The 56,736-nt window shown below is 69.7% G+C and carries 54 protein-coding genes and 3 tRNA genes (1 of these 57 running past the window's edge); 31 read left to right on the top strand and 26 right to left on the bottom strand.

What is annotated here, in order from left to right; translation table 11 throughout:
• The 3 genes from AB0H43_RS19580 to AB0H43_RS19570 all read left to right on the top strand — a co-directional run.
• Positions 1–61, top strand: partial view of a histidine kinase gene (locus tag AB0H43_RS19580; protein ID WP_360000834.1) — the final stretch only. 908 nt of this gene lie to the left of the window's left edge; the window shows 61 of its 969 coding nt (coding positions 909–969); its start codon lies beyond the left edge, outside the window; it ends in the stop codon at positions 59–61.
• Entirely contained in the window at positions 58–726 is a 669-nt protein-coding gene (locus tag AB0H43_RS19575) for a response regulator transcription factor (protein ID WP_360000832.1), read from the top strand. Before AB0H43_RS19580 ends, AB0H43_RS19575 begins: the two co-directional genes overlap by 4 nt.
• Positions 727–803: 77 nt before the next feature.
• Positions 804–1,904, top strand: a complete 1,101-nt coding sequence (locus AB0H43_RS19570) for an N-acetylmuramoyl-L-alanine amidase (protein ID WP_360000830.1) — start codon at positions 804–806, stop codon at positions 1,902–1,904.
• A gap of 112 nt (positions 1,905–2,016) precedes the next feature.
• Here the strand turns inward: AB0H43_RS19570 and AB0H43_RS19565 are convergent, their stop codons facing one another.
• A complete protein-coding gene (locus tag AB0H43_RS19565; RefSeq protein WP_360000828.1) occupies positions 2,017–4,059 on the bottom strand; it encodes a BTAD domain-containing putative transcriptional regulator in 2,043 nt (680 codons plus the stop codon).
• Positions 4,060–4,238: 179 nt separating this feature from the next.
• Here AB0H43_RS19565 and AB0H43_RS19560 point away from each other — a divergent pair, with 179 nt between their 5' ends.
• The gene (locus AB0H43_RS19560) at positions 4,239–5,108 is read left to right on the top strand and encodes a M23 family metallopeptidase (protein WP_360000826.1); all 870 of its coding nucleotides are present in this window, start codon (positions 4,239–4,241) and stop codon (positions 5,106–5,108) included.
• 58 nt (positions 5,109–5,166) lie between these two features.
• Here AB0H43_RS19560 and AB0H43_RS19555 read toward each other — a convergent pair whose 3' ends face one another.
• From AB0H43_RS19555 to AB0H43_RS19535, 5 genes are all read right to left on the bottom strand, one after another.
• The gene (locus AB0H43_RS19555) at positions 5,167–6,162 is read right to left on the bottom strand and encodes a ribonucleotide-diphosphate reductase subunit beta (protein WP_360000912.1); all 996 of its coding nucleotides are present in this window, start codon (positions 6,160–6,162) and stop codon (positions 5,167–5,169) included.
• Between the two features lie 17 nt (positions 6,163–6,179).
• Complete coding sequence (locus AB0H43_RS19550) at positions 6,180–8,612, bottom strand: ribonucleoside-diphosphate reductase subunit alpha (RefSeq protein ID WP_360000824.1); 2,433 nt, start codon at positions 8,610–8,612, stop codon at positions 6,180–6,182.
• 220 nt (positions 8,613–8,832) lie between these two features.
• On the bottom strand, positions 8,833–9,546 hold the full coding sequence (locus AB0H43_RS19545; protein ID WP_360000822.1) for an HD domain-containing protein: 714 nt from the start codon (positions 9,544–9,546) through the stop codon (positions 8,833–8,835).
• Between the two features lie 22 nt (positions 9,547–9,568).
• Positions 9,569–10,393, bottom strand: a complete 825-nt coding sequence (locus AB0H43_RS19540) for an MHYT domain-containing protein (RefSeq protein WP_360000820.1) — start codon at positions 10,391–10,393, stop codon at positions 9,569–9,571.
• Between the two features lie 101 nt (positions 10,394–10,494).
• Positions 10,495–10,977, bottom strand: coding sequence for a DUF6232 family protein (locus AB0H43_RS19535; protein ID WP_360000818.1), 483 nt, complete (start codon positions 10,975–10,977; stop codon positions 10,495–10,497).
• Positions 10,978–11,485: 508 nt separating this feature from the next.
• Between AB0H43_RS19535 and AB0H43_RS19530 the strand changes: the two genes are divergently transcribed.
• Positions 11,486–12,421 (top strand): NlpC/P60 family protein, encoded by a 936-nt coding sequence (locus tag AB0H43_RS19530; RefSeq protein WP_360000816.1) that lies wholly within the window; start codon positions 11,486–11,488, stop codon positions 12,419–12,421.
• A gap of 62 nt (positions 12,422–12,483) precedes the next feature.
• Here AB0H43_RS19530 and AB0H43_RS19525 read toward each other — a convergent pair whose 3' ends face one another.
• Together AB0H43_RS19525 and AB0H43_RS19520 are read right to left on the bottom strand one after the other, a co-directional pair.
• Positions 12,484–13,416 carry a sigma-70 family RNA polymerase sigma factor gene (locus tag AB0H43_RS19525; protein ID WP_360000814.1) on the bottom strand — a complete coding sequence of 311 codons (933 nt, stop codon included), beginning with the start codon at positions 13,414–13,416 and terminating at the stop codon, positions 12,484–12,486.
• Between the two features lie 645 nt (positions 13,417–14,061).
• Positions 14,062–14,259 (bottom strand): DUF397 domain-containing protein, encoded by a 198-nt coding sequence (locus AB0H43_RS19520; protein WP_360000812.1) that lies wholly within the window; start codon positions 14,257–14,259, stop codon positions 14,062–14,064.
• A 189-nt stretch (positions 14,260–14,448) separates the two neighbouring features.
• Between AB0H43_RS19520 and AB0H43_RS19515 the strand changes: the two genes are divergently transcribed.
• Complete coding sequence (locus AB0H43_RS19515; protein ID WP_360000810.1) at positions 14,449–15,324, top strand: helix-turn-helix transcriptional regulator; 876 nt, start codon at positions 14,449–14,451, stop codon at positions 15,322–15,324.
• A gap of 97 nt (positions 15,325–15,421) precedes the next feature.
• Entirely contained in the window at positions 15,422–15,625 is a 204-nt protein-coding gene (locus AB0H43_RS19510; protein WP_360000808.1) for a DUF397 domain-containing protein, read from the top strand.
• Positions 15,626–15,735: 110 nt separating this feature from the next.
• Here the strand turns inward: AB0H43_RS19510 and AB0H43_RS19505 are convergent, their stop codons facing one another.
• The gene (locus AB0H43_RS19505) at positions 15,736–16,182 is read right to left on the bottom strand and encodes a MarR family transcriptional regulator (RefSeq protein ID WP_360000806.1); all 447 of its coding nucleotides are present in this window, start codon (positions 16,180–16,182) and stop codon (positions 15,736–15,738) included.
• Between the two features lie 113 nt (positions 16,183–16,295).
• Between AB0H43_RS19505 and AB0H43_RS19500 the strand changes: the two genes are divergently transcribed.
• From AB0H43_RS19500 to AB0H43_RS19490, 3 genes are all read left to right on the top strand, one after another.
• On the top strand, positions 16,296–17,063 hold the full coding sequence (locus tag AB0H43_RS19500) for a serine/threonine-protein kinase (RefSeq protein ID WP_360000804.1): 768 nt from the start codon (positions 16,296–16,298) through the stop codon (positions 17,061–17,063).
• 73 nt (positions 17,064–17,136) lie between these two features.
• Positions 17,137–17,847, top strand: a complete 711-nt coding sequence (locus AB0H43_RS19495) for a DUF1775 domain-containing protein (protein ID WP_360000802.1) — start codon at positions 17,137–17,139, stop codon at positions 17,845–17,847.
• A 20-nt stretch (positions 17,848–17,867) separates the two neighbouring features.
• Positions 17,868–18,491 carry a MerR family transcriptional regulator gene (locus AB0H43_RS19490; RefSeq protein ID WP_360000800.1) on the top strand — a complete coding sequence of 208 codons (624 nt, stop codon included), beginning with the start codon at positions 17,868–17,870 and terminating at the stop codon, positions 18,489–18,491.
• Positions 18,492–18,494: 3 nt separating this feature from the next.
• Here the strand turns inward: AB0H43_RS19490 and AB0H43_RS19485 are convergent, their stop codons facing one another.
• Positions 18,495–19,757 carry an MFS transporter gene (locus AB0H43_RS19485; RefSeq protein WP_360000798.1) on the bottom strand — a complete coding sequence of 421 codons (1,263 nt, stop codon included), beginning with the start codon at positions 19,755–19,757 and terminating at the stop codon, positions 18,495–18,497.
• Positions 19,758–19,827: 70 nt separating this feature from the next.
• Between AB0H43_RS19485 and AB0H43_RS19480 the strand changes: the two genes are divergently transcribed.
• From AB0H43_RS19480 to AB0H43_RS19470, 3 genes are read left to right on the top strand one after another with little or no spacing between them, the layout of a single operon-like run.
• Positions 19,828–20,790: a helix-turn-helix domain-containing protein gene (locus AB0H43_RS19480; RefSeq protein ID WP_360000796.1), complete on the top strand. Its 963-nt coding sequence runs from the start codon at positions 19,828–19,830 to the stop codon at positions 20,788–20,790.
• Between the two features lie 8 nt (positions 20,791–20,798).
• On the top strand, positions 20,799–21,365 hold the full coding sequence (locus tag AB0H43_RS19475) for a cellulose binding domain-containing protein (protein ID WP_360000794.1): 567 nt from the start codon (positions 20,799–20,801) through the stop codon (positions 21,363–21,365).
• 27 nt (positions 21,366–21,392) lie between these two features.
• Positions 21,393–22,466 carry an LCP family protein gene (locus AB0H43_RS19470; RefSeq protein ID WP_360000792.1) on the top strand — a complete coding sequence of 358 codons (1,074 nt, stop codon included), beginning with the start codon at positions 21,393–21,395 and terminating at the stop codon, positions 22,464–22,466.
• A 207-nt stretch (positions 22,467–22,673) separates the two neighbouring features.
• Here AB0H43_RS19470 and AB0H43_RS19465 read toward each other — a convergent pair.
• Positions 22,674–22,746 (bottom strand) — tRNA-Arg (locus AB0H43_RS19465).
• A gap of 91 nt (positions 22,747–22,837) precedes the next feature.
• On the opposite strand from AB0H43_RS19465, the gene AB0H43_RS19460 reads away from it, so the two are divergent.
• A complete protein-coding gene (locus tag AB0H43_RS19460; protein ID WP_360000790.1) occupies positions 22,838–23,377 on the top strand; it encodes a hypothetical protein in 540 nt (179 codons plus the stop codon).
• Here the strand turns inward: AB0H43_RS19460 and AB0H43_RS19455 are convergent.
• A complete protein-coding gene (locus AB0H43_RS19455) occupies positions 23,307–24,314 on the bottom strand; it encodes an alpha/beta hydrolase (RefSeq protein ID WP_360000788.1) in 1,008 nt (335 codons plus the stop codon). The genes AB0H43_RS19460 and AB0H43_RS19455 overlap by 71 nt on opposite strands.
• A 116-nt stretch (positions 24,315–24,430) precedes the next feature.
• Between AB0H43_RS19455 and AB0H43_RS19450 the strand changes: the two genes are divergently transcribed.
• The 6 genes from AB0H43_RS19450 (at position 24,431) to AB0H43_RS19425 (ending at position 30,184) form a co-directional block, all read left to right on the top strand.
• The gene (locus AB0H43_RS19450; protein ID WP_360000786.1) at positions 24,431–25,096 is read left to right on the top strand and encodes a single-stranded DNA-binding protein; all 666 of its coding nucleotides are present in this window, start codon (positions 24,431–24,433) and stop codon (positions 25,094–25,096) included.
• Between the two features lie 190 nt (positions 25,097–25,286).
• Positions 25,287–25,694, top strand: a complete 408-nt coding sequence (locus AB0H43_RS19445) for a hypothetical protein (protein ID WP_360000784.1) — start codon at positions 25,287–25,289, stop codon at positions 25,692–25,694.
• A 67-nt stretch (positions 25,695–25,761) separates the two neighbouring features.
• On the top strand, positions 25,762–26,700 hold the full coding sequence (locus tag AB0H43_RS19440; RefSeq protein WP_360000782.1) for a cobalamin biosynthesis protein: 939 nt from the start codon (positions 25,762–25,764) through the stop codon (positions 26,698–26,700).
• Positions 26,697–28,217, top strand: a complete 1,521-nt coding sequence (locus AB0H43_RS19435) for a cobyric acid synthase (protein WP_360000780.1) — start codon at positions 26,697–26,699, stop codon at positions 28,215–28,217. The genes AB0H43_RS19440 and AB0H43_RS19435 overlap by 4 nt, the downstream gene beginning before the upstream one ends.
• The gene (locus AB0H43_RS19430) at positions 28,214–28,792 is read left to right on the top strand and encodes an AAA family ATPase (RefSeq protein ID WP_360000778.1); all 579 of its coding nucleotides are present in this window, start codon (positions 28,214–28,216) and stop codon (positions 28,790–28,792) included. The genes AB0H43_RS19435 and AB0H43_RS19430 overlap by 4 nt, the downstream gene beginning before the upstream one ends.
• Before the next feature lie 21 nt (positions 28,793–28,813).
• Positions 28,814–30,184, top strand: a complete 1,371-nt coding sequence (locus AB0H43_RS19425) for a dipeptidase (protein ID WP_360000776.1) — start codon at positions 28,814–28,816, stop codon at positions 30,182–30,184.
• Positions 30,185–30,448: 264 nt separating this feature from the next.
• Here AB0H43_RS19425 and AB0H43_RS19420 read toward each other — a convergent pair whose 3' ends face one another.
• Both AB0H43_RS19420 and AB0H43_RS19415 read right to left on the bottom strand, forming a co-directional pair.
• Complete coding sequence (locus AB0H43_RS19420; RefSeq protein ID WP_360000774.1) at positions 30,449–31,003, bottom strand: hypothetical protein; 555 nt, start codon at positions 31,001–31,003, stop codon at positions 30,449–30,451.
• 10 nt (positions 31,004–31,013) lie between these two features.
• On the bottom strand, positions 31,014–31,820 hold the full coding sequence (locus tag AB0H43_RS19415; protein ID WP_360000772.1) for an SURF1 family protein: 807 nt from the start codon (positions 31,818–31,820) through the stop codon (positions 31,014–31,016).
• A 149-nt stretch (positions 31,821–31,969) separates the two neighbouring features.
• On the opposite strand from AB0H43_RS19415, the gene AB0H43_RS19410 reads away from it, so the two are divergent.
• The gene (locus tag AB0H43_RS19410; protein ID WP_290864590.1) at positions 31,970–32,536 is read left to right on the top strand and encodes a GNAT family protein; all 567 of its coding nucleotides are present in this window, start codon (positions 31,970–31,972) and stop codon (positions 32,534–32,536) included.
• Between the two features lie 23 nt (positions 32,537–32,559).
• Here the strand turns inward: AB0H43_RS19410 and AB0H43_RS19405 are convergent, their stop codons facing one another.
• A complete protein-coding gene (locus AB0H43_RS19405; protein ID WP_360000770.1) occupies positions 32,560–33,114 on the bottom strand; it encodes a hypothetical protein in 555 nt (184 codons plus the stop codon).
• Between the two features lie 144 nt (positions 33,115–33,258).
• On the bottom strand, positions 33,259–35,490 hold the full coding sequence (locus AB0H43_RS19400) for a transglycosylase domain-containing protein (protein WP_360000768.1): 2,232 nt from the start codon (positions 35,488–35,490) through the stop codon (positions 33,259–33,261).
• A gap of 111 nt (positions 35,491–35,601) precedes the next feature.
• Between AB0H43_RS19400 and cobC the strand changes: the two genes are divergently transcribed.
• The 4 genes from cobC to AB0H43_RS19380 are packed head-to-tail and all read left to right on the top strand — an operon-like array spanning position 35,602 to position 39,854.
• A complete protein-coding gene (gene cobC, locus AB0H43_RS19395; protein ID WP_360000766.1) occupies positions 35,602–36,642 on the top strand; it encodes an Rv2231c family pyridoxal phosphate-dependent protein CobC in 1,041 nt (346 codons plus the stop codon).
• 5 nt (positions 36,643–36,647) lie between these two features.
• Positions 36,648–37,697, top strand: coding sequence for a nicotinate-nucleotide--dimethylbenzimidazole phosphoribosyltransferase (gene cobT / locus AB0H43_RS19390; RefSeq protein ID WP_360000910.1), 1,050 nt, complete (start codon positions 36,648–36,650; stop codon positions 37,695–37,697).
• Entirely contained in the window at positions 37,694–38,905 is a 1,212-nt protein-coding gene (cobA, locus tag AB0H43_RS19385; RefSeq protein ID WP_360000764.1) for a uroporphyrinogen-III C-methyltransferase, read from the top strand. Before cobT ends, cobA begins: the two co-directional genes overlap by 4 nt.
• Positions 38,906–38,921: 16 nt before the next feature.
• Positions 38,922–39,854, top strand: coding sequence for a polysaccharide deacetylase family protein (locus AB0H43_RS19380; protein WP_360000762.1), 933 nt, complete (start codon positions 38,922–38,924; stop codon positions 39,852–39,854).
• 218 nt (positions 39,855–40,072) lie between these two features.
• On the opposite strand, the gene AB0H43_RS19375 is transcribed toward AB0H43_RS19380, so the two are convergent.
• From AB0H43_RS19375 to AB0H43_RS19340, 8 genes are all read right to left on the bottom strand, one after another.
• Complete coding sequence (locus AB0H43_RS19375; protein WP_360000760.1) at positions 40,073–41,233, bottom strand: beta-propeller fold lactonase family protein; 1,161 nt, start codon at positions 41,231–41,233, stop codon at positions 40,073–40,075.
• 27 nt (positions 41,234–41,260) lie between these two features.
• Positions 41,261–41,908, bottom strand: a complete 648-nt coding sequence (locus AB0H43_RS19370; protein ID WP_360000758.1) for a hypothetical protein — start codon at positions 41,906–41,908, stop codon at positions 41,261–41,263.
• A 379-nt stretch (positions 41,909–42,287) separates the two neighbouring features.
• Entirely contained in the window at positions 42,288–44,840 is a 2,553-nt protein-coding gene (gene otsB, locus AB0H43_RS19365) for a trehalose-phosphatase (RefSeq protein ID WP_360000756.1), read from the bottom strand.
• Positions 44,840–46,234 carry a trehalose-6-phosphate synthase gene (locus AB0H43_RS19360; protein WP_360000754.1) on the bottom strand — a complete coding sequence of 465 codons (1,395 nt, stop codon included), beginning with the start codon at positions 46,232–46,234 and terminating at the stop codon, positions 44,840–44,842. The genes otsB and AB0H43_RS19360 overlap by 1 nt, the downstream gene beginning before the upstream one ends.
• 84 nt (positions 46,235–46,318) lie before the next feature.
• Positions 46,319–48,088: an NAD+ synthase gene (locus AB0H43_RS19355; RefSeq protein WP_360000752.1), complete on the bottom strand. Its 1,770-nt coding sequence runs from the start codon at positions 48,086–48,088 to the stop codon at positions 46,319–46,321.
• 4 nt (positions 48,089–48,092) lie between these two features.
• The gene (locus AB0H43_RS19350) at positions 48,093–49,109 is read right to left on the bottom strand and encodes a cation:proton antiporter (protein ID WP_360000750.1); all 1,017 of its coding nucleotides are present in this window, start codon (positions 49,107–49,109) and stop codon (positions 48,093–48,095) included.
• Entirely contained in the window at positions 49,106–50,017 is a 912-nt protein-coding gene (locus AB0H43_RS19345) for a hypothetical protein (RefSeq protein ID WP_360000748.1), read from the bottom strand. The genes AB0H43_RS19350 and AB0H43_RS19345 overlap by 4 nt, the downstream gene beginning before the upstream one ends.
• A gap of 15 nt (positions 50,018–50,032) precedes the next feature.
• On the bottom strand, positions 50,033–50,788 hold the full coding sequence (locus AB0H43_RS19340; RefSeq protein ID WP_360000746.1) for a hypothetical protein: 756 nt from the start codon (positions 50,786–50,788) through the stop codon (positions 50,033–50,035).
• A 170-nt stretch (positions 50,789–50,958) separates the two neighbouring features.
• Here AB0H43_RS19340 and glnA point away from each other — a divergent pair, with 170 nt between their 5' ends.
• From glnA to AB0H43_RS19325, 3 genes are all read left to right on the top strand, one after another.
• Positions 50,959–52,311 (top strand): type I glutamate--ammonia ligase, encoded by a 1,353-nt coding sequence (gene glnA / locus AB0H43_RS19335; protein ID WP_360000744.1) that lies wholly within the window; start codon positions 50,959–50,961, stop codon positions 52,309–52,311.
• 82 nt (positions 52,312–52,393) lie between these two features.
• The gene (locus AB0H43_RS19330; RefSeq protein WP_360000742.1) at positions 52,394–52,714 is read left to right on the top strand and encodes a PadR family transcriptional regulator; all 321 of its coding nucleotides are present in this window, start codon (positions 52,394–52,396) and stop codon (positions 52,712–52,714) included.
• Complete coding sequence (locus AB0H43_RS19325) at positions 52,711–53,670, top strand: hypothetical protein (protein ID WP_360000740.1); 960 nt, start codon at positions 52,711–52,713, stop codon at positions 53,668–53,670. Before AB0H43_RS19330 ends, AB0H43_RS19325 begins: the two co-directional genes overlap by 4 nt.
• Before the next feature lie 67 nt (positions 53,671–53,737).
• On the opposite strand, the gene AB0H43_RS19320 is transcribed toward AB0H43_RS19325, so the two are convergent.
• On the bottom strand, positions 53,738–54,595 hold the full coding sequence (locus AB0H43_RS19320) for a 3-methyladenine DNA glycosylase (RefSeq protein WP_360000738.1): 858 nt from the start codon (positions 54,593–54,595) through the stop codon (positions 53,738–53,740).
• Positions 54,596–54,663: 68 nt separating this feature from the next.
• Between AB0H43_RS19320 and AB0H43_RS19315 the strand changes: the two genes are divergently transcribed.
• The gene (locus AB0H43_RS19315) at positions 54,664–55,476 is read left to right on the top strand and encodes a fumarylacetoacetate hydrolase family protein (protein WP_360000736.1); all 813 of its coding nucleotides are present in this window, start codon (positions 54,664–54,666) and stop codon (positions 55,474–55,476) included.
• Here AB0H43_RS19315 and AB0H43_RS19310 read toward each other — a convergent pair.
• Positions 55,473–56,147, bottom strand: a complete 675-nt coding sequence (locus tag AB0H43_RS19310; RefSeq protein ID WP_360000735.1) for a DUF1345 domain-containing protein — start codon at positions 56,145–56,147, stop codon at positions 55,473–55,475. The genes AB0H43_RS19315 and AB0H43_RS19310 overlap by 4 nt on opposite strands.
• Before the next feature lie 100 nt (positions 56,148–56,247).
• Between AB0H43_RS19310 and AB0H43_RS19305 the strand changes: the two genes are divergently transcribed.
• Both AB0H43_RS19305 and AB0H43_RS19300 read left to right on the top strand, forming a co-directional pair.
• Positions 56,248–56,319, top strand: a tRNA-Gln gene (locus AB0H43_RS19305).
• Positions 56,320–56,419: 100 nt separating this feature from the next.
• Positions 56,420–56,492: transfer RNA gene (locus AB0H43_RS19300), tRNA-Glu, on the top strand.
• The last annotated feature ends 244 nt before the right edge of the window (positions 56,493–56,736 follow it).

Here is a 56,736-nt window from a genome sequence, read left to right as displayed (position 1 = left end):
GGCGACCGCGCGGCCGGACGGCCGAGGGGGGTTCGAGGTGATGGCGGTGTTTCCCCGGTGATCCGCGTAGTGCTGGCCGACGACCAGGCCTTGGTCCGCGCGGGCTTCCGCGCTCTGCTCGACGCGCAGCCGGACGTCGACGTCGTGGGGGAGGCGAATGACGGCGCCGAGGCTGTCCGCAGTGCACGGGAGCTGCGGCCGGACGTGATCCTCATGGACATCCGGATGCCGGAGCTGGACGGGCTGGCGGCGACCCGGCGGATCGCGGCCGATCCGGCGCTGGGCGACGTGAAGGTGATCATCCTGACGACCTTCGAGCTGGACGAGTACGTCTTCACGGCGTTGCGGGACGGCGCGGCCGGGTTCCTGGTGAAGGACACCGAACCCGCCGACCTCGTACGCGCGGTGCGGGTGGTCGCCGCGGGCGACGCCCTGCTGTCGCCGGGCGTGACCCGCCGGCTCATCGCCGAGTACGCCACCCGCTCCCGGGCGCCGTCTCCGCCGACCGGGCAGCTGAATCAGCTCACCGAGCGGGAGCGGGAGGTCGTGGCCCTCGTCGGCCTCGGACTGTCCAATGAGGAGATAGCGAATCGCTTGGTGGTCAGCCCGTTGACCGCGAAGACCCACGTCAGCCGGGCGATGGTGAAGCTCGGCGCGCGTGACCGCGCTCAGCTCGTGGTCACGGCGTACGAGGCTGGGCTGGTCCGGCCGGGCTGGATGGATTGACTTCCCTCATCGCGGATGCTACGAATTGCTGGCTGCGCGGGACCTCTCATCCCATCTCCCTCCCCCGGAGGAACACGATGTCGGTCCCCACCTCACCGAATCCCTTCGATTCGGCCGTCTCCCGGCGCGCGATGATGCGCGGCGCGGTCCTGCTCGGAGTCGGCGCCACCATCGGCGGAGTCGAGCTGCTCTCGGCCACCCCGGCGCTCGCCGTCACCACGCCCACCATCGCGAGCTGCGCGACCTGGGGCGCCCGGAACCCCTCGTCGACGTTGACCCAGATCTCCACCAACCCGGACAAGATCCTGATCCACCACACCGCGACCGCGAACTCGACCGACTACACGCAGGCGCACGCGTACTCGCTGGCCCGGACGATCCAGAACTACCACATGGACTCCAACGGCTGGTCCGACACCGGGCAGCACTTCACCGTCTCCCGGGGTGGCTACATCATGGAGGGCCGGCACTACAGCCTGTCCCACCTGACCTCCGGCAGCGGCATGGTCGTGGGCGCGCACTGCCCGGGGCAGAACGACAAGGCGATCGGCATCGAGAACGAAGGCACCTACACCAGTGTCACGCCGACCAGCGCGCTCTACTCCAACCTCGTGCAGCTGTGCGCGTACATCTGCAGCAAGTACGGCATCTCCGCGACGAAGATCTACGGTCACCGCGACTTCTACTCCACCGAGTGCCCGGGTGACGCCTTCTACGCCATGCTCCCGCAGCTGCGGACCGATGTGGCCGCCGCGCTCGGCAGCACCCCGGCGTTCACCGTGACCGTCGACAACACGTCCAGCTCGTTCCGGGCGTCGGCGAACTGGGGCACCTCCACCTACTCCACCCAGCGCTACGGGACCGACTACCGGTACGCCGACCCGGTGGCGGCCAGCGACGCGGCGTACTACACCGCGACGCTGCCGAGCGCCGGCAACTACAAGATCGAGACCTACTACCCGGCGAACACCGGCTACAACGCCACCACGCCGTACGTCGTGTTCACCTCGTCGGGCAGCCAGACGGTCACCGTGAACCAGCAGGCCAACGGCGGCAAGTGGAACACGGTCGGCACCTTCGCCTTCGCGGCGGGGGCGCAGGACGTCGTCGCGGTGAGCCGGTGGACCACGGGGGCGGGCTACGTGATCGCCGACGCCATCCGCATCACTCGCGTCTAGCCCCTTTCTCTGCAGGCCGCTCGTTTCGGCGCTGGATCAGGGTTCTGGGTCGAATCTTGGGTCATGATTCGACCGGGAACCCTGATCCAGCGCCAAGGGTCGGCGGCGGGTGTCAGAGCTGGGCGCGGAGCCGCCGAGCCTCGTCCAGGTACGCCGCCGCCAACTCCCGTTGTCCGGCGGCGCCGTGCAACTGGCCGAGCCGTTCGGCCGTGTCCGCCTCCGCCCGCCGATCGCCCAGCCGTTGGTAGATGTGCAGCGCCCGGGTCAGCCGGTCGGCCGCCTCGGCCGGGGTCTGTTCCAGCCGGCCGAGCTCCACGAGGGCGTACGCCTCACCGTGGATGTCGCCGATCGTCGTGAACCCGGCGAGGGCCTGGTCGAGCAGCCCTCGGGCGTCCTGTTCGCGGCCCTCCCGGCGGGCGACCGAGCCGAGCGCCTGCCGCAGATGGGCGGTGCGATGCCGGTCGCCGATCGCCTCGGCGAGGTCCAGGGCGCTCTGCAGCCATTCCTGCGCCCGGTCGAGGTTGCCCCGGGCCAGCCAGACCTGGCCGATCGCACCGCGGGCGTACGCCTCGCCGGACGGTTCGGCACACTCCACGAAGGATTCCAGCGCGCGGCTGTAGTAGTCCACCGCGAGGTCCAGCTCACCGCGTACGCGGTGCACCGCCCCGAGCCCGGACAGCGCGGCGGCCACCCCGGCGGGCTGCCCGAGCTGGGCGAACAGCAGCCTCGCCCGGCCGAACGCGGCGTCGGCCTGGGCGTACTCGTCGCGATAGAGGTGCAGCTGGCCGAGGCCGCGCAGGGTGACCGCGACGCCGAGTTGGTCGTCGAGCCGGCGGCAGATCGCCAGCGCGGTCTGGTGCCCGGTCTCCCAGACCTCCGGATGCCCGGCGAGGTCGCACCAGGGGACCGTGGCCAGGGCCAGTTCCCAGGCGAAGTCGGAGCGGTTGAGCCGCCCGGCGACCTCGATGCCGGTGAGCAGGGTGTCCTGCTCGGTGACGAACCAGGCGACGGGATCGTCGACCCCGGTCGCGGGCGGTTTCCAGCGGGGCGCGATGGTCTGGCCCGGCCCGAACGGGCTGTGCGGCAGCGCCTGCCCGGCCTGCTCGGCCAGGCTGAGCAACCCGCCCAGGACCCGGACCAGCCCGGCCTCGTCGGGTTGCGGCCAGTCGCCGGACTGCGCGTCGGCGAGCATCCGCACGAGCACCGGTACGCGATATCGCCGTTGCCCGAGCGCGTCGGGGCCGGCGTCCACCGCGAGCCGAGCTGTGACGAGTCGCTCGATCTGCTCCTCGCCGTCCTCCAGCAGCGCTCCGGCGAACCAGGCGGGAACCGTCGCGTCGCCGAAAGCGGCCAGCCCGCGCAGCACGATCGCGGCGTCGGCGGGCAACTGCTGGCCGACCGGATGGGACGCGATCGGGGCGGCGTCGGCGGCGAGCAGATCGTTGTGCAGGCGCTGCAACTCCGGACCGGGGCCGACGCCCAGCTCCTCCGCGAGGGTGTGGCGGACTTCGGCGTACACGGTGAGGGCGTCGGCGCGCCGCCCGGCGGCCACCAACGCCCGGATGAGCAGGACCCACAAGCCTTCCCGGAGGGGATGCTCGGCGGTGAGCCCGCGGAGTTCGGCGACGGCGCGATCCGGGTCGCCCAGGCGGATACGCAGATCCAGCAGCTCGGAGAGGGCGGCGAGCCGGCGCTCGGTCAGCTGGTCCAGCTCGACTTGCCACAGTGGACTCGGAGGCAGGTCGGCCAGCGGCGAGCCACGCCATCGGGCGAGCGCGCCCTCGAGCGTACGCTGCGCGTCGGCCAGGTAACCGAGGCGGCGCAACCGGATCGCCTCGTCGGTCTCCCGGAGGAAACTCGCCACGTCCAGGTCGGCCGGGCCGATGACGACGGCGTAACCGGGCGGGTAGCGCACGACGTGATCGTCGCCGAGACAGGTACGCAGTCCGCTGATGTAGGTCTGGATGTTGGCCGCGGCGGATCGGGGTGGGTCGATCGGCCAGAGCACCTCGATGAGGCGATCCACCGAGACCGGCCGGTCCGGATGCAGCAACAGGCTCGCCAACAACTGCCGCGGTTTCACGCCGTGGATCGGCACCGGACGGTCGTCGTCGCGCACCTCGAACGGGCCCAGAAGACGGAACTCGAGACCCATGGCCACCGCCGTTCGTCGAACTGACCCGGCTGACTGTACGCCGACATAGATCAACCTTCCAGTGATGGTTGTAGCCGAACTGGAGAACTCCTGTAGCCCATCGGGTGACGCTGACGCCACCCCCGCGCAGCAACCGGTGGGCCGGTTCACCCCCAACCCCCGAAAGGACGCTGAGCACAGTGAGAACCTCCAAACTCGCGCGTGGCGCGATCGCCTTGGCGATCGCGGCCGCCGGAGTGCTGGCGATCCAGTCGCCGGCCGCGGCGGCGCCCGCCTTCCAACTGCCCTTCCCCTGCGGCCAGACCTGGACCGGCGACTCGAACGACAGCTCGGCGCACGTCTCGTGGGAGATCGACTTCAACCGCGGCTCCACCGCGACCGCGGACGAGAACGACACCGTGCTGGCGTCAGCGGCCGGAACCGTTGAGGTCGCGGCGAACCAGGGCGACGTGAACGGCTACGGCAACCTCATCGTCATCAACCACGGCGGCGGGTACTACTCGTACTACGCGCACCTGGAGCGGATGGCCGTCGTGGCGGGCCAGGCCGTGCTGCGCGGTCAGGTCATCGGCGGCGTCGGCGACACCACGAAGTCCACCAACGACGTCTACCCGCACCTGCACTACGAGGTCCGGTACCCGGACCGGTCGCAGTCGCACATCATCAAGTCGGTGTTCAACGGCGTGACCTTCCCGTACACGCACGGCTCGGTCACCTCGAACAACTGCGCCACTCCGTACGACCCGCGCGAGGTCTGCGGCTCCGGCTTCAACAACATCGACTCGGTGAAGCTCGGCACCGCCGGGACCGTGAACCTGCTGTGGAACGGATCCACCAGCCAGAACTGCGCGGTCACGCTGAAGTTCGCCAACGTCGGCAGCGCCACCGCGACGACGGCCTTCCTCGAGCCGCAGGGCTCGACGCGGACGACCGACTCCGGGAACTACAGCTACTACGCCGGACCGGTGGTCAGAACCGCGCCCACCTGCGTGCGCTGGGGCGGCAGCACCGGTGGCTACAGCTACACCAGTGCGTTCGAGCACTGCTGAATGAACAGGGCGCGGGCCGGGATGAGGACCCCCGGCCCGCGCCCATTCGGTGTCCGGGCTAGAAGTCCTCGTCGAGTGAGACGGTCCCCTCCACCGCGACCTGGTACGCCGTGACCCGCCGCTCGAAGAAGTTGGCGAGTTCCTGGACGTCCTGCAGGGCCATGAACGGGAACGGGTTGCGGGAGCCGAACCGGGCCGGCAGCCCGAGGCGGGCCAGTCGCTGATCCGCCACGTACTGCAGGTATTCCCGCATGTCGCCGGTGGTCATGCCGGGCAGCCCGGCGCCGCAGAGGTCCTCGGCGAACTGGAGTTCGGCGTCGACCGCCTCCTCCAGCATCCGGGTGACCGCCTTGCCCATCTCCTCGTCGAAGAGGTCCGGCTCCTCCGCGCGCACCGTGTCGACGACCGCGAACGCGAAGTCCATGTGCATCGACTCGTCGCGGAAGACCCAGTTCGTGCCGGCGGCGAGCCCGTCCAGCAGCCCGCGCGACCGCAGCCAGTAGACGTACGCGAAGGCGCCGTAGAAGAACAGGCCCTCGATGCAGGCGGCGAAGCAGATCAGGTTGAGCAGGAACTTCCGCCGGTCGGCGACCGTCTCCAAGCGCTGCACGTCGAAGACCGAGTCGATCCACGTGAAGCAGAACTGCGCCTTGCGGGCGATCGACGGGATGTTCTCCACCGCCGCGAACGCCTTGACCCGCTCGGCCTCGTCGGGCAGGTAGGTGTCGAGCAGCGTCAAGTAGAACTGGACGTGCACGGCCTCCTCGAAGAGCTGGCGGGACAGGTAAAGCCGCGCCTCCGGGGCGTTGATGTGCTGGTAGAGGTTGAGCACCAGGTTGTTCGCCACGATCGTGTCGCCGGTGGCGAAGAAGGCCACGAGGCGGTTGATCAGGTGCCGTTCCTCCGGCGTGAAGGTCTCCAGGTCGGGCAGGTCCGAGCCGAGGTCGACCTCCTCCACCGTCCACGTGTTGCGGATGGCGGCCCGGTAACGCTCGTAGAAGTCCGGATACCGCATCGGCCGGAGGGTCAGGTCCAGACCCGGGTCGAGCAGCATCTTCTGGGCGGTGGTCGTCACTGGCAGGCCTCGCAGACTTCCGGGTTCTCCAGGTTCAGATTGATCAGGGACATCGCCGGCCGGGGCTGCGGCGCGGGCTGCGCCGACACCGGCCGGACCGCACCCGGCTGAGCCGCCAGGGTGGTCTTCGCTATGGCGGTCGCCGGACGGGAGCGCAGGTAGTAGGTCGTCTTCAGACCCTTGCGCCAGGCGTACGCGTACATCGAGGAGAGCTTGCCGATGTTGGGCGCCGCCATGAACAGGTTCAGCGACTGCGACTGGTCGATGAACGGCGTACGCGCGGCGGCCAGGTCGATCAGCGCCCGTTGCGGCAGCTCCCACGCGGTGCGGAAGCGGGACCGGATCTCGGCCGGGATCTCAGCGATCCCCGCGATCGACCCCTCGGCCGCGACGATCTTCTCGCGTAGCGCGTCCGTCCAGAGCCCGTGTTCCTTGAGTTCCTGGATCAGGTGCCGGTTGACCTGAAGGAACTCGCCTGAGAGGGTCTCGCGCTTGAAGAGGTTGGAGACCACCGGCTCGATGCACTCGGCCGCGCCCGCGATCGAGGCGATCGTCGCGGTTGGCGCGATCGCGATCAGCAGCGAGTTGCGCAACCCCACCTCGGCCACCCGCGTACGCAGTGCGGCCCACCGCGCCGGCTGGGCGATCGAAGCGGCCGGGAAGTGGTCGACGTGCAGTACGCCCTGTGCCGCCCGGGTCTGGTCGTAGGTCTCGTGCCGGCCCAGCGTCGCGGCCAGTTCCGCGCTCGTCTCGTACGCCGACAGCGCGATCTCCTCCGCGATCCGGGTCGACAGCGCGAGCGCCTCCGGCGCGTCGAAGTCCAGCCGCAGCTGGAAGAAGACGTCGGCCAGCCCCATGACGCCGAGGCCGGTGGGCCGCCAGCGCAGGTTGGCCTTGGCCGCCTCGGCGGTCGGGTAGTACGAGAGGTCGATCGTGCGGTCCAGCACGGTCACCGCGACCCGGACCGACTCGCGGAGCGCCGCGAAGTCGAACTCGCCGTCGGCCACGTGCGCGGCGAGGTTGAGCGAGCCGAGGTTGCACACCGCCGTCTCGCCGTCGGAGGTCACCTCGAGGATCTCGGTGCACAGGTTCGACAGGTGGATGACGTTCGCGGGGTCGGCCGTCTGGTTGCTGGTCCGGTTGGCCTGGTCCTTGAAGGTCATCCAGCCGTTGCCGGTCTGGGCCAGCGTCCGCATCATCCGGCCGTACAGCTCGCGCGCGTTGACCTGCTTGGCGGCCAGTCCGTCGGCCTCCGCCTTCCGGTAGGCGACGTCGAAGTCGCCGCCCCACAGGTCGACCAGGTGCGGTACCACCTTCGGGTCGAACAGCGACCACGGCTGGTCGGCCTCGACCCGGCGCATGAACTCGTCCGGGATCCAGTTGGCGAGGTGAAGGTTGTGCGTACGCCGGTTCTCGTCGCCGGTCGAGTCGCGCAGCTGGAGGAAGTCCTCGACGTCGGCGTGCCACGGCTCCAGGTAGACGCAGGCGGCGCCCTTGCGCCGGCCGCCCTGGTTGACCGCGGCCACACTGGAGTCGAAGGTACGCAGCCACGGCACGATGCCGTTGGACAGCCCGTTCGTGCCCCGGATCAGCGAACCCCGGGACCGGATGCGGCTCCAGGCGATGCCGATGCCGCCGGCGTACTTGGAGAGGCGGGCGGCCTGCGTGTAGCGCTCGTAGATGGAGTCCAGCTCGTCCTTGGGGGAATCGAGGAGGAAGCAGCTGGACAGCTGTGGCCGCCGCGCACCGGCGTTGAACAGGGTGGGGGAGCTGGGCAGGTACGCCAGCCGGCTCATGAGCCGGTACAGCTCGGCGACGCCCGCCACGCCGCCGGGCACCGTCCGGCCGACCGTGCCCGCCGCGCCCACCGGCCCCATGAGTCCACACGCGACCCGGAGCAGGAAGTGCTGGGCGGTCTCGATGACCTGCCGGTTCGTCGGGTGCCGGTAGACGTAGCGGTCGTAGACCGTCCGCAGGCCGAAGTACTCGAAGCGGTCGTCGGCGGCGTCGTCCACCAACGCGTCCAGCTCGTCGGCGTGCGCCGCGACGAACTCGGCCACGTCGTCGGCGATGAGTCCCAGCCGGCGCCCGGTCGCGACCGATTCGCTGAATCGGCGTACGCCCTGGCCGGCGACCTCTTCGCGGATGTGCGCGGCGAGCAGTCGTGCCGCGAGACGCGAGTACGCCGGCTCCTGCGCGACCAGCGCCGCCGCCGTCTCGATGGCCCGCAGCCGCAGGTCGGCCTCGGTCGCGCCGGGCCACACCCCGGCCACCACCGGTTCGCTGACCCGCCGCGGCTCCACCTCGGCGAGCCCGGCCGCGGCCGCCTCGACCTCGCCGAACAGCGCATGCCGTACCTCGTCGCCCGGCGCGGGCCGGGCGGTGTCACCGAGGTCGTGCGGTGCGATTCCCAATGTCGCGGTAGACATGGGCAGTCCCCCTCCTCCAACGCAAGCCTCCACAGCCGGCGGCGCGTACGGGGGCACGGTTCGCGGGCACGGCGCAGCGCACGGAATGCGTGGCATTCCGTGGGCGCGGTCAGCGGACCCATGCCCGCCAGTAGCGGCGAGCCGGTGCAATCACCCTACATGTTGTGGTGCCCGCGAGAAAGAACCCCAAGATGTGTCGGGCGTGTCGCGCTGATGAGGGTCAAACTCTGCCGTCGAGAATCGCCGCGAAACGCTCTTCGGCGAGGTTTAACTGGTCGAGGATGTGCGCCTTGGCGGCCTCGCTCAACGGCGTGTCGGCCCGCGGGATCAGCTCGCGGAACAGCGGCACGAGCGGCCGATACTTGCGGGCCGAGCTGCTGACCTTCGGCCCGGTGGTGTGGATGACGCCCACGCCGTTGTCGGTGAAGTCGGAGATCTTGATCACCCGCGCCCACGGCTCCCGGTCCAGCGACTCGGCGAGATGTTCGCGGTACTGCTCGTGTTCATGCCGATCCGGGCTGTACTCCGGGTTGGTCACGGCCGCGATCAGCCGCCGCACGCGAGGCCCGAACACCTCGCCCAGGCGGTCGAGGGCGGCCGTGGTGTCCGAGCTTCCCACCAGTTTGTACGCCTGATCCTCGGCCGCGTCGTGCAGCAGAGCGGCGACGAGGACGTCCACGTCGTCGACCCGGTAGTAGTGGAGGATCCGGATCGTCACGCGCAACAGGTGATTCAGGTACGGCTCGCGTACGCGCCGCTGCTCGGAGTGCAGTTCGGCGGCGAGATCGAGCGCCTGCTCCAGGCGTACGCGGTCGGCTTCGCCGAAGCGGGAGATCTCGTGGGCGAACCGCTCCCGCAGGCCCTCCTCCCCGTAGACCTCGGTGATCGCGTGGAGGGGCATCATCGCCAAGGTCGGCCGGAAATCTCGGAGCATGCGCCGTTTCTAGCAGATTCCGTCAATCCCGGCCGGGTGCACTGTGGACTCCGGAGGAGGTGCGCGGCCGGGGCACGCGGACCATCAGCGGAGCGGGGGTGGGCCCCGTCCCGAACTCCTCCTGCGTCATGGCCTGCAACGCGCTCACGAACGAGCCCAGCAGCGTCGCCGCCGCGACGATGAAGATCGGCAGGATCAGCAGCGTCGGGGTCATCCCGGTCGCCGGGCCGGCGGTCGAGTCCAGGTGTACGCGCAACGCCGCCATCGCGGTGTAGTGCATCCCGCACACGGCGACGCCCATGATGGCCGCCGCCGTGATCAGCGACCTCCATCCACCGTGGACCGAGACGGTGAACCACAGGGCGACGGTCGCGGCGACGATCGCGATCACGACCGAGGCGAGGACGAGTCCCTCGTCATAGCCGACATGGCCGGACACGCGCATGGCGTACATGCCGGTGTAGTGCATCGCGACCACGCCGGAGCCGGTGAAGACCCCGCCCACGAGCAGCTTGCCGACGCTTTTGCGGCCGGTGCCGACGAAGAACAGGCCCAGCCCGACCGCGGCGACGGCGAACAGCAGGCTCGCCACCGTCGTCAGCGGGTCATAGCGGACCGGACTGGCGGGGATGTCGAAGCCGAGCATCGCCAGGAAGTGCATGAGCCAGATGCCCGCCCCGCCGATCGAGACCGAGCCCAGGACAAGCCAGCGGGCTCGGCGGGCGCGGGTGCCGGCGGCACGGGCGCGGGTGGTGCATACCAGACCGGTCAGGGACCCGCTGAAGGCCACAAGGTACGCCAACGCGGGGTTGAACCAGCCGTACGCGAAATGGTGGATCTCCGGCATCGGGGGGTGCTCCCGGGGTCTTGGCAGCACAGCTCCGGACGGGTAGCTGTGGTGCCACTATCCGAAGATCCCGGGGGCACCCGTCGCACACATGGTGCGAGTCAGGCCGCCTGGGTGAACCACGCGGCCTGAGCGGCCGCTGCCGGATACTGGTCGGTGACGGGGGAGTCCTCGAGGTACGCGCGCTCCCGGGCGCGGATGACCGCGCGGGAGACGGCGTTGTATCGGCGCTCGTTGTCGCAGTAGTAGAGCTGGACGCTGAGGCCGCGGTACTCGGCCCACATCTCGTAGCTGCGGGGGTTGCGCCAGGCTGCGGCGACGGCGGCCCCGCCGAGCAGGAGAGCGGCGACCGCGAGACCGACGAAGCCGACGGGCTCGAGCCGGTCGAAGAAGACGCCGATGCCGGCCACGGCCAGGAGCGCGCAGATCGCCGCGCGGACCGCCATGGGGTGGTGCGATCCGCGCACCGTCCGCAGGTTCTGCAGTTCGGTGACGTCGAACTTGCGCTGACCCACCACGAACCACCGGTCGGTGACCCGGATGCCGGGCAGGCTCAGCTCCTGTGCGCGCCGGGTAGGCTGCATGGCCTCCTCCTCGTGTGACACGCTTGTATGCTCATTGTCGGAGTGACCGGCATCGTTGGGAAGTGCTTCAATCTGCCACCTGTCACCTTGGCACCTCTTATGCCAGCGGACCGCAGTTTGATCTGGTGAACTTTTCCGGCACAAGCGAACCAGTGCGGGCAGATGGTGCAACTTGCCCTTTGCTTGACCGGAATCCCGAGTTACGGTGTCTGAGCTGGTCAGGCCCCCGATCGCCCAGAAAAGGGCGACACCTGGCCGGTGCCGTCGAATCACCAGCCACTGATTGTGAACCGGGGACCCAGGTAATTGGGGCGAATCCGCGACCGATCCCCCGGTCGTGGTAGCGCGAATCTTCCAGCGCGAGCCCGTGACGCACGCCGTCGGCGACCGACGGGCGTCGTCGCAGCTAACCCGGTAGGCGGCCGGCCCGTGACCTGCGGAACGGTCGGGCCGCGGAAGAAAGGTTCACACCCCCTTGCGACTACTTCCACGGGGCTGGCGGTTCGCCATGCCTCTCGTGGCTGCGCTGGCGGTGCTCCTCGCGCCCGGTGCGGCCCACGCCGCCCCCTCCGAGTCCGAACTGTCCAAACAGATCACCGAGGCGTCGGACAAGCTGGAGAAGCTCGTCGAGCAGTACAACAAGAGCACCGAGCAGGCCAAGTCGGTGCAGGCGCAGATCCAGCAGCTGGAGACGTCGCTCGGCCCACTGGCACATCAGCGGGACGAGGCTCGCCAGCGCGTCGCCAAGATGGCCGCGTCGGCGTACGCCGGAAGTGGTCAGCTGGCCACCTGGAACGCCCTGCTCGGCACCTCGTCGCCGACGGAGGTCGTCGAACGGCTCGGCACCCTCCAGGAGATCGCCGACACGCAGAGCTCCGTGATCGAATCGGCGCGCGACGCCGGTGACAAGTACGACCAGCAGAAGTCGTCGTTGCAGCAGGCGCTGGCCAAGGCCCAGGACGACGTGACGAAGCTGACCGCCCAGAAGAAGCAGATCGAGACGGATCTGAAGAAGCTGGAAGCCCAGAAGAAGCAGCTGTACGGCACGAGCAGCCGGACCAGCGGCCGGTACACCGGGAAGATCCCGGCGGTCTCCGGCAAGGCCGGCATCGCCGTGACGTACGCGTACAACGCGATCGGCAAGCCGTACGCCTGGGGCGCCGACGGTCCGAGCAGCTACGACTGCTCCGGGCTGACCAAGGCGGCGTGGGCGGCGGCCGGGGTGAGCCTCTATCACCACGCGGCCACCCAGTACGACGAGACCGCCCGGATCAGCCGGTCCCAACTGGCCCCGGGCGACCTGGTCTTCTACTCCGGTCTCGGGCACGTGGCGATCTACGTCGGCAGCGGCAAGGTGATCCACGCCCCGACGTTCGGTGAATCGGTCAAACTCGCCAGCATCGACATGATGACCCCGTACGGGTACGGGCGCGTCAGGTCGTAAGCAGCACGACAAAGGCCCCGTCCGGCGCTGCCGGGCGGGGCCTTGACGCGTACAACTTGGGCTTAGGCGTTCTGCAGGCCCTCGGCCCGAGCCAGCTCGCGGAGCCGGCCCAGCGCCTGGATCTCCAGCTGGCGGATGCGCTCGCGGGAGAGCGAGAAGCGCGACGCGACCTCGGTGAGCGAGTGCTCGCGGCCGTCCTCGAGACCGTACCGCGCCCGCATGATGCCGGCCGACCGGTCGTCGAGGTGGTTGAGCAGGCCCTCGATCCGCTGGCGCTCCAGCGCCGAGAGGACGATCTCCTCCGGCGACGGGGCGTCGGAGTCGGCCACCAGGTCACCCAGGTTGGTGTCGCCGTCGTCGCCGACCGGGGTGTCGAGCGACACGGTGTCCTGCGACCAGCGGATCAGCTCGTTGACCCGCTCGACGGGCACCTGGAGCGCGGCCGCGATCTGCTCCGGCTCCGGCTCGGAGCCCAGCTCACGGGTGAGCTGGCGGGCGACGTTCCGCATCCGGTTCACGTCCTCGACGAGGTGCACCGGAAGCCGGACCGTACGCTCCTGCTGCGCGATCGCACGGCTGATCGCCTGGCGGATCCACCAGGTGGCGTAGGTCGAGAACTTGTAGCCCTTGACGTAGTCGAACTTCTCGACCGCCCGGACCAGGCCGGTGTTGCCCTCCTGAATGAGGTCGAGCATCGGCATGCCGGACCGGACGTACCGGCGGGCGATCGACACGACCAGCCGCAGGTTGGCCCGGATGAACAGGTCCTTGGCGCGGTTGCCCTCCGAGATCAGTAGCTCGAGCTCTTCACGGCCGACCCCCTGCGGGATCTTGTCCTCGTCCAGCCAGTACTCGGCGAGCAGGCCGGCTTCGATCGCCTTGGAGAGTTCGACCTCCTGGGCCGCGTCGAGCAGCGGCGTGCGGGAGATCTCGTGCAGGTAGACGCCGACGAGGTCACGCTCCTCGGCCACCTGGTCGGTGCGCAGGATCGTCATGTTCTCCACGTTCGGGTCCCTCCCCCGTAATTACCGCTACGGTGTGCGGTGCTGACATCTGCGTAACAGATGACCAACGGAGCTGATTCCTTCTCGCCGGTCTGAAAGTGTCACAGCTAACTGTGAAACCCCTGAAAGGCACATGCGACTTCGCTGATCAGCGCGATAAGCTGCGGTTTTCGCTCTCCAGCGGGTTCCGTTCCAGCTCAACGCCGCGTTTGCCCTATTCATTCCACCGGATACAACGCCGGTGAGCAGCGATCCAGGTCACTGTGACGCTGCGATCCCGGTCACTGCCGCCCTTCTTTCGCCCCCTCCTTGCGGTATAGAGACGCTCCAGCGCCATGATCGGTTGTCGTTCGATCATGGCGATGCGCGAAAGAAGTACCCGGACGCCGGGACGACTAATCTGAATGATCTTGAACGGTGGCGGGATGTGGCCACTCGGCTCATGTCAAGACGCACGACCGGACGTCACGCTTATGGGTGACGGCTTTCGCTGCTGCCGCCCGGCTTGCGGGAGACGCCGGGGGTGTGTCGGTGTCATGCGGGAGACGCCTGTAGCTTCTACAGTGGACTGGGATCTCGCCCTGGAAGGCTGCCGGTCTCAACGGCACTCGGGGGTGAAGGCCCGGGTGCCGTCTTTCATGCCGGGTGGTCGAACTCCCCGGCGCGTACGCCGGCCACGAATTCCCGCCACCGTTCGACGGGGAACTGGATGGCGGTCTCCGGGTGGTCCGAGTTACGGAGGCCGACCTGCTTGCCCAGGTCCGAGACCTCAACGCATGAGGTTGCCTCACATTTTGTGCTACGCCGCCACACTGCGGCGTGCCGTTCCACCATCTGACACTCCCGATTGCCAGGGCTGATCACCGCCGTTGGGCCGTCCATGATGGAGATCCACGCAGTGACAATGACGGAAGGGACGATATACCCTTCTTTTACTGGCACTCCGCCAGGTGGCAATGAGCCGCCTGACACTGTGCCAGCCCGAACGACGCGCCAACCGCTGCGGACGAGCACGGAGGAGGCATGGAGCCCGCGACCAGCCGCCTGCACGGCCCGACTATCGCGCGCCGACGGCTCTCCCAGGCGCTTCGCGCCGCGCGGGACGACACCGGCCGGACCCAGGAGCAGGCAGCCGACGCCCTCGACTGGTCGATCTCCAAGATGATCCGGATCGAAAACGGCAAGACCAAGCCCACCGTCACCGACGTCAAGGCCCTCCTGCAGTTGTACGGCGTGACCGAGGCCAGACTCGTCGACGAGTTCATCGACCTGGCCCGGGCCACTCGCCAGCGGTCGTGGTGGATGGAATACCGGGACCGGCTGCCGGGCGGCTACGCCGATTACGTCGCGTTGGAGTCCGACGCCTCGCATCTGTCCTTCTTCCAGCCGTTATTCGTCCCAGGGCTGCTCCAGACGGCCGCGTACGCCCGGGCGATCCTGCGGACCACCGCGATCGAGGGGCTGTCACCCGAGGATCAAGAGGTACGCGCAGAGGTCCGCCGGCTGCGGCAGACCAACATCCTGGCCGGGCCGAAGCCGCCACGCATCGACGCGATCATCGACGAATCGGTCCTGTTGCGGGTGGCCGGCTCCGCGTCCGTCATGCGCGAGCAGCTCGAACATCTGGTGGAGTTGGGCCGCGACCCGCGGATCCACGTCCGGGTACTGCCGTTCGAGGCCGGCATTCACACGGTGTCCAGCCCGTTCATTCTCATGGAGTTCCCGGTGCCGACCGACGAGGATCTCGTCTACGTGGAGAGCGGAATGACGCAGCCGGCCATGATCGACCGGGTGGACCCGCAGCGCTACTGGAGCGCCTACCAGCGGCTCGAGGAGATGTCGCTGGGGATTCCGGAGTCCCGCCGTTTCCTCGCGGAGACCGCGAGGAAATTCCTCTAGATTCATTCGCGGTCATCTTTCCGAACCGCTGGGAATATCGCTCGCGTCCTCATGCCACACTCGACACATCGGCAAGACACGTCAGAAGGTGGTGTCGATGTCCAGGCGGGAGACGGAGCCGACGCAATGGCGGCGAAGCAGCAGATGCGAGGCCGCCACCTGTGCCGAAGTCAGCTTCGAGGGTAGTGATGTTCTGATCCGCAGTTCGCTCGCGCCCGAAACCGTGGTCCGGTTGACCGGCGAGGAATGGCAGGCCTTCCGGGACGGGGTCGTGGCCGGCGACTTCGACGAGCGTTCTTGATCGGGCCCGGATCACGGATCTGAGTCAGATCTTGGCCCAAGATTCGACCCAGATCCGTGATCCAGCGCTTTCCCGGCGTGGTGGAGACCCTGGCGTGGTGGAGGCCCGGGCTAGTCCGCGCCGGCGGCGGTCGCCTGAGCGGCCCCGGCGATCTCCCGCAGCGTCGTCCGCAGCTCCCGGAGCCGGGCGGGGGTCAGTCCGGTGGCGGCGGCCACCTGAGCCGGTACGCCGGCCGCCCGGTCGCGCAGGTCACGCCCGGCCGGGGTGAGCCGGACGAGGACGCTGCGCTCGTCGGCGGAGCTCCGTTCCTTGGTCACCAGACCCGCGGCGATCATCCGTTTGAGCAGCGGCGACAGCGTGCCCGAGTCGAGCATCAGCTCCTCGCCGAGGTGTTTGACGGTGACCGGGTCGTTCTCCCAGAGCACGAGTAGTACGAGGTATTGCGGGTAGGTGAGCCCGAGCGGCTCCAGGATCGGCCGGTAGACGGCGGTCACCGCGCGGCTGGCCGAGTAGAGCGCGAAGCAGACCTGATTGTCCAGCGTCAGTTCGTTCCCCACGTCCTCCAAGTTAGCCCGCCATCAGATCGTGGGCAATCGAATGTGCCAGTTTCTCTCCTCGTAACGGATTGACTGTTGTTCCGCGTACGCGCGGTGCGGAACACTTCTCTCTCGTGTGGCTCCCCGTTGGCACCGCGCTGGGCGGACGTTACGTCCTCACCGGTCGCCTCGCGATGGGTGGCGTCTCGCACGTGTACCGGGCCGTCGACAGCTTCGAGGGCAAGGCCCGGGCGGTGAAGTGTCTGTCCGGGCGGGGCCGGGCGTACTCCGTGACGAGTGAGCTGCTCCGGAACGAGGCCATGATCACCACGCGGCTGCGGCATCCGAACGTGCCGCGCCTCTACGACTACGGCGACGCCGCGCTGGCGGACGGCTCGACGATCGGCTTCATGGTCCTGGAGCTGCTCCAGGGCGAGTCGCTGTCCACCCGGATGGAACGCCGGACGCTGCTGCCGTGGCCGGAGGCGGCGCGCATCGGGGGCAGCGTCGCCGATGTGCTCGCGGTCGCTCATCGGCGCGGGGTCACGCATCGCGACCTCAACCCCGACAACGTCATGCTGACCCCGGTCGGGGTGAAGATCATCGACTACGGGCTGGCCGAGGCGACCGAGGACGGGCTCAGCCGGGCCGAGGACGTCTACTCGCTGGGTGTGCTGATCTACCGCATGCTCACCGGCGGCTCGCCGTATCAGACCCGCAGCATCGGCCGGCCGCGCCGCGGCGTACTGCCGAAGGCGCTGGCGCCCACGCCGGTGCTCGCGGTGCCCGGCCTCCCGGGCGACATCACCGACCTCGTCCGGGCCTGCATGGACAAGAACCCGGCCGCCCGCCCGTCCGCCCGTGAGGTCTCGATCACGCTCTGGAGCCTGCTCACGGTGTGACCGAAGTGGTCGGGAACTAACCTGGGCGGTCCGGCGACTTACCAGCGTCAGGCTCGTCAACGAGGGGGAATCAGTGTTCACACGCAGGCTCGCGGCGGTCGCCGCCGGTGTCGTCCTGGGCGCGGTCGCGCTCGCCGGTCAGGCGTTCGCGCACGTCGAGGTCAGCGCCAAGCCCGCGCAGGCGCTCGCGGTCGACTCGGTGATCAGCTTCTCGGCCGAGGCCGAGAACGGCTCCGCCGGCATCTCCTCGGTCCGCGTCGTGCTTCCCCAGGGCATCGCCCCGGCCGACGTCAGCCTCGTCTCGGCGCCGACCGGCTGGACGTTCGCGGCCACCGCCGACGGCTACACCGTCTCCGGGACCGCGCTCAAGGTCAAGACCGACGCGGCGTACAAGATCAAGGTCAAGCAGCTGCCGAACGCCAAGAGCGTCGCCTTCAAGACCCTCGTCACCTACAGCAACGGCGCCGTCGACCGCTGGATCGAGATCCCGACCGCCAACGACCCCAACCCCGAGCACCCGGCGCCCGTGCTCAAGCTCGCGGCGGCGGCTCCCGGCGCGACATCCACGCAGGCTTCGCTGGTCTCGCCCGCGCCGTCGGACTCGGCCTCGCCTTCGACTGGTACGCCGGAGGCAGCGACCGCCACGGCGACGACGGCAGCGGCGCCGGCCTCGGCTCCGATGGGCCCCGGCGGCTGGATCCTCCTGGCCGTGCTGGCCGTGGTCGCGTTGGCGCTCGGCGTCACGCTGGCTCGCCGGAAGGCGGCCGCTCGCCAGGCCAGATAGCGGATAGCTATACTATCCCCGTGAAGGTCGGCGAACTGGTGGAGCGCAGCGGTGTTCCGCTGCCGACGATCAAGTACTACCTCCGCGAGGGCCTGCTTCCGGCCGGGACGCCGACCGGGCGCAACCAGGCCGACTACGGATCGGAGCACCTGCGGCGCCTGCGGCTGATCCGGGCGCTGGTCGACGTCGGCGGGCTCGGCATCACCGCCGTCAAGGAAGTACTCCGCTCGGTCGACGACCCGCAGCAGTTCGGCCACGAGGTCCGCGGAACCGCGCACTACCTGCTGACCCGGCCGACCCGGGCCGACCGCTCGTCGGCGGAGTGGGCGCAGGCCCGCGTGGACGTGCTCGACCTGATCCGCCGCCGGGGCTGGCAGGTCTATCCCGACCGGCCGGAGGTCGACCAGGTAGCCGACGCGGTCCACGCCATCCGGGCGCTCGGCCAGGACGACCTGCTCAGCCTCCTCGACACGTACGCCGAAAGCGCCGAACAGGTCGCCGAGGCGGAGGTCGGCGTCGTCATGCAACGCCCGGACCGGGCCGGCACCGTCGAAGCGGTGATCACCGGCACGGTCCTGGGCGAGGCGATCCTCGTCGCGCTCCGGCGCATCGCCCAGGAGCACGCCTCCTCGAAGTACCAGTAGGCGTCAGGCGGTGGCGGGGGCGAGACGGCGTACGCCGATGCGGGCCGAGACCGCCGCCGCGATGAAGCACAGCGCCCCGGCGGCGTACCAGGCGAGCGAATAGGAGCCCAGCGCGTCCCGCACCACACCGGCCCCGGTCGCCGCGACGGCCGCCCCGATCTGGTGCGAGGCGAAGACCCAGCCGAAGACGATCGGCCCGTCCGCGCCGAAGTGCGTACGGCACAACGCGATCGTCGGCGGGACCGTGGCGACCCAGTCCAGGCCGTAGAAGACGATGAAGAAGAGCATTCCCGGATGTGCCTGCGCGTCCAGCAGATGCGACAGCAGCAGCAACGAGAAGCCGCGCAACGCGTAGTACGCCGCCAGCAGCAGCCGGGGGTCGACCCGGTCGGTGAGCCAGCCGGAGACGACGGTCCCGGCGATGTCGAAGATCCCGATGAGGGCCAGTAGCCCGGCGGCGGTCGTCTCCGGCATCCCGTGATCGTGCGCGGCCGGGATGAAGTGCGTCCCGATGAGCCCGTTCGTGCTCGCGCCGCAGATGGCGAAGCCCACGACGAGAGCCCAGAAGACGCCGGACTTGCAGGCGGTACGCAGACTGCCGAGCGCCCGCGCGGCGGCGTTGGCCGTCCTCGGCGGAGCCGCCACCGGCTCGGCCGGATCAGCCCCGTACGCGGTCGTGCCGACATCGGCGGGATGGTCGCGCAGCAGCCAGATCACGAGCGGGACGACGGCGAGCGCCGTCCCGGCGACGGTCAACGCGGCGACCCGCCAGCCGTGGGTGGCGGTGATGTTCGCCAGCAGCGGCAGGAAGATCAGTTGGCCGGTCGCCCCGGCCGCCGTGAGGATGCCGGTCACGATGCCGCGATGCTTGACGAACCAGCGGCCGGTAATCGTCGCGACGAAGGCCAGCGCCATCGAGCCGGTGCCCATTCCGACCAGGACGCCCCAGCACAGGACGAGCTGCCAGCTGGCGGTCATGAAGACGGTCAGCCCGCTGCCGAGGCTGACAACGGCGAGGGCGACGGCGACGACCCGCCGGATGCCGAACCGCTCCATGAGGGCCGCCGCGAACGGTGCGGTGAGCCCGAACAGCAGGAGGTTGACCGAGACGGCGGCGGAGATCAGGCCCCGGCCCCAGCCGAACTCCTCCTGCAACGGGGTGATCATCACGCCGGGGGTGGCGCGGAAACCGGCCGCGCCGATGATCGCCACGAACGCGATCGCGGCCACGGACCAGGCGCGGTGGAAGCGGGTCGAAGTCGTCACCCGACCATGATCAGGCGTACGCCCCCGCGCCGGGAGTGGCCGGAGAGCCACTATGTGAAAGAATCGGGCCATGACTGATCGGCATCGCGTCGTGATCCTGGCCCTCGACGGGGTCGTCCCGTTCGACCTCGGCACGGCGACGCAGATCTTCCTCGCCGCCCGGGACTCGGCCGGAGACCGGCTCTACGAGGTCACGGTGTGTACGCCCGACGGCGGCGCTGTGCGTACCGAATTAGGCTTCGCGATCGTCCCCGGCCACGGGCCGGAAGTGATCCCGGAGGCCGACACCCTGGTCGTCGCGGGCGTGCACGGGACCGCGGCGCTGTCGGAGGGCGTGAACGACGCGGCCGTGACCGCCGCGTTGGCCGCGCGTCGCCCCGGCGCCCGCCTGATGTCGATCTGCACCGGGGCGTTCGTGCTGGCCGCAGCCGGCCTGCTGGACGGCCGTCCGGCGACCACGCACTGGTTCTGGGCCGACCGGTTCCGCGACTTGTTCCCCGCCGTCGCGCTGCGCCCGGACGTGCTCTTCGTCGACGACGGCGACATCCTGACCTCGGCCGGGGTGGGCGCCGGCATCGACCTCTGCCTGCACGCAGTACGCCAGGACTTCGGCAGCGACGTGGCCAACCGCACCGCGCGGCGGTGCGTGGTGCCGCCGTGGCGGGAAGGCGGGCAGTCGCAGTTCATCGAGCGGCCGGTGCCGTCGCCGACCGACACGAGTACGGCGACCACCCGGGCCTGGGCGATGGCGCGTCTGCACGAGCCGCTGGACCTGCGGACGCTGTCCCGCCACGCGAAGATGAGCGTACGCACCTTCACCCGCCGATTCCGGGAGGAGACCGGGGTCAGCCCGGCCGAATGGCTTGCGCGGCAACGGGTGGAGCACGCGCGCAAGCTGCTGGAGACGACGGATCTGCCGATCGACACGGTCGCCCGCCAGGCCGGCTTCGGCACCGCGGTCTCGCTGCGGCAGCGTCTGCACGCGACGGTCGGCGTCGCGCCCAGTGCCTACCGGCGCACCTTCCGCATATAGTTCCTCCCGTGAATGTCCCCGGTCCGGCCCACTGGTGGACGCCACGGCAGCCCGGGTGGCTGCGTACCACCGTGCTCGCCGCGATCGTGGGTCTGGCCCTCGGCTGGGGAGTGCTGGCCGTCGTGGCACCCCTGGTCCCGGCGCACGACGCCGTCGCGGGCGGGACGCCGCCGGCCTCGCCGGCACCCGCCTGGTCCCTCTCACTGCCGATGCTCTCGATGTCCCCATCGGCTTCGCCCCTGCGGACCTCCCTCGCCGGCTCGCCGTCCGCTTCCGCTTCCCTTGCCGCCCGGTATGCCGTGAAAGACAGCTGGACCGGCGGATACTCCGCGGAGATCGTGCTCACCGCCACCCGGGCGACGAACGGCTGGACGGTGGTGCTGACCTTTCCCGACGGCGTGACCGTCTCGACCGCCTGGGAAGCCGACTACCAGCAGAACGGGCGTACGGTCACCCTCACCCCCAAGAGCTGGAACCGCACCCTCGCCGCCGGTACGCAGATCGTCGCCGGATTCCGGGTCACCGGCACCGGACAGCCTCTGACCTGCGCAATCAATGGCACACCGTGTGCGTGACCAGGCCGATGGGCCTATCGTGAGGACGTGGCCGCTCGGAAGGTACGCAGCCCGCTAGCTGCCAAAATCGTGGTCTTCATCGGCGCTCTCCTGGTTCTCGCGGGCTTCGGCGGCGTGGTGGCGGCCAAGTCCCTCATCAACGACCTCACCGGCTCCATCGAGACCGCGAACCTCAGCGAGAACGGCGTACGCGGACGGTCGATGACCGGCGCGATCAACCTGCTCCTGCTGGGCCTCGACACCCGGGAGGGCTGGGCGGAGAACACCTCCCGAGCCGACACGATCATGCTGCTGCACGTGTCCGCCTCGCACGACGAGGCGTACCTGATGTCGATCCCGCGAGACAGCAAAGTGGACATCCCCGCCTGGCCGGCCGCCCAGTACGCCGGCGGCCTGGACAAGATCAACGCCGCGTACTTCTTCGGATCGCAGCAAGGCCAAGGCTGGACCGGCGGAGCGGGGCTGACCAAGAAGACCGTGGAACAGCTGACCGGGATCAGCTTCAACGGTGTCGCCGTCATCGACTTCAACGGCTTCAAGAACGTCATCACCGCGCTCGGCGGCGTCTACCTGTGCGTCGAAAACGACACCTGGTCGAGCCACTACATCGACCAGAACGGCAAACCGGTCTACTACAGCTACGACGGGCAGCAGCAACTCCCCAACAGCTGGATCCACAAGAAAGGCTGCCGGACCATGGCCGCCTGGGAGGCGTTGGACTACTCCCGCCAACGCTACGGTCTGCCCAACGGCGACTACGACCGCCAGAAACACCAGCGCGAACTCATCAAGGCGATGGCCGCCAAGGCGACCAGCGTCGGCGTCCTCACCAATCCGGCCAAGTTCGCCAACCTGCTCCAGGCAGCCGGAGCATCGCTGAAGCTCGACACCGGCGGCTACAGCGCGGCCGACTTCCTCTTCAACCTCAAAGTGCTCGCCGCCGCCGACCTCGTCACGCTGAAGACGAACGCCGGCAGCTTCAACGAGGACCCCGCCGGAGGCGAAGCGTTGTCCCCCGGGACCATGCGGATGTTCGAAGCCGCGCGCAACGACGACTTGGGCAGGTTCCTCGCGGACAACCCCGAGTACCTCAGCCCGTGACGCTCGTCTCCGTGAGGCTTTCATGATCAGGGTCATTTCCACGTCGCCATAGCGACCCAGAAATGACCCTGATCAAGCCAGCCGTGCGGGAACCGCACTGAGCCCATCCTTAGGGCTCGGATTGGAGGGCACCCATACTGTGCGGCGTTGGTGACATCACTCGCGCTGTTCGCCGACGGCCTGGCCGCCGGTTGTGGGCCTCCTCGGTGCGCCCGGCAGGATTCGAACCTGCGGCCAACTGCTTAGAAGGCAGCTGCTCTATCCGCTGAGCTACGGGCGCGTGCAGATCACAGGGTACCGAAAGCGATGTTGGAACCCACCCGCTGGACGGCCGATTGGAGCCGTGCGTACGCGGGAGTAGGTTAACGCTCGTGGACGTGATGAGCACCACATTTCTTCCGGTGCTGGTCTCCCTCGACGAGCTGGATCCCCAGGACGAGGAGGACATAGTCCTCGACGAGTTCGTGGGCGACCTGGCGGTCGGCTACGCGCCGGGGCCGGCTTATCAGGGGCTGGTGACGTGGCGGGATCTGCATGGGCTCCGGCTGCATCCGCACGATCTTCGCCGGTACGCCTTCGAATTGTTGACCAAATGGGCGGCCGAGGTTCAGGTGGACGGGCGACCGCCGGTGTTGATGTTGTCGTTCGGCGGCTGGGAATCGTCAGCCGTGCTGCTCGACGAGTTCTGGGAACGGCTGGCCGGCCAGGTGCCGGGGGAGTTGGTTCTGGGCGTACCGGCGCGGGATGTGGTCATGGTGACCGGGTCCGGCTCCCCGCCCGGCGTGGAGAAGGTACGCCGGGCGGTCGACCGGATGTTCTTCGCCGGCGGCCGTGGGTTGCTCAGCCGGGAGCTGCTGGTGTGGCGGCGGGGTTGGGAGATTTGGCGGCACTATCCGCCGCATCCGCACTGAGGTTCGCCGCCATCCAGCTGTCGACCTCGGCGAACAGTCGCTGGCGGGCGGGTGGCCGGGAGAGGGTGAGGTCGTGCTTGCCGCCCGGAATCCGGACGACCGTCACCTTGTCGCCGAGGTTCGGCGCCCACCGGACGATGTGATCCACGTCGAGGACGGCGTCCATGTCGTGTGCGACCTCGTCCCAGGTCGGCTTCTTGAACGACGCGTCCGACGCGGTCACCAGGATCGGGACGTCCACGGACAGGCCTCGGCGTACGCGTAGGTGCCCTTCCCGGATCGCGCGGAGCCAGCCCAGGCGGACGGGGAAGCTCTCGACCGGCTTCCACGTCAGGTCGTAGGTCCATTCGCCGTTGTGGTCGACGTGGATGCTGCGGCCGTAGGTGCCCGACACGTTCATGGTGATCTTCCGATAGTGCCCGAGCGAGGCCAGGCCGGAGATGATCGGGGCGAGCGGGCGGCGGATCAGCCAGGGCGCGTTGAAGTCGAGGAACGGGCTGTTGAGGAAAAGGCCGTCGACGTATTTCGCCTTGCGCCGGGAGTCGGCCCAGAGTGAGCCGATGAGGCCACCGGTCGAGTGGCCGTTGAGCAGAACGGTGTCGTGGCCGTCCTCGGTCCGGATGATCCGGATCGCCTCGTCGATCTCCGGGAAGTACTCGGTGAGGCTGCGGACGAAGTTGGGGGTCTGATGGCCGAGCAGGGACCGGCCGTACTTGCGTAGGTCGAGGGCGTAGAAGTCCCAGCCGCGATCGGTGAAGAAGTCGGCGAGGTGGGTCTGGAAGAAGTAGTCGCAGAACCCGTGCAGATAGAGGACTGCGCGCTTGGTGGACTGGTTGGCGCGCCGCCGGACCAGCGTCGCGACGACCGGGCCCTCGTCGTCGGAGGGCAGGTCGATGATGTGCCGCTCGTACGGCGCACCCAGGATGTCGGTCTCCACGATTACAAGTTACTCGCGAGTTCGGTCCTGGTGAGTTATCCACACGCGAACATTGTCCACAATATCGAAGATCGTAACTTGCCTATTCGGTCGGGCCAGGCCACACGATATTCAGCATGTTCGAAACGCATATCACGATAGTTGGCAACCTGCTCACCGCTCCGGAGTGGCGGCGTACCTCGAACTCGGGCCGGCTGGTGACGAGTTTCAAGGTCGCGGCGGGCACTCGGCGGCTGGAGCGCTCGACGGGGCAGTGGGTCGACGGCAACGGTCTCCGGGTCCGGGTCACCTGCTGGCGCGAGCTGGCGAGCGGCGTCGCGTCCAGTCTCATGGTCGGCGATCCCGTCATCGTCCACGGTCAGATCTACACCCGCGACTGGGTGGACGCCGAGGGCACCAAGCGGACGCTCTACGAGATGGAGGCGCTGGCCGTCGGCCACAACCTCGCTCGGGGCCGAGCCCGGTTCGCGCGGAACAAGCCCGTCTCGGCCAGCGAGGTCGAAGCCGACCCGACCGAACCCGTACGCCTCGGCGGTGAGCCGACCGAACCGGCGCCCGAGCAGCAAATAGGCCTGACCGCCGATGATCCGCTCAACGCGGTGGACGAGCCCGGCTTCAGCTCGTACGGCTTCGGTTACGACGATCCCGTTCCGCCGTTCGATGCCACCGACTTCAGTGCGCCGACCACCACGGCCGACGGCGACGAGGACTCCGACGACCTCGACGACGAGGAGTCCGACGACCACGTCGTGGACCGCCGTTCGGTGCTGGCCGCCGTCTGAGGAAGCCCCCGTTCGTCGCGGCTCCCCGACGTGACGGACGGGACCCGGCCGGCTTCGGCGGATCGCTGCGCGTGGCGGAGCGCAGGCACAGCACGGATTCGCCGAAGCCGGCCATCGCCTGCGGGCGGCGCGGTTGAGGGGCACGCGCCGCCCGCAGGCCATCGGCACATCAGTCCGAGGAGGTGGAACGGTGACCCGGCGTGAGGCGGCGATCGCGACATCTGTCCGTGAGGCGGCCTGTGAATTCGGGCGGAGGCTCGGCGACGAGCAGGTGCGGCGGTTCCTCCGCCGGGCGGGCTGGCCCGGTGGCGACGTGATCGTCACGGTGAGCGAGGAGCCCGCTGAAGCCGCGTTGTACCGGCTCATCACGACCACCGTGCCGCCCGTGCTGGTGGCGTTGCGGCGGCCGTCCGGTTTCGTCTTCCTGACGCTGCGGCCGACGCGCCGGTGGCGGCGGCGCCGTCCGCTGAGCCTGCTGGTGGCGCCGGAGACGACGATGGGCATGCTGTACGACCTCGTCCGGCGCGAGGCGGTCATAGCGCCGCGGCGTACTCCGTGGTTCACCGTCAAGGTGCTGGGTCACGTGGTGGTGCACTGAGGGCCGGGCGTACCGGGGGCGGCTTATAGGCTGATCACGGGTGGCACGCCGTGGTCAGGAGGTTCGGGTGCGTGAGGTGGACGCCGCGGGGATGGTGGCCGGATACGTGTTGGACGCCCTGCTGGGTGATCCGCGCCGGTTCCATCCGGTGGCCGGATACGGCAAGGCGGCCGGCACCTTGGAGCGCCTGCTCTACGCGCCCAGCCGCGCCGACGGGGCGATCTTCACGGCGGCGGCGGTGGGCGTACCGGTCGTGGCGGCGATCGTGGCGAACCGGGCGACCCGGAAGCGGCCGCTGGCCCGGTTCGCGCTGGTCACCGCGACGACCTGGGCCGTGCTCGGCGGGCGGTCGCTGCGGCGCGAGGCGGCCGCCATGGCGGAGTCTCTCGAAGGCGGTGACATCGAGGCCGCCCGTGAGCGGATCACGCATCTCTGCGGTCGCGATCCGGCCGCGCTGGACGAGAGCGACCTGGCCCGGGCCACCGTCGAGTCGGTCGCGGAGAACACCTCCGACGCGGTGGTCGCCCCGCTCGTGTGGGGCGCGGTCGCGGGTCTTCCGGGCCTCGTCGGCTACCGCGCCGTCAACACGCTCGATGCCATGGTGGGTCACAAATCTCAGCGGTACGCCGACTTCGGGACCGCCGCCGCGAAACTCGACGACGCCGCGAACCTGATCCCGTCGCGCTTGACCGCGTTGCTGACCTCGGTGGCCGCGCCCGTCGTGGGCGGGGGAGCCCGGCGTACGTGGCAAGTCTGGCAGCGGGACGGCGGGAGACACCCGTCGCCCAACTCGGGGCAGTGCGAGGCGGCGTTTGCGGGCGCGCTGGACGTGACGCTCGGCGGCGAGAACGTCTATTTCGGACGGACAGAGGTACGCCCGTCGCTCGGCGACGGCGGCAAGCCGGTCGCGGCGGACGCCCGGCGGGCGGCGAAGCTGAGCGGAGTAGTGGGATTGGCCGCGCTCGGCGTGGCGGTCCTGACCCGGCTCGCCCGGCGGGCGCGATGAGCCACGGACTGCTCGTCGCCGGCACGACGTCGGACGCGGGCAAGAGCGTGGTCACCGCCGGAATCTGCCGTTGGCTGGCCCGGCGGGGAGTGAAGGTCGCGCCGTTCAAGGCGCAGAACATGTCGAACAACTCGGCGATCGCCATCCGGGCCGACGGCACCGGCGGCGAGATCGGCCGGGCCCAGGCGTTGCAGGCGGCCGCCTGTGGGCTCGAACCCGACGTCCGGTTCAATCCGGTGCTGCTCAAGCCCGGCAGCGACCTGTCCAGTCAGGTGGTCCTGCTCGGGGACGCGGTCGACCACATCACGGCGGAGAACTTCCGGTCCCTCAAGCCCCGACTGGCCGAGGTCGCCTTCGCCACCTTGGCTGAGCTGCGGGCGGAGTACGACGTGGTGGTCTGCGAGGGCGCGGGCAGCCCGGCCGAGATCAATCTGCGGGACGCCGACTTCGTGAACATGGGCCTGGCCCGGCAAGCCGGGCTACCGGTGGTGGTCGTCGGCGACATCGACCGCGGTGGCGTCTTCGCCTCGTTCTTCGGCACGCTCGCTCTGCTGGACGCGGCCGATCAGGCATTGCTCTCCGGGTTCATCGTGAACAAGTTCCGGGGCTCGCTCGACCTGCTCGCGCCGGGGCTGCGGACGCTGGAACAGCTCACCGGACGGCCGGTGCTCGGCACCCTGCCGTTCGACCTGGACCTCTGGTTGGACGCCGAGGACTCACTCGCGTACGGGCGGGTGCTGGGGCGGCCGGCAGCGCCGCGCGGCGAGCATTGGCTGCGAGTAGCGGTCGTGCGGCTGCCTCGGGTCTCCAACGCCACCGACGCCGAGGCGCTGGCGGTGGAGCCGGGCGTCGCCGTCCGGTTCACCGCCGAACCGGCCGAGGTCGCCGCGGCCGATCTCGTCGTGGTGCCCGGCTCGAAGTCCACCGTCGCCGACCTCGCCTGGCTGCGGGAAACCGGGCTCGCCGACGCCATCGGAGCCCACGCCGCCGCCGGGCGTCCGGTGCTCGGCATCTGCGGCGGTTACCAGATGCTCGCCCGGAGCATTCGGGACGACGTCGAGAGCCGGGCGGGGGAGGTCACCGGGCTCGGCCTGCTCGACGTGGACGTGGAATTCGCGCCGGGCAAGGTTTTGGGGCGTCCGGTCGGCACGGCGCTCGACACCGAGGTACGCGGCTACGAGATTCACCACGGCCGGATCAGCCGGATCGGGCGGCGGCTGACGCCGTTCGTCGGCGACGACGGAGTCAGCAGCGGCTCAGTCTTCGGTACGCACTGGCACGGTGCGTTCGAGTCGGACGAGTTCCGCCGCCGCTTCCTGCGGCTGGCGGCCGACCTCGCCGGACGGGACGGCTTCGAGCCCGCCCCGGACACCGAGTTCGCGGCGATCCGGCAGGCGACCGTGGACCGCCTCGGCGACCTGGTCGAGGAGCACCTCGACACCGAGGCACTCTGGCGGTTGATCGAGCAGGGCCCGTCCGCCGGCCTGCCGCTGCTGGCCCCCGGAGCCACTCGGTGAGCGACGTACGCCGCCTCCAGCGGGAGACCGCCGCCGAGGTCGCCGACGAGATCCTGGCCAAGGAGCCACGGGCGGGGCGTACGCGGATCGTGGCGATCGACGGGCAGAGCGGCGCTGGTAAGACGACGTTCGCCGGGGAGCTGGGCACCGCCCTGCTCGAACGGGGCGCCTCGGTCGACGTCGTGCATACCGACGACCTGCTCGACGGGTGGGACGACCAGTTCACCTTCTGGGACCGGTTGGAGCAGGAGGTGCTCCGCCCGCTCGGACGCGGGGAACCGGGCCGCTACCACCGGTACGACTGGATCGACGAACGCTTCGTCGACGAGGTCACCGTCGTGCATCCGGTCGACGTCGTGATCGTCGAAGGCGTCTCGACCGGGCGCGCTGCCATGCGGCAGCTCGCCGACCTGACGGTTTTCCTCGGCGTACCAGTCGAATTGGCCTGGGAGCGATTGCGAGCCCGGGACCCGGCAGAGGCGATGCCCTTCCTCCGGGTCTGGAAGGACCGCGAGGCCGGGCACTTCGCCGCCGACCGGACCGCCGACCTGGTGGATGTCCTGATCACGATCTGACGGGTCGTTAGGATCAAGGCCATGACCACACCCACCCTCAGCGTCGAGGAGCTGCGCGCGGCCGTGGAGCGCGAGCTTCCCGGCGTTCGCGCGGACCTGGAACGGCTGGCCCGCATCCCGGGCATCGCCTTCGACGGATTCGACTTCACCCCGCTCGAGCGCTCCGCCGAGGCGGTCGCGGAGCTGCTGCGCGGCTGCGGCCTGGACACCCAGATCGCCCGGATCGGCGACGGGCACCCGGCCGTGATCGGCGTCAAGCCGGCCCCGCCCGGCGCACCGACCGTCCTGCTGTACGCGCACCACGACGTCCAGCCCGTCGGCGACCTGGCGCTCTGGGAGAGCGACCCGTTCGAGCCGGTCGAGCGGGACGGACGCCTCTACGGCCGGGGCTGCGCCGACGACAAGGCCGGCGTCCTGGCGCACGTCGCGGCGCTGCGGGCGTTCGGCTCCGGCACCGCCGACGACCGGCTGCCGGTGGGCGTCGTCGTCTTCGTCGAGGGTGAGGAGGAGTTCGGCTCCGCCTCGCTGCCGGACCTGCTGGAGGCGTACAAGGAGACGCTGCGCAGCGACGTCATCGTGATCGCCGACTCGGGTAACTGGGACATCGGCGTCCCCGCGCTGACCACCTCGCTGCGCGGCATCGTCAACATGTTCGTCGAGGTCAAGGTGCTGAAGCAGGCCGTGCACTCCGGCATGGCCGGCGGAGCCGTGCCGGACGCGTTGATGACGCTGTCGCGGCTGCTGACCACGCTCCACGACGACGCCGGTGACGTGGCCGTCGAGGGCCTCGTCTCGACCGCGGCCGCGCCGCTGGACTACCCGGAAGACCGGTTCCGCGAGGAGACCGGGCTGCTCGACGGCGTCGAACTCGTCGGGACCGGGCGCATCGTCGAGCGGCTCTGGACCAAGCCGGCCATCTCGATCCTCGGCGTCGACGCGCCGCGTACGGGCGAGGCGCCCAACGCGATCGTCCCGACGGCCAAGGCCAAGATCAGCGTACGGCTCGCGCCGGGCGACGACCGCAAGCGGGCGTACGAGATCATGAAGGCGCACCTGGAGAAGCACGTGTCGTGGGGTGCTCACGTCGACGTGACCTTCGAGCACGACGGCGACCCGATCGTCATCGACGCGACGGGCCCGGCCTACGAGGCCGCCCGCGCCGCGTTCCGGGAGGCCTGGGACGGCACCGAGCCGGTGGACATCGGCGTCGGCGGCTCGATCCCGTTCATCGCCACCTTCACCGAGGCGTTCCCGGGAGCGTCCGTGCTGGTCACCGGCGTCGAAGACCCGTACGCCAAGGCGCACGGCCCGAACGAGAGCCTGCACCTGGGTGAGTTCGCCAAGGTGTGCCTGGCCGAGGCGCTGCTGCTGCGCAACGTCGCCGCGCTCTGACTTCCGGCCGCGCCTTCGCGGCGCTGGCTTCATGGCGCTGGCGGCCCGTTCCTTGCGCTGGCGGCCCGTTCCTTGCGCTGGCGGCCCGTTCCTTGGCGCTGGCGGCCCGTTCCTTGCGCTGGCGGCCCGTTCCTTGCGCTGGATCAGGGATCTCGGTCGAATCTTGCCTCAAGATTCGACCAGGATCCCTGATCCAGCGCGGATCTAGCGTTGCGGATCTGGCGCGGATCTAGCGGATCTGGCGCGCTTCGTGGGTCTAGGGCGTCAGAGGGCGGCCAGGGACCGGATGTAGTTCACCTGGCTCTGCAGCGTTGCGACCTGCACCTGGCTGTTCACGGGAATCCGGGCCACGTAGTGCCGTCCCGCGCTCGTCACGCTGACCACCACCATGCCGGTGTAGTAGGTCTCCTTGGCCAGCAGGAACAGGAAGTTGAAGATCGGGATGCAGAAGAAGGTCAGGATGCACAGGAGGATGGCCCAGGTCGGGATCTTCGAGTGGGCCTGCCACTGGTCGGTCACGACCCACTGCGAGCCGCGGAGCGGCATCTCACCCGTCGGGGTGTAGATCGTCGTCGAGCTGACCGAGATCTCGCCGACCCGGGCCACGATCGGCAACGGCGGGGCGGGTGCGACCGGCAGGGCCGCCTCGACCGGTGCCGAGGCCGGTGCCGGGGCCGCCGGCGAGGACGGCTCGGCGTACGGATAGGACGGTTCCGCAGGCGGGTACGCCGGATACGCCGCCGCCGGGGACGCCGGAGGCAGGGCGTGCGTCGTCATGAAGGGGTCGACCGGGGTGGGATCCGGCTCCGAGACGGTCATGGCCACCAGGTTAGGGGACGGGCGCAGGCTCTTGGGAGCCGTCCACCCGATCGCCCGGCTTGGCCGACGCCGGTTGCTTGATCTCCTTGCGCAGCAGGTAGACGAAGCCGACCAGGGTGAGCCCGGCGAACAGCCACCACTGCACCACGTACGCCGCGTTCTGCCAGGTGTTCTGCGTCGGCACCGCCACCGGCACGGCCGTCACGCCGGGCGTGCCGTCCACTGCCAGCAGGTACGCGTCGTAGACGGCGTACTGGTTGAGGTAGCGCGCGATCGGCCCGGTGGCGATCCGGCGGATCTGCGTCTTGCCGTCCACCGTCACCGTGTCGGTCCCACCGCTCTCGGAGGGATGCACGCGGCCGGTCACCGTCACCGTGCCGGTGGGTGCGGCGGGCACCTCCGGCGCGACGGTCGGGCCCTTCGGGTTGGCCGGAATCCAGCCACGGTCGATCAAGACGGCCGTCCCGTCCGCCTGCACGAGCGGCGTGACGACTTCGAAACCGGTCTGACCCTCGCCGGTTCGGTTGCGTACCAGCAGTTCACGGGCACTGTCGTAGACGCCGGTGACGGACACTCGGCGCCAGGCGGCGTCGTCCGGCGTACGCGGGCCGACCGTGCCGGCGTCGCCGTCGGGGCGCGGCAGGATCGAGGCCACCGCAACCGGCTCGCCGCTCTCGCCGGCGGCGATCCGGTCGTTCACCCCGGAGCGCAGCTCGTAGCGGTCGAGCTGCCAACGGCCGAGGAACACCATGATCGCGGCCAGGGCCAGCGCCGCGACGAAGAGCCCCAGCCAGCGGGCGGTCAGAACAGTACGCACCAGCCGAGCGTACCCATGTGAGGGCGATCACCGATTGGGAGCATCTTGTCAGCGGACGTCCAGCACGAAGAGCAGCATCCCGACAGAACATTGGGTAAGGTGCCCCTTGGCCCTGGGCAACCCGGGCTCGCCGAGCGATCGGAGTCAGCATGTCGGAAGTTGCGGTGCGGCGCTTCCCCACCCTGACCGTAGCCACCCCCCGGCTCGACGTACGCCCCCTGGAGGCGGACGACGCGAAGCCGGTCGGCGAGATCTTCGCCGACAAGCTCGTCCAGCGGTGGCTGCCGTTCCCGAAGGAGTTCGGGCAGATCGAGGGCCGGGCCTGGTGTACCGAGCTGGCCACGGAGCGCCGGGACAGCGGCGCGGGCGACCACTACGGCATCGTCCGTCGTGAGGACGGCGCCCTGATCGGCTCGCTGTGGACCAAGCGCACGGACTGGGCGGCCCGGGTGACCGAGGTCTCCTACGCCGTCGCCTCCGACATGCGCGGGTTCGGCTTCGCCCCCGAAGCGGTCGACGCGCTCAGCCTGGCACTGCTGCTGGAGCACGGCTTCCAGCGGGTCGAGCTGCGGGTCGCCCCGGGCAACCTGGCGTCCCGCCGGGTGGCGGAGAAGGCCGGCTTCACCTATGAGGGCCTCATGCGCAACGCCGGGTTCGTGCACAGCGGCCGGGTCGACCTCGAGGTCTGGTCGCTCGTCGCCGCCGACCTCAAATAACGGATCGCATCGTCATCCGGCGCTCAGCACTCGAGCGTCTCGGTCGGGAAGATGGGCGCGGACGAGCCGTACTTGGAGCCGTAGCGGAAATAGGCGTCGACAGGCTGCGGGCCGCCTCTGCACGCGGCGCTTCGCGCCCATCTCGCCGTCCGGGTGAACGTGTTCGAGCCGGTGCCGGTCACGCTGAAGTACTTCGGTGACACCGAGCTCGAGGTCGGCAGCGAGACCTCGACGTTGCCGGTGCCGTAACCGCTCGTGGTGAGCCGGACCGTGGCAACGACCTCGGTGCTCGTCAGGGTGACACTCAAGGTCATCGACTTGAGCTTGAGCTTCGGCTTTGGCGAGGGGGACGGCGCCCGTGTCGGGGACTTCGTCGGCTTCGGCGAAACGCCGGCCTGCAGCGAGGGCGACGCGGTGGGCGATGGTGACGCGGCGGCCGACGCCTCGGCCGAGAGGCTGGGCGACGCAGCGGCCGACGTGGAGGCCACCGCGGCCGGCACCGGGTCGCCGCCCGAACATGCGGTCAGGGCGCCGACGAGGAGAAGGGCCGCCAGCGCGGCGAAACGAGAGGCGGGCATGGAGCGAGACGATATCGGGGCCCACGCGGTCGCGTAGGCCCCGATGATCATCCGTAGCGATAACCGTCAGATCGCGGTTATGCCTGCTAAATCAGTCCAAGATCGCATGCATATCCGTGATCTGGACCTCAACGGGCCCAAGGGCTAGCGGCGGCGGTTCTTCTTCTTCGGCGCGGCGTCCTGGGGTGCGGCCACGTAGGTTCCCTTGCCCAGGATCGAGGTCGGCGGCGGGGTGAAGTACCGGATCGGCTGCCCCTTCAGGGCGTCCCGCAGGGTCCAGGCGACCGCCTGCAGCGGGACGTTGTAGTTCCAGTCGCCGACGGCATGGAACGGGTTGTCCGGGTCGGCCATGAAGCTGGCCGCCGCGTACTCCGGCGTGAAGCCCACGAACCAGGCCGCGCGGGTGTCGTCGGTGGTACCGGTCTTGCCCGCGATCGGACGGCCGAGCATGTTGTAGACGCTGCTGCCGGTGGTGTTCCAGCTGCCGCAGCCGCCCCTCGAGGCGCCGTATCCGGTGACGCAGCGGGCGGCGTCGGCGGCCGCGCGGGCGACCTCCGGGCGGACGACCTGCTTGCAGCGCGGCGCCGCGACCTCGACGGTCTGGCCCTGCTCGTTGGTCCAGGTCGTCGGGGAGCCGTCCGGGTTGCTGATCGCCTGCACCGGCAGCGCTTCACAGTAGAGCCCGTCGCCGGCGACCGCGGCGTACGCCGTGGCCATCTCCAGCGGCGTGGTGTCGGCGACGCCCAGTGTGAACGCGCCCCACGTCTTGCTCCGCGGATAGGTCGACATCATCTTGTCGATGTCGTTGTGCCAGGTCAGCCCGAGGCTCTCCGCCATGCGTACCACCGCGTCGGAGCCGACCGCCTGCTCCAGCTGCACGAAGTAGGTGTTCACGGACTTCCCGAAGCCGGTCCACATGTTCTGCGTACCGGTCATCGCGCCGCTGGCGTTCGTCGGGCACCACCGGCCACCCGCGCAGGAGCCGCGTTCGCCCCAGCCCGCCCAGTACTTGGAGACCAGGCGCTGCGGTGAGTAGTAGGACTGGTTCATCTTGAAGCCGGCCTGCAACGCCGCCAGCAGCGTGAACATCTTGAACGTCGATCCGGCCTGGTAGCCCGCGCCGTTGAAGCCACCGCCGTTGAGCGGGTTCACCGTGTTCGGGTACGTGCCCGGGATCTTGCCCGCCTTGTTCCAGTCGGTGTTCACGCCGTTCTTGCTCTGGTCGAGCGAGTACGTCCGGTTCAGCCCCATCGCCTTGACCATCCCGGTACGCGGCTGCACCAGCACGAGGCCGTGGGCGTACGGGTTGGTCTTGCTCACGTTGGCGAGCACGTTCTTCTGCGCGGCCGCCTGGACGCGGGGATCGATGGAGGTCACCACTCGGTAGCCGCCGCGGCGCAGCTTGGCCTCACGCTCGGCCGGGTTGTTGCCGAACGCGGGCTGGGACATCCACCACGACTTGAAGAAGTCGCAGAAGTACCCCATGCTGTTCAGCTTCGGCGCGATCGAGATGCAGTCGTTCGGCGGGTTGGTGATCTTCAGCTTGATCGGCTGCCCGGCCGCCTTCTTCGCCTCGTCGGTGGACAGATAGCCGAGGTCCGACATGCGCTGAAGCACGTAGTTGCGGCGTTCCGTCGCCGCCCGCTGGTCGGAGGCGGCCGGGTCGTAGAGCGACGGCGCCTGCACCAGACCGGCCAGCGTCGCCGCCTCGGTCGCGGTCAGATCCTTGGGCGTCTTCGAGAAGAAGATCTGCGCCGCCGCGAAGATGCCGTACGCCCGGTGCCCGAAGTACGCCACGTTCAGGTAGCGCTCCAGGATCTCCTGCTTGGACATCTTCTTCTCGAGCGCGACGGCCAGCCGGATCTCCCGGATCTTGCGGCCGCTGGTCTGCTCGGTCGCCTGCTGTACCTCGGCCGGGGTCTGCGCGCCGTCGCGCAGGGTCGCCCGGACGTACTGCATGGTCAGCGTAGAGGCGCCCTGAGTCACCTGGCCGGAGTTGTGGTTCGCCACGAAGGCCCGCGCGATGCCCTTGACGTCCACGCCGTTGTGCTCGTAGAAGCGGGCGTCCTCGCTCGCCACGATGGCGTGCTGGATGTTTTCCGACATCTCGCTGATCGGCGTGTACTTGCGGTGTTCTTCGTAGAACGTGGTCAGCAGCGTCTTGCCGTCGTTGGCGTAGACGTAGGTGGTCTGCGCCGGCGGCTGCACCGTCAGCTCCGCGGGGAGCGCTTGGTACCAGTCGAATCCGGACTTCACCCCCAGCCCGCCCACGGCGGCCAGTGGGTAGGTCACCGCGGCCACGATGACGCCGGAGATGAGCCCGGCTCGAAGGATCGGTGTCAGGCGGCCGGTCGCGGAGAGGGTGCGCTTTATCACCAGTCCAAGGTAGGACATGTCCCGCTTAGAGGTGATTGAAAGCGACAAACGGCGCGAGGAAAAGCGGCCCTCCGTCGGCTACGCGACAACCCCCTGTGATCTCCTAACGACGTGGCACACCCCGAGATCACGCCCGAGCCCGACCTTCGTCACCACGGCGATGCCGAGGTCGGCGCCGGTTACGTCGACCTCGCGGTCAACGTCCGGCTCGCGCCCATGCCCGGGTGGCTCGCCACGCCCCTCGCCGAATCCCTGGCACAGCTTTCGGCGTATCCGGATGATCGCGCGGCCCGCGCGGCGGTCGCGGCCCGGCACGAGCGCGCGAGCAGCGAGGTGCTGCTGACCGCGGGCGCGGCCCAGGCGTTCACTTTGGTCGCGCAAGGCCTAGGGGTACGCACACCGCTGATCGTGCATCCGCAGTTCACCGAGCCGGAGGCGGCGCTGCGCGCCGCGGGCCACGAGGTTCGGCGGCTCGTGCTGCCGCCGCCGTTCGTCCTGGACCCGGCGGACGTGCCGGACGACGCGGACCTGGTGGTGGTGGGGAATCCGACGAATCCCACCTCGGTGCTGCATCCCGTGCGGACGCTGGAACGGCTGGCGCGACCGGGCCGGGTGCTGCTGGTCGACGAGGCGTTCGCGGACACCGTGCCGGGGGAGCCGGAAAGTCTGGCGCATCGGCGGGATCTGCCGGGATTGCTGGTGTTGCGCAGCTTGACCAAGACGTGGGGCCTGGCCGGGCTGCGGATCGGGTACCTGCTCGGCGCGCCCGAGTTGTTGGCTCCGCTGCGCGCGGTCGCTCCGCTGTGGCCGGTGAGCACGCCGGCGCTGGCCGCGGCGGTCGCCTGTTCGAGCGACGAGGCCCGGCGCGCGGCCGACGAGATCGCCGTCCACCTGGTGGAAGAGCGCGCCCATCTGGTGAGCGCCCTGCGTACGCTGCCCGGCGTGACCGTGGCCGGCGAGCCGAGCAGCTCGTTCGTGCTCGTTCGGCTGACCGGTGCCGCGCGCGTACGCGAGCAGCTGCGCCTGCGGGGCTGGGCGGTCCGGCGGGGCGATACTTTCCCCGGACTGGGTCCGGACTGGTTACGCGTCGCCGTCCGCGACACCGCGACCACCGACGCGTTCGTCGACCAACTGCGAGAGGTGCTGACATGAGCGAGTTGTTGCGGCGGACGGTCGCCGCGATCCGGCCGCTCGACGCCGCCGCGATGGACGCCGCCCGCGCCCGCCACGGCCGGCTGACCAAGCCGGCCGGCTCGCTGGGCACCCTGGAGGAGCTGTCGATCCGGCTCAGCGGCTTGGCCGGGGTATGCCCGCCGCCGCTGCTCGATCCGGCGACGGTCGCGATCTTCGCCGGTGACCACGGTGTACACGCGCAAGGCGTCACTCCGTGGCCGCAGGAGGTCACGGCCCAGATGGTCGCCAACTTCGTGGCCGGTGGCGCGGTGGTCAACGCGTTCGCTCGGCAGACCGGCGCGCACGTGACGGTGGTGGACGTCGGGGTGGCCGCGACCCTGCCCGACGAGGCCAAACTCGTGGCGGCCAAGGTCCGGCCAGGCACCCGCGACTTCACCGTCGAGCCCGCGCTCACGCGTGAGGAGGCCGAACGCGCGCTGGAGGTCGGCATCACCGTCGCCCACCAGCTCGTCGACGCCGGTACGCGCATCCTCATCACCGGCGACATGGGCATCGCGAACACCACACCCGCCGCTGCCCTGATCGCGGCGTTCACCGGGGCCGATCCGGGGCGCGTCACGGGCCTCGGAACGGGCATCGACAGCGACACCCACAGCAAGAAGATCGCCGTCATCCGCAAGGCGCTGGAGATGCACCAGCCGGACCCGGCCGACCCGGTCGGCGTACTGGCGGCCGTGGGCGGCCTCGAACACGCCGCGCTCGCCGGGCTCATCCTCGGCGGGGCGGCGCGACGCGTACCGGTGCTGTTGGACGGGGTCATCGCCTGCTCGGCGGCGGTCGCCGCGGTCGAACTCGCGCCGGACGCCGCGACCGCCCTGATCGCCGGCCACCTCTCGGTCGAGCCGGGGGCCGCGGTCGCGCTCGCGCACCTCGATCTCGATCCGCTGCTCGATCTCGGGCTGCGGCTCGGCGAGGGGACCGGTGCCCTGCTCGCGTTGCCCATCGTCGCCTCGGCGGTACGCGTACTGCACGAGGTGGCCACCTTCGACTCGGCTGGTGTCACGGAGAAATGAGCACGTTGTACCCCCTCGGTCTGCGGCTGGACGGCCGCCGGGTGGTGGTCGTCGGCGGGGGCGCCATCGCCACGCGACGCATCCCGGCGTTGTTGGAGGCGGGCGCGGATCTGCTCGTCGTCGCGCCCGACCTGACGCCCGCCTTGCAAGGACTGCGTGACGCGGGCCGGTTCCAGTGGCGCGCTCGGCCCTTCGAACCGTCCGACTTGGACGGTGCCTGGCTGGTGCACGTCGCCGTGGACGACCCCGCTGCCGCGGCTGAGGTGAGTTCGGTGGCCGAGGAACTCCGGGTGTTCTGCGTACGCGCCGACGACCGGCACGCGGCAACCGCGTGGACCCCGGCGGTGACCCGGCACGGGCCGGTGACCGTGGCAGTGCTGGGCGGAGGATCGCCCCGGCTGTCGATGAGCGTGCGCGACCGGATCGCGGCGTTGCTGGCGTCCTCGGCGGACACCGATCGGCTGCCCGGGACGGTCGCCCTCGTCGGCGGCGGGCCGGGCGACGCCGAGCTGATCACGGTCAAGGGACGGCGGCTGCTGAACGCCGCCGACGTGGTGGTCGCCGATCGGCTCGCGCCCGGCGTACTGCTGGACGAGCTGCGTCCCGAGGTCGAGGTGGTCGACGTCGCCAAGCTGCCCTACGGTGCGGCGGCGGCGCAGGAGCACATCAACGCGCTGCTCGTGGAGCGGGCGCTCGCCGGGAAGTTCGTCGTACGCCTCAAGGGCGGCGACCCGTTCGTCTTCGGCCGGGGCGGCGAGGAGGCGCTGGCCTGCGCTGAGGCCGGCGTACCGGTGGTCGTAGTGCCCGGCGTCAGCAGCGCGATCTCGGTGCCCGCCGTCGCGGGGATCCCGGTGACCCACCGCGGCGTCACCCATGAGTTCACCGTGGTCTCCGGCCACCTCGCGCCCTCGTCGTCGCAGTCGCTGGTCGACTGGACCGCGCTGGGCCGGTCGCGAGGCACCGTCGTGGTGCTGATGGGACTGCGGCACCTGGCAGAGATCGCGTCGACCCTGATCGCGGCCGGACGGAACCCGGCGACCCCAGCGGCGGCGATCCAGGAGGGCACGACGTCCCAGCAGGTCGTCGTCCGCGCTCCGCTCGCCGAGATCGCGGCGGCCGCCGCCGATCTGCGTACGCCGGTCATCACCGTCATCGGTGAGGTCGTTTCCGTGCCTCTGTCCGGAACTGCGCCATTTGCGGATATTTAGCCGATATAACTAGTGAGTGAGCGCTAGAGGCAAACTTGGGGGAATCAAGTGGGTCGGCCTGGCCGGAGTGGTCGTCGCACTGCTCGGCAGCGGGCACATCCTGGGCCGGATGACGGCCGCTGAACCGCGTACCGCCCCCCACGCCGCACCCACTTCCAGCGCCGCGCCCGCGGAGGAGCTCGCCAAGGAAGGCACCCAGGCCGGAGTGGCCCAGGGTCCGGCGCTCGCGGCGGTCCCCGCGCCCCGGCGCGTACCGATCACCGGACCGAACCGGCCACCGCTGCCCCGGGAGGCCCGTGGACCCTTCGGCAGCCGGGTCACCACCGGCTATCCCGACATCGCGCTGACCTTCGACGACGGGCCCGACCCCCAATGGACGCCCCAGGTGCTGGACCTGCTCCGGGCGTACCACATCAAGGCGACCTTCTGCGTGATCGGCGTGATGGCGGCGGAGTTCCCGCAGTTGGTCCGGCAGATCGTGGCCGAAGGCCACACGCTGTGCAATCACAGCTGGCAGCACGACGTGGGCCTGGGGCTGCGCGGCGAGGCCGCGATCACCGCGGACCTGCGGCGGACCAACGACGCCATCCACCGCGCGGTCCCGGGCGCCCGGGTCTCCTACTTCCGGCAACCGGGCGGAGCCTGGACCCCGGCGGTCGTCGCGGCCGCGACCAGCCTGGGCATGAGCCCGCTGCACTGGCAGGTGGACCCGCGGGACTGGGCGAAACCGCCGTCCCGGAGCATCGCGATGACCGTCATCAGCCACACCATGCCGGGCTCGATCGTGCTGATGCACGACGGCGGCGGCAACCGGCAGAACACCGTGACCGCGCTGCGGTCCGTGCTGCCGAACCTGGTGACCCGTTTCCACCTGGAGGCGCTCCCGCCCGGCGTCGATCCGCCGAAGCTCTACGGCGTCAGCCGGCCGCTGCACGCGGGGCAGGTCTGACCCCGGCTCCACGCGGCTTGCCGCGAGGTCTGACGCCGGCTCGACGCGGCTTGCCGCGAGGTCTGATGCCGGCTCCACGCGGCTTGCCGCGAGGTCTGACGCCGGCTCCACGCGGCTTGCCGCGTTTTCCGGGATAACGCTGGCTTCAGGGCGGGCTGAGACCGCGTTATCCCGGAAAACGCGAACGGGCGGCGCGAACGGGCGGGGCGAACGGCGGCTCAGCGGATGTTGCTCGTGTGGCCGAGGGAGTACTGGCCCGGCTGCGGCCAGACGAGCAGTCCGTGCGGACCGGAGCCGACCGGAATGCGCGCCCGGAGCTGACCGGTGTTCGTGTCGATCGCGTAGACCTCGCTGTGGTAGCGACCGGCCAGCCACAACGTCTTCCCGTCGGCCGAGACCGCGCCCATGTCCGGGCTGCCGCCGCCGGGGATCCGCCACTTCGTGATCGGCTTGCGGGTCGCCACGTCCAGCACGGAGATGCTGCCCTCGTCCCGGTTCGAGACGAAGGCGCGCTTGCCGTCGCGGCTGAAGTAGATGCCGTGCGCGCCGCGCCCGGTCGCAATGAAGCCGGTACGCCGATTCGCCTGCGCGTCGAAGACGTAGACCCCGTTCGCGTGCATGTCGGCGGTGAAGAACGCCGACCCGTCCGGCAGCAGCCGCGTGTCCTGCGGCATCCCGTCGGGCACCACGTCGAGCGGCAGATCCCGGACCAGTTTGCCGGCCGCCACGTCGATCACGACCATCCTGTTCGCGAACTCGCAACTGGCCAGGGCCAGCTTGCCGTCGACGGTGAAGTCCATGTGATTGATCCCCTCGCACTGGGGGAAACTCGCCGACTTCACCAGCTTCCACGACTTCGGGTCGTAGAAGTCGATCCGCTGGTACGCCTCGGCCACCACCCAGGCGTACTTGCCGTCCGGGGTGAAGTAGAGGTTGTAGACGTCCTGCACCGGGATGATCTTCCCCGGCTTGCCCGTCCGGGGATCGATCGGCAGCACTGACCCGCCCGGTACCCGGCTCGACGTGACATAGAGCGTACGCATGTCGTAGGACGGCACGACGTGCTGCGGTTCGGCGCCCCCGTAGAAGTGGTCGACCACCTTGTAGGTGACCGGATCGATGACGTCCACATCGTCGCTCTGCGTGTTCGGCACGTAGACCAAGGCCTTGTCCGCCTTGACATCCGCGCGCAGGAGATTGGCCGCTGCGTCGGCGTACACGTTGAGTTTGCCGGTGGTCGGGCTCGCGCTCGGACTCCCGCCCGAGCTTGCGCTTGCCAGGGGAGCGGCGGTGTCGGCGGTGTCCTTGCGCGGGCTGTCCGCGCAGGCCGCGGGGAGCGCTAGGGCACAGATCAGCAGGACGGCGGTGTATCGACGCACCCTGGTGACGATATGTGTGATTTGTGGCTAAGGGGCGGCAATTCGCTGGCGTGGCACCGGGTTTCCGCCGATCAGGACCGGCAGTGGGTCCTGCGTCAGACTCCATCCGCGCATCTCGGGCGACAGATATCCGAGCAGCCGGTGGATCGTGAGGTGATCGGCGGCGAGGTGGCGATGGTAGATGGGCTCGTGGTGCCCGATCCGGTTCCTCAGATGGAGGACGAACTTCAGTTCGGCCCGCAGGGTGCCCCGTGGGCCGTGGTAGTGCGGAAAGGCCCGGTGCAGACCGCGCCGCCACAGCTCGGCGTCGAACTGGGAATCGAGGAGTCCGACCCAGAACCCGAGCATCATCTCAGCGACCAGAGTGTCTTTGGTGAGTGCTCGCCGGTTGTATCGCAGCCGCGCCATGGCCTCGTTGAGCTTGATGCGAGACTTCGGATCCTGCCCCAGAACGCAGTGCTCCCACCACTGATGAGGTCGGGCCAGAATCTCCAGTTGCTCGACCAGAGCGTTTCTGAGCGTCACTTCGAGATTGCACAATGGCCGCAGAAAGCCGCCTGCAATGTCTTGGTTCCAGCGGTAGAGACTCAATGCTTCAGTAACGTCACCGCCGGTAGCTCTTAAGTACGTGGCGAGGCGGGCCGGGGAGATGGCGTCACAGACTTCTGAAAGCACTTGCGGATCCTCCTAGGCGCAGGCTAGAATGGTCACAGGAGCCCCGGGACCGCCTCTGCGAAAGCAAGCACCCGGGGCAAGCTCTTTTTCTGGCTCAGGGCAAATTAGACCCTCGCCGAATAGTCGCGCAAGTCGCTCGCGAATTCTCTTGTGGATAACTCTGCGCATTACCGCATTCTGTGGATAAGAAATGGGGTCCGCCTTTTCGGCGGACCCCATTAATCGCTAGAAGTGCGGTTGTGTTCGGCAGAGAGTTGATCTCCGGAAGTCGGAGTACCTCATCCCAGAGCGGTTGGGTACTCAGGCTTCCGGAGATCACCGCCGCCCGCGCAACCCCAGGACCGGTGCGGCACCGGCGCCGACAAGCGGCGAAGGAGCGTTATGAGTCGAGCAGGGTGGCGCAGCGGATCAGGCCGAGGTGGCTGTAGGCCTGCGGGTGGTTGCCCAGGCCGCGTTCGGAGTCCGGCTCGTACTGCTCGGGCAGCAGTCCGGTCGGGCCGGCCGTGTCGATCATCAGCTCGAAGAGCTCCTCGGCGTCGGCCCGCCGCCCCGTCCGCAGGTAGGCCTCGATGAGCCAGGCGGTGCAGATGTGGAAGCCGCCTTCCCGGCCGGGCAGGCCGTCGTCCCACCGGTACCGGTAGACGACCGGACCGCTGCGGAGGTCGGCTTCGATGGCGAGCACGGTGGACAGGAAGCGGGGGTCGTCGTCGGCGAGCAGGCCGGACAGCCCGATCCAGAGGGACGACGCGTCCATCTCGGTATGTCCGTAGGCCACCGAGTACGCCTGCACCTCCTCGTTCCAGCCGTAGGTGAGGACGTTCTCCGCGATCTTGTCGCGCAGGGCCACCCACCCGCTGTGGTCGGCGGTGCTGTGGTGCCGGGCGACCGACAGTGCGCGGTCGACCGTCATCCAGCACATGACCTTCGAGTACACGTGGTGCCGGGGCGCGATGCGGGCTTCCCAGAGTCCGTGGTCGGGCTCGTGCCAGCGGCGTTCGACCGCCTGGACCATCGCCTCGAGGACTCGCCACTCCTCGTCGCGTACCTTGCCGCGCTTTTCGACGACCGCCGCGAGGAGGTCGGCGATTGGGCCGAAGACGTCGAGCTGGAGTTGGGCGTCGGCGGCGTTGCCCACGCGGACCGGCCGGGAGCCGGCGTATCCGGGGAGGGTGTCGATGACCGCCTCCGGGCCGAGCGGGTAGCCGTCGATGCCGTAGAGCGGGTGCAGCCGCTCCGGGTGCCCGCCCGTACGCTCGACGCAGCCGTCGACCCAGCGCAGGAACGCCTCGGCCTCCTCCAGCGAACCGAGGTCCACCAGGGCGCGGGCGGTCATCGCCGCATCCCGGAGCCAGCAGTAGCGGTAGTCCCAGTTGCGTACGCCGCCCAGCTCCTCGGGCAGCGACGTGGTGGCCGCCGCGAGGATGCCGCCCGTCGGCTGGTGGCACAGCCCACGGAGGGTCAGCGCGCTGCGGAGGGTGAGTTCGCGGTGCTTGGCCGGCAGTTTGAGCGTGCTCGCCCAGTCCCGCCAGGGCCGTTCGGCGGACTCCAGACGTTCCACGGACGGGATCGGGTGCGGAGTCGCGTCGTGCGAGCCGAACTTCAGGTCGAGGGTCAGCTCTCCGCCGAGCGCGGCGAGGTCGACGCGGGCGCGGGCCGAGCCGCGATCGGTGTCGATCTCCCAGTCCACTCCCGGGCTGCAGAGCGCGGCCGGCTCGTTCGAGCCCAGCACCAGCACGCCGCCATCGCCGATGGGCTGCAGGCTGACCGCCACTTGCCCGAATCCGGGGCGCGGCGCGAACTCCAGCATGGCGGGGACGTTTCCGCTGATCCGCCGGATCAACGAGTCCCCGGCGAGCCAGTCGGTGACGGTCAGCCCTGACCATCGAGTCTCGACAGTCATGGTGCCGGGCCGGTAACGCTGGCCGAGTGGCGTACCGCCGCGTTCCGGGCGGACCGTGAAGTGCCCGGCGGGGGAACCGCCGACGAGGTCGGCGAAGATCGCCGAGGAGTCCGGTCGCGGGTGGCAGAGCCAGGAGATCCGGGCGTCCGGGGTGACGAGCGCGACGGTGTTGCCGTCGGCCAGCATCGAGTGCCGCTCGATCGGGACCGCCCGTTCGCCGAACAGCCAATGCCGCCGCGTCTCCAGCAGCAACCCGAGGACACGGGCTGCCTGGAAGGGATCGGCGACCCGGTACGGCGCTGCGGTCTCACCCGGCCCGACCTTGATGCCGACGTCGGGACCGTGCAGTTGCTTGAAGGCGTTCTCGTCGGTGACGTCGTCGCCCACGAAGAGCACTGCGCTCGCCGACAACTGCGTACGCAGAGCGTCGATCGCGGTGCCCTTGTGCGTCGAGATCACCGACAGCTCGATGACCTCCTTGCCATGGGTCACGTGCACGTCCGGCCAGGACGCCGGGCCTTTGCGGACCGCGTCGGCGGCGGCCGCCGCGATCGCCGGTTCGACGCCCCGGGTGTGTACGGCGATCGACGCCGGTTTGGCCTCCAGCCGGATGCCCTCGAACTGCGCGGCGATCGAGTTGAGTTCCGACTGCAGCCGCGTACGCAACGCGACCAGTTCGGGGGCGAGTCGCTGGACGAAGCCGACGTCGAACTCGGAGCCGTGCGATCCGACGAGATGGACCTCACTGGGCAGCCGCGACAGGGCGGCGAGGTCACGTAGCGCGCGGCCGGAGACGACCGCGACGGTGGTCTGGGGGAGAGCGGCGAGGGATCGGATGGCCGCTACCGCCTCGGGGAGGGGTTTGGCCGCGGTGGGGTCTTCCACGATCGGCGCGAGGGTGCCGTCGTAGTCGCAGGCGACCAGGAGCTGCGGTACCCGGGCGATCCGGGTCACCGCCAGCCGGAGGTCGGGGTCGAAGCCGTCCGCGGGGACCACGTTCTCCGCGGCGGCGATGGAAAGTGCTGTGTTCATTAGAGGCTGCCCAGCTCGGTGAGGAACGATCGTGCCCAGTGCGCCACGTCGTTTCGGCGTAGGTGGCGTTGCATGATGGACATACGTTTGCGGGCTTCGTCCGGGTCAACGTGTACGGCTCGCAACAACGAGTCCTTGACGGCGTCCAGGTCATGTGGGTTGCACAGGAAAGCCTGGCGAAGCTCCGAGGCGGCCCCGGCGAATTCGCTCAAGACGAGCGCGCCGCCCGCGTCCGCGCGGGCGGCGACGTACTCCTTGGCGACCAGGTTCATGCCGTCCCGTAGTGGAGTGACCATCATGACGTCCGCCGCGCGGTAGAGCGCGGCGAGTTCACTGCGACTGTACGACTGGTGCAGATAATGCACAGCAGGCACGCCGACACGCCCGTAATCGCCGTTGATCCGACCGACCTCACGCTCGACTTTCACCCGCAAGGCCTGGTAATGCTCGACTCTTTCGCGGCTGGGCGTGGCCACCTGGACCATCACCGTCTCGGGGACGGTCAGCCGCCCCTCGGCGAGCAGCTCGCGGAACGCCTTCAACCGGTGCTCGATGCCCTTGGTGTAGTCGAGCCGGTCCACGCCGAGGATGACGGTCTTCGGCTCGCCCAGTTCGGTGCGGATCTGCTCGGCCCGCGTACGGATCAGCGGGTTGTCGGCCAGCCGGTCGATCTCGCCCACGTCGATCGAGATGGGGAAGGCCGCCGCCTTGACCCGGCGGTCCTCGTACTCGATGACGCTGCCGGAGACCGGGCAGCCCAGCACGTGGTGGGCCAGCCGGACGAAGTTCTGGGCGGCCAGCCGCTGCTGGAAGCCGACCAGGTCGGCGCCGAGCAGTCCGCGCATGATCTCGGCCCGCTGCGGCAGCTGCATGAACAGCTCGATCGGCGGGAACGGGATGTGCAGGAAGAACCCGATCCGCAGGTCCGGCCGGTGCTGGCGGAGCATCGCCGGGACCAGCTGGAGCTGATAGTCCTGGACCCAGACGGTCGCGTTCGGCGCGGCGACCTGGGCCGCCGCCTCGGCGAACCGCGCGTTGACCTCCCGGTAGGAGGCGGCCCACCGGCGCCGGAAGATCGGCGGCTCCACCGCGTCGTGGTAGAGCGGCCAGATCGTCGAGTTCGACATGCCCTCGTAGTAACGGGCGATCTCGTCCGCGTCGAGCGGCACCGGGTGCAACCTGATGCCGTCGACCATGAACGGCGCGGGCGCCGGCCCGGCCGATCCGGCCCAGCCGATCCACGTGCCGTCCCGCTGGACGAGTACCGGGTGCAACGCGGTGACCAGCCCGCCGGGGCTGCGCCGCCAGCGTCGTCCGCCGGCCCGTTCCTCGTCGGGGACCTCGTCGACCGGAAGTCGGTTGGCGACCACCACGAACGAGCTTCGTCCCGTCATGACCTGCATCCTATCGTGGCGATCTTGCGCTATTTCTCCCGGACGCGACGTTTGTACCCAGGCATGTCTGGGTAAACCCGCTGCTCAGGACCCTTCGCGCCACCGGTTCGTAATCGGCAGGCGGCGGTCCCGCCCGAAGGCCTTGAAGCTGATTTTCGTGCCCGGGGCGGACTGACGGCGCTTGTATTCGGCTCCGTCCGTCATTCGGATGACCTTGTCGACCAGCGCCGCGTCGTGCCCGGCCGCGATCAGTTGATCCCGGCCGAGGTCGCCGTCGACGTAGCCGGCCAGGATGGCGTCCAGCACCTCGTAGTCCGGCAGGCTGTCGGAGTCCAGCTGGCCCGGGCGCAGTTCGGCGCTCGGCGGCTTGCTGATGGAGTTCTCCGGGATCGGCGCGGCGATGCCGCCCGGCGCGACGGTGTTGCGCCACCGGGCGAGCTTCCAGACCAGCGTCTTGGGGACGTCCTTGAGCGGGTTGAACCCGCCGACGGAGTCGCCGTAGAGGGTGGAGTAGCCGACCGCCAGCTCGCTCTTGTTGCCGGTCGTCAGGACCAGATGACCCTCCTGATTGGACAACGCCATCAGGACCACACCGCGTACGCGGGCCTGCAGGTTCTCCTCCGCCAGCCCGGTGAGGGTCAGGCTGCCGAGGAAGGCGTCCACCATCGGCGCGATGGGCTGGACGCGGTAGTCCAGCCCGGTGCGCTCGGCCAGGTCCGCCGCGTCGCTCCTCGAGTGCTCCGACGAGTACGCGCTCGGCATGCTGACCCCGACGACCCGCTTCGGCCCGATCGCGTCGACGGCGATGGCCGCCACGACCGCGGAGTCGATGCCGCCGGACACGGCCACGACGACCGACTTGAAGCGGTTCTTCTCGACGTAGTCCCGCAGACCGAGGACGAGCGCGCCCCAGACCTCCGCCTCGTCCGGCAGCCGCTCGGCGACGCCGCCTACGGCGCGGTCGCCGGTGGGGTCTGCCCAGCTGGTGGCCAGTGGCTGGAGGCGTAGCGTCAGGCCGGCCGCGGCGCCGGGCGGAGTCCACTCCGGGTCGGCCGCGGGCAGGTCCAGGTCGTGCACGAGGAGTTCGGAGGTGAACTGCCCCGAGCGGGCGAGCAGCTCGCCCGTCGGGCCGACGATGATCGAGTCGCCGTCGAAGGTCAGCTCGTCCTGCCCGCCGACCATGTTCACGTAGGCCACGGCAGCCCCGGCCTCGACGGCGCGCCGTGCCACCAGGGGGAGGCGTACGTCGTCCTTGTTGCGCTCGTAGGGCGAGGCGTTGATGTTGACGACCAGCGACGCCTTGGCCGCCCCGGCGGCGGTGAACGGACCGCCCGGCTGCCAGATGTCCTCGCAGACGCTGAGGGCGATGTCGGCCGCCGTGCCGTCGGCCCAGGCCGCTCGGACGACGGTGAGGGTGTCGCCGGGGACGAAGTAGCGGTCCTCGTCGAAGACGCCGTAGTTGGGCAGGTGGTGCTTGTCGTAGGTGGTCACGACGGAGCCCCGGTGCAGCAGGGCTAGCGAGTCGCGCGGACCGTGCCGGACGGTCGAGTCGGCGCCCAGCCGGGCCGGTCCGTCGGCGTCCAGGTAGCCGACCACGACGGCCAGTTCCCCGAGCCCGTCGGCGGCCAGCTCCTCGGCCAGCTTGGCCAGCGCGGCCTTGGAGGCTTGCACGAACGACTCGCGGAAGGTCAAGTCCTCGATGGGGTAGCCGGTCAGCATCATCTCGGGGAACGCGACCAGGTGGGCACCGGCCTCCTGAGCACGCGCCGCGAAGGCGCGCACGGTGGTGGCGTTGCCGGTCAGGTCGCCGACGGTGGAGTTGACCTGGGCCAGAGCGATGCGCAGTGTCGGCATGCCCTCATTGTGCCTTTCCCACCCGCCGTTGGTTGGCGATGAGGTGCGTCACGTTCGTCACCACGATGGCCGGGGCGACCACCGCGACGACTCCCCGAAACGTCGGTTCCAGCTTCAGGGCCAGCACGATCGCGGTGATGCCGTTCTGCTGGGCCAGCCGCAGGTGCGCCCGGTCGAGGGCGGGCAGACCGCGGGTCAGCCAGCCGGCCACCACCCACTGCGCGGCGAACGCGGCGAGTCCCAGGGTCAGCCCACGCAGCGGATCCACCCCGCCGATCAGCAACGCGCCGAGCAGCAGCACCGCGCCGCCGAGCGCGATGTTCACCATCGTGGGCAGGGCCGCGGCCAGCCGTCGCGGCCGCAGGAACAACCCCACCAACGCGATCGCCAGGAGCCACAACTGCCAGACCGCCACGACCGCCGCGAGCACGAGCAGGCCCACGCGCCACCAGGTCCGCTTCGGCCCATAGTGGTACGCGAGGAAGGCGCCGACGGCGAGGGCGAGGTTCGCCCCGAGCTCCATGGCGTACGCCGAGAGCCCGGCGAGGACGCCGTCGCCGGGGTGCCCGCGGAGGTCGCCGACCACGCTCGCGGCCGAGACGGCCAGCACGACGGTCAGCGGATCGTCGAACGACGCCCACGCGGCGAGCAGCGATCGGGCGCGGCCGGACATCCGCCCGTCGCCGAGGGCGGCCGCCACCGACAACGGGTCGATCTGCGCCACGACGATGCCGAGCAGCAGGAAGAGCGGGTCGCGCCAGGCGAGGGCGAGGACGACCCCGATCAGCGTCGCCTTCACCAGTACGCCCACCGTCACGGCGAGCAGGATGACCCGCCGATCCCGCCGCGCCTCGGTCAGGTCGATCCCGTACGCGCTGCCGTAGAGCCCGATGGCGAGCAACGTCGCCGTCACGTAGGGATAGGCGGCGTACGCGATGATCTCGGCCGGCTGCGTTCCGCTGAGCCAGGCCGCCCCGAACCCGGCCGCCGCCGTGGCCAGCAGGAGCGCCGCCCGCCTCACCGGCGCCGTTCCAGCTCGGTCATCCGGGGGAAGCCCAGCGTGTGGCGGAGGTCGTCGACGAGCTTGGCGACCTTGGCGTCCGTGCGGTGGACCTGTTCCTGATCGAGGGTGACCGCCACGAGGTAGCGGCCGGTGTCGCGGTCGACCGTGAAGTAGTAGACCGCCCCGCGTTCCACGTCGAGCACGAGCCGGATCAGGACGCCCACGTCGAGGTCGCTGAAGGTGCGGTTGAAGCTCTCCAGCGCCGCCTCGACGGCCGGACCCTGCCGGTCGTACGCCTCCCGCCGGGCGTGCGACTCGACGAGCCCGTGGAAGGACCCCAGCGCGGGGTCGTCGAGCATGTCGACCCGGAAGACGCAGTCGTGCCCGGCGTAGTACGCGACGTAATGCAGATCCCCGGCGGACAACCGGCTGCGGCACAGCTCGGCCAGATTCTGGTGCGCTTCCGGGCGATAGGTGGCGAACCGCTTGACGTTGACCGATCGGGCCGGGGTCGCCTGGTCGGGGACGGTGACCGGCTGGTGCCGCCACGCGTCGCCGAAGGCGTACACGCCGATGGAACCGACGATCAGGCCGAAGCAGACCGAGACCGCGCCCACCGCGGCGTGGGCGACGCGGCCGTTGAACATGCCGTCGACCGAGGCGATGAGGAAGCCGTAGAGCGCGAGCATGATCCCCGCGGCCAGCAGGAAGACCGCCATGCTGAGGCGGAAGGTGACCATCGACGGCCGGCTCAGGTAGAGCACGAGCGAGATCAGGCCGACGACGCCGACCACGGTCGCGGCCCGGCTGAGGTTGTAGGACTCGCCCTTGATCAGCGCGAGCAGGAACTCGACCGCGATCGGGACGACGAGCGAACCGACCAGGATGGCGGCGAGCTTGCGGGTCCAGGAGGGGGTGAGGGGCACCCCCGGCATAGTAGGTCAGCGATGCGCCGGTGCGGTGCCCAGCAACGGATCGCCCAGCACCGCGAGCTTGTCGAGCGCCCGGCCGACCAGGTCCTGGACCTGGCGGTCCAACGCCGGTCCACCGGCCGGCCCGGTACGCCGCAGCACCGAGACCGTGTCGCCGACCCGGCTGATCGCGAGGTAGCCGGTCTGCTGCCCGGCCTTCGTCGTCAGCGTCATGCTCACGGTGTACGCGTCCCCGATGAGCAGACTCTCCACACTGGTCGAAGTGAGCCGCACCCGGGCTTTCGTGCCGTCGTCGAGGCGGGCCGTGAAGGTGCCGCAGGACTTGGCGGTCTGGCGGATGGCGTCCACCACCTCGGTCGCCTGGCCGCGCCCGAAGATCTGCACCGCCTGATCCAGCACATCGTCGTGGGCGCCGACGTGCCGGGCCGCCACCGGCGCCGGAGACATGCTGGGCGACGGCAGCAGGGAACGCAGCAGCGAAGCCGGATCGGCGACGAGATTCTGGCACCGCTCCGTACGCTTCGCCGGGCGTACCTTCGTGGGCGTCGGCCGAACCTCGAAGGCGGCGGGCAGGTCGCCGGCCTCCAGCAAGGCCGTCTGCAAGCTGGGCGCGGCCGACGCCGGTCCGGTCGGTGCCGAGACCGGTTCGCTGGGCCGCAAGCCGATGACGGCCAGGACGCTCAGCGCGACGACGGCGGCGCCACCCGTCACGATGCCGGTGAGCACGGCGTTCCGGCGGGCGGGTGAGAGGTACAGCTTTGCCACGTGCTGATCAACGCCTGGGCTTTCCGGGCGTGACGTGAGCAGCCCCGGTAACACCCGCGTAACGTGATCGGTGTTGACTGACCGACAGTCTGGCGCGCGCTGCGGAGCCGTGAGCGGCCTCCTCGCGCCAGCGCAAGCAGAGACAGCCGTGCCAAGAGGGGTCGTACGCCGTGGACCGTCAGCAGGAGTTCGTGCTCCGTACGTTGGAAGAGCGCGACATCCGATTTGTCCGGTTGTGGTTCACCGACGTCCTCGGCACCCTGAAATCGGTCAGCGTCGCGCCGGCCGAGCTGGAAGCCGCCTTCGACGAGGGCATCGGCTTCGACGGCTCGGCGATCGAGGGCTTCGCCCGGGTCTACGAGTCCGACATGGTGGCCATGCCCGACCCCACCACGTTCCAGGTCTTCCCGTTCGAGGGCGGCTCGTCCGGGGAGAGCGCCCGGATGTTCTGCGACATCCTGCTGCCGGACGGCAACGCCAGCTGGGCCGACCCGCGGCACGTGCTGCGCCGGTCGCTGTCGAAGGCGGCGGAGAAGGGCTTCACCTTCTACACCCACCCCGAGATCGAGTTCTTCCTGCTGGAAGGCGGCCCGAACGACGGCGGCGTGCCGACGCCGGTCGACTCCGGCGGCTACTTCGACCACACCACGCACGCGATCGCCCGGGACTTCCGGCGTCAGGCGGTACTGGCCCTGGAGCGGATCGGCATCTCGGTGGAGTTCAGTCACCACGAGGTCGCGCCCGGCCAGCAGGAGATCGACCTTCGGTACGCCGACGCGCTGACCACGGCGGACAACATCATGACCTTCCGGCACGTGATGCGGGAAGTGGCGCTGTCGCACGGCGTGCAGGCGACCTTCATGCCGAAGCCGTTCACCGACCAGCCCGGCAGCGGCATGCACACCCACCTCTCGCTGTTCGAGGGGGAGCGCAACGCCTTCCATGACCCGGCCGACCCGTACAAGCTCTCGGACGTCGCCCGGGCGTTCATCGCCGGCATCCTCACCCATGCGCGCGAATTCACCGCGGTCACCAACCAGTGGGTCAACTCCTACAAGCGGCTCTTCCCGCAGCAGCTGCCCGACCGCATCACGGAGGCCCCGGCGTACGTGTGCTGGGGGCACCGGAACCGGTCGGCGCTCGTGCGGGTTCCGGCGTACGGCAAGCCCAACTCGGCCCGGGTCGAGGTGCGCTCGCTCGACAGCGCGTGCAACCCCTATCTGGCGTACGCGGTCCTGTTGGGCGCGGGGCTGAAGGGCATCGAGGCCGGCTACGAACTGCCGCCGGGGGCGGAGGACGACGTCTGGTCGCTGTCCAACTCCGAGCGCAAGGCGATGGGCTACGAGTCCTTGCCGGAGAACCTGGCCGAGGCGATCGACGTGATGGCCGGGTCCGAACTGGTCGCCGAGGTGCTGGGCGAGCACGTCTTCGACTTCTTCCTGCGGAACAAGCGAGCCGAGTGGGAGGAGTACCGCCGCGAGGTCACGCCCTACGAGCGGCGTCGCTACCTCGGCGCGCTGTAACCACGAAAGAACCCGCTGCGCCACGGCGTGGCGGGTTCTCTTTTGTTGACGGTACTTCGGTAAGCGCAGTAGTGTGCGGTGCGTGGATACGACCCAGCTCCTCAAGGGCGTCCTCGATCTCGCCGTGCTCGCGGTCCTCCGGGAGGAGGACGGCTACGGTTACGACATCCTGCGCCGCCTGCGGAGCGCCGGGCTGGACGAGATCGGCGACGCCTCGGTCTACGGCACGCTGCGCCGCCTCTTCGCGGCCGGCTATCTCACGACCTACGTGGTCCCCTCCGAGGAGGGGCCGCACCGGAAGTACTACTCGCTGAACCCGTCCGGTCGCAGCCAGCTGAAAAACGGCGGCGAGATCTGGCGCGGGTTCGCCGCCACGATGGACGCCCTGCTGGAGAGCCGATGAACCTCGACATTGCGCACTACGCGGCCGCCGTCGGTGCGGCGCTCGCCGACCTGCCCGACGACATCCGCGCCGAGCTGCTGGAAGACCTGCCCGCGCACCTCGCCGAGGTCGCGGCCGAGGTCGAGGCGGAGGGCGGCTCGCTGGAGGATCGGCTCGGCCCGCCGGCCGCCTACGCCGCCGAGCTGCGCGCCACCCTCGGCGCGTCGGTCCCGGCCAGCCGGGGGGCCCGCCTGTCCACCGCGGTGGCCCAGGCCAAGGGGCGGCTGCGGACCACCGATCGCCAGATCGGCAGAATCATCGGGTACGCGAGCCTGACCGAGTTCGGCCGGTTGCTCCGCCCCGCCTGGTGGGTGCTCCGGGGCTACCTCGCGGCCTGGATCCTGTGTGAGGTCCTCTCCGGAGGCAGTGGCCCGGAAGGCGCGCTGCCCCGGATCGGCGACAGCGTCGTGGGTGGACTGATCGTGGCCCTGGCGATGATCGTCGCGTCGGTCTGGCTGGGCCGCACCGCGGCGACCCGAGTCAAGCGCTGGCAGCGGGTCGGCTCCGGCGTGGTCTCCGCCGGACTCGTGCTGTTCGGGATCGGCCTCCTCGTCAACGTCGACGACCAGGCGACCCGGGAATACGGCGGCGGCTACTACCAGGAGTACCCCGGCCAATGGGTCGACGCCTCCTGGCAGGGCGGCGGCAACCTCGTGGTGGTGGACTCCAGGGGCCAGGTGCTCAACCAGGTCTCCGTGATCAACCTGGACAGCGAGTCCTACGTGGACGCGAAGATCCACAACTGTGACGCCATCCTGACCTGGGAGTACGAGCGCTGGCCGGTCCTGGCCCGGTTGTGCCGCCACCAGGGCCTGTTCCCGAGCGAGTCGCCGACCGGCGATCCCACCGCCACCCCCACCACCGCCACCCCGTCCGCCACCCCCACCGCAACCCCCACCACCACCCCCACCCGCTGATCATTGCGTCAGCCATGCTGCTTCGCGCGGCGATTTGTCCGCTCAAACAGCATGGCTGGCGCAATGATCACGCCGTCGCGAGGAGGGTGTCGCAGGCTTCGATGAGCCGGGCGCGAAGCGGAGCGGCGCGCTCGGCGAAGTCCTTCTGGCGCAGGGCGTACGCCGCCCGCCCCTCCGGCGTCTCGATCCGGACCGGTTCGTAGCCGAGATCGGCCAGGTCGTAAGGGCTGGCCTGCATGTCGAGTTCGCGGACGGCCCGGGACAGCTCGAAGCAGTCCGCCACCAGTTCGCTCGGCACGAGCGGGGACAGCTTGTACGCCCACTTGTACAGGTCCATGGTGGCGTGCAGGCAGCCCGGCTGCTCCAACTCCGGCTGGCGGTCGCGGGTGGGCGTCAGGATGTTCAGCGGACGGGCCGGCTCGGTGAAGAATCGGTACGCGTCGAAGTGCGTGCAGCGTACCCCTCGCTCTTCGACGACCTGGGCGGTCGCGGCCGGGGAGAGGCGCAGCGGCCAGGCGTTGTGGCGGACCTGCTCCTGGGTTTGGCGGTAGACCATGGCCCACTCGTGCAGGCCGAAGCAGCCGAGCTGGGGCGGCCGCGAGGCGGTCGCCGCGAGCAGGTCACGGATCCAGCGGATCGAGTCCGCGCGACGGCGCAGCAGCTCCGGGTCGACGGTCGTGCCGCCGGCGGCCGTGACGTACGGCGGCTGAGCCGGACCGTCGGCCAGGACCACGCCGAAACCCGGATGCCAGCGGCGGAGCTGCGCCGGGCGATGCGAGTAGTACGTGAACAGGAAGTCCTCGACCGGGTGTTTCACGCCGTCGCGGCGACGGGCCAGGTGGTGGCCGAGCCAGTGGTCCACGCGGGCCTCGTGCGCGGCCTGGCGTCGGCGCCACCGCTCGGTCGGCAGGACCTTCTCGCTCACGGTCCCAGGGTACGGCGATAGATTGGGCGTTGGAGATCGCGGGAGATCGCGAAGTACTGGGGGTTGTGGTGCGGATCGCACGCTTTGTTCATTCCGGCGGGATGTCCTTCGGCGTCGTCGAGGGCTCGTCCCCGACCGGCGACTCCGGCGGGACCGAGGGCCTGACCGTCGCGGCGATCAAGGGCCATCCGTTCGGCGAGCTGGATTTCACGGGCGAGCGCTGGGCGCTGGCCGACGTGCGGCTGCTGTCGCCGATCCTGCCCAGCAAGGTCGTCTGCGTCGGCCGCAACTACGCCGAGCACGCCGCCGAACTCGGCAACGCGGTGCCCAAGGAGCCGTTGCTGTTCCTCAAGCCGACGACGGCGGTCATCGGGCCGAACGACCCGATCCGGCTGCCGCCGCAGTCGCACCAGGTCGAGCACGAGGCCGAACTGGCCGTCGTGATCGGCGCCACCGGTGCGCGCCGGGTCGACCGGGCCGACGCGCTCAAGACGGTCTTCGGCTACACGTGCGCCAACGACGTCACCGCCCGCGACCTGCAGAAGGCCGACGTGCAGTTCACCCGGGCCAAGGGGTTCGACTCGTTCTGCCCGCTCGGTCCGTGGATCACCACCGGGATCGACGTCTCCGACCTGGAGGTGCGCTGCGAGGTGGGTCGCGCCGGTGACGAGCCGGAGGTACGCCAACTCGGCCGCACCAGCCAGTTCGTCTTCGACGTGGCGACCCTGATCTCCTACGTGTCGCACGTCATGACGCTGCTGCCGGGAGACGTGATCCTCACCGGTACGCCGGCCGGGGTCGGCCCGCTGACCGAGGGCGACATCGTCACGGTGAGTGTCGAAGGTGTGGGCACGCTCACGAACCCGGTGCTGAACCTCTAAAGCACGTTGATCGCGCGGGCGACGACCAGAGCGACCACGGTGACGGAGACCGCCGACTCGAACATCATGGTCAGCTTGGCCCAGCGGCTCATCGGCATGGTGTCGGTGGGGCTGAACGCCGTCGCGTTGGTGAACGAGACGTAGAAGTAGTCGACGAAGCCGGGCTCCCAGTCCGGCTTCGCCAGATCCCGGGCGGTCATCTGCGGGAAGAGGAAGTCGGGCCGGTCCTTGCGGGCGTTCGCGCGCGCTGCCGGACCGCCCGAATCGAGTTCCCAGTACCAGAGCCCGAAGACGATGACGTTCGTGAGCCAGACCGCCCCGCCGGTCAACAGCAGGACGCCCGGCGACAGCCCGCGTACCTCGTCGTGCTTCGTGGCGATGTCATAGACGAGCCGGCCGGCGGCGTACGCGTTGGCGACGCTGGCCGCCGCGACCAGGGTCAGCCCGAGCCACCGAAGCCAGCGGGTCTCCCGGTTCACCCGGCCCGGATTCGACAGGAGCAGCACCAGCAGCAGTACGCCCTCGACGGCCGGAATCAGCCAGCCGGGACGGACGTCGAGCGCGTGCGAAACCTTGAGCTGCAAGCCGATCATCACCAGCACGGCGAGCGCGGCCGGCGTACGGTGTTCGCCCCGGGTGGGGCGCAGCCAGGCGGGAAGGACATCGACCACACCCGCAGCGTAGTGCGCCTCACGAAACGCAGGGGGATACCGGTTTGGCGCGTCCCGAGCCGGTCGGGTAAAGTTCCTCCTCGGCACCGCAAGGTGCCAATGGGGTATGGGGTAATTGGCAGCCCAACTGATTCTGGTTCAGTTAGTCTAGGTTCGAGTCCTGGTACCCCAGCAACCGAGCGCGAACAGCGATTTCGCGCGAGGGAGCTGGATCTGGTAAGGTTCAGTTCGCCGCCGGAAGGCGGCAAAAGTGTGAATACGGAAAGTTCTACGGCCCCGTCGTCTAGCGGCCTAGGACGCCGCCCTCTCAAGGCGGTAGCGCCGGTTCGAATCCGGTCGGGGCTACAGACAAGCGCCGCACTCCTCGGGGTGCGGCGCTTCTCGTTGCACTGCGCTTGTGCTTGCTGCGCCGTCGGTGCTTCTGCGCTGGATCAGGGTTCGCTTCTGCGCTGGATCAGGGTTCCGGGTCGAATCTTGGTCCAAGATTCGACCCAGAACCCAGATCCAGCGCCCCAACCACCGGGGGCGGCACCCCACACACACGCCAGTATCTATTAACACCCCCCACCCCAAGTTGTGATTGAACTAA

Origin of the sequence: Hamadaea sp. NPDC050747 (assembly GCF_040654195.1) — a bacterium.
In the GTDB taxonomy this organism is placed as follows: Bacteria; Actinomycetota; Actinomycetes; order Mycobacteriales; family Micromonosporaceae; genus Hamadaea.
This window is presented reverse-complemented; position numbering and strand designations above follow the sequence as displayed.

Bases quoted from the DNA above. Each gene is read 5' to 3' on its own strand.
- AB0H43_RS19570 (WP_360000830.1), top strand. From the start codon at position 804: ATGTCGGTCCCCACCTCACCGAATCCCTTCGATTCGGCCGTCTCCCGG.
- AB0H43_RS19565 (WP_360000828.1), bottom strand. From the start codon at position 4,059: ATGGGTCTCGAGTTCCGTCTTCTGGGCCCGTTCGAGGTGCGCGACGAC.
- AB0H43_RS19555 (WP_360000912.1), bottom strand. From the start codon at position 6,162: ATGCTGCTCGACCCGGGTCTGGACCTGACCCTCCGGCCGATGCGGTAT.
- AB0H43_RS19550 (WP_360000824.1), bottom strand. From the start codon at position 8,612: ATGTCTACCGCGACATTGGGAATCGCACCGCACGACCTCGGTGACACC.
- AB0H43_RS19545 (WP_360000822.1), bottom strand. From the start codon at position 9,546: ATGCTCCGAGATTTCCGGCCGACCTTGGCGATGATGCCCCTCCACGCG.
- AB0H43_RS19540 (WP_360000820.1), bottom strand. From the start codon at position 10,393: ATGCCGGAGATCCACCATTTCGCGTACGGCTGGTTCAACCCCGCGTTG.
- AB0H43_RS19535 (WP_360000818.1), bottom strand. From the start codon at position 10,977: ATGCAGCCTACCCGGCGCGCACAGGAGCTGAGCCTGCCCGGCATCCGG.
- AB0H43_RS19530 (WP_360000816.1), top strand. From the start codon at position 11,486: ATGCCTCTCGTGGCTGCGCTGGCGGTGCTCCTCGCGCCCGGTGCGGCC.
- AB0H43_RS19525 (WP_360000814.1), bottom strand. From the start codon at position 13,416: ATGACGATCCTGCGCACCGACCAGGTGGCCGAGGAGCGTGACCTCGTC.
- AB0H43_RS19520 (WP_360000812.1), bottom strand. From the start codon at position 14,259: ATGGTGGAACGGCACGCCGCAGTGTGGCGGCGTAGCACAAAATGTGAG.
- AB0H43_RS19515 (WP_360000810.1), top strand. From the start codon at position 14,449: ATGGAGCCCGCGACCAGCCGCCTGCACGGCCCGACTATCGCGCGCCGA.
- AB0H43_RS19510 (WP_360000808.1), top strand. From the start codon at position 15,422: ATGTCCAGGCGGGAGACGGAGCCGACGCAATGGCGGCGAAGCAGCAGA.
- AB0H43_RS19480 (WP_360000796.1), top strand. From the start codon at position 19,828: ATGACTGATCGGCATCGCGTCGTGATCCTGGCCCTCGACGGGGTCGTC.
- AB0H43_RS19450 (WP_360000786.1), top strand. From the start codon at position 24,431: ATGTTCGAAACGCATATCACGATAGTTGGCAACCTGCTCACCGCTCCG.
- AB0H43_RS19435 (WP_360000780.1), top strand. From the start codon at position 26,697: ATGAGCCACGGACTGCTCGTCGCCGGCACGACGTCGGACGCGGGCAAG.
- AB0H43_RS19425 (WP_360000776.1), top strand. From the start codon at position 28,814: ATGACCACACCCACCCTCAGCGTCGAGGAGCTGCGCGCGGCCGTGGAG.
- AB0H43_RS19420 (WP_360000774.1), bottom strand. From the start codon at position 31,003: ATGACCGTCTCGGAGCCGGATCCCACCCCGGTCGACCCCTTCATGACG.
- AB0H43_RS19410 (WP_290864590.1), top strand. From the start codon at position 31,970: ATGTCGGAAGTTGCGGTGCGGCGCTTCCCCACCCTGACCGTAGCCACC.
- AB0H43_RS19405 (WP_360000770.1), bottom strand. From the start codon at position 33,114: ATGCCCGCCTCTCGTTTCGCCGCGCTGGCGGCCCTTCTCCTCGTCGGC.
- cobA (WP_360000764.1), top strand. From the start codon at position 37,694: ATGAGCACGTTGTACCCCCTCGGTCTGCGGCTGGACGGCCGCCGGGTG.
- otsB (WP_360000756.1), bottom strand. From the start codon at position 44,840: ATGAACACAGCACTTTCCATCGCCGCCGCGGAGAACGTGGTCCCCGCG.
- AB0H43_RS19360 (WP_360000754.1), bottom strand. From the start codon at position 46,234: ATGACGGGACGAAGCTCGTTCGTGGTGGTCGCCAACCGACTTCCGGTC.
- AB0H43_RS19355 (WP_360000752.1), bottom strand. From the start codon at position 48,088: ATGCCGACACTGCGCATCGCTCTGGCCCAGGTCAACTCCACCGTCGGC.
- AB0H43_RS19325 (WP_360000740.1), top strand. From the start codon at position 52,711: ATGAACCTCGACATTGCGCACTACGCGGCCGCCGTCGGTGCGGCGCTC.